Source organism: Mucilaginibacter sp., assembly GCF_039921305.1.
Classification (GTDB): Bacteria; Bacteroidota; Bacteroidia; order Sphingobacteriales; family Sphingobacteriaceae; genus Mucilaginibacter.
In genome coordinates this window covers 1-57671 of record NZ_JBDSCA010000012.1, presented here as the reverse complement: position 1 = coordinate 57671, position 57671 = coordinate 1, and the positions used below count along the sequence as shown (strand labels likewise).

The following is a 57671-nucleotide window of genomic DNA, read 5'->3' as shown; positions in this document are numbered from 1 at the left end:
CTGCCACACTCCCACTTTTCCCTAATGCATGTCTTGGAATAGGTGTGATGCCAATAGTACACCCCTGAATAGCGCTCGAAATTTCATCACTTCCAAGAAAACCTGTATGCTTTATGGGTTTAATCACATTTTTAACTGATTCTAATACTTCACCAACGGCTATCATATGGCGCTCACTTCCTCCAATCAATAATATTTCAAATTCTAAGTTATAACGGGCTATTTCTGCCCCTAGTGCATTGAGAAAACCCATCATAGCTTCATTAGTTTCGGCCTGACTAAAAAAGCCTACCCGAAATACATTCGCATTATTATGTTTATTAGTATTGTTATTTATCTCAATATTTGAGAACAACGGAAGCTCTTTAACAGTATATCGACGTTTTGTAAGCTTATTATAAAAAATAGGTAAATGGGTATGAATTACCAAAGGCGAAAGCTTCCCCATCATTCTTATTATTAATAACTCTTGGAGCTTTGATTCAAGAATACGTTTCCACCCTGTATTTTCATCACGTCCTACCCACAGCTCATGAATCATAATATGCCATTGGTAATGCATACCTAAGTTTTTCAACTGCTTACCAAGGTTGAATATAAAACCCTTGTTATTAAATGAATAAGGAACAAATTGAAGACTTATCCATTCGGGTTTAAAATCATTTATAAATTTTCTGGCATATTGAAACCTTTTATCATCAGACCATATATGCGGAATACGTAATACCCTCAAACCGAATTCATTAATATATTGATTTTCAATAATATCAGATTGATTTTTTTTTTCATTAAGTGCGATAGCTTCTGCCTGATGGCCTTGTTTTATAATTGCTATGCCTAGCCGGCGAACATAGTCGCCCACACCATCCTGGCCAAGTTCGAGTGAGCCGCAAATAAAAACAATTTTCATATTCAACTATTTGCTTTAATGATTTATATTATAATAACCACACATAAATTACAAGGCAGTGTACTATAACAACTGTTTTATAAGATCAATATATTGTGCAACAAATATGGATGGATGGAATAACTTTATTCTTTCCTTCCCACGCAATTTTAGCTCGTTCTGCAAGCCCTCATCCTCCAGTAACTTAAGCATACAATTAGAAAGAGCCTCAAAATCGCCATTGGGAAATGTAAGCCCCGCGTCTTCTACACACTCCTTCAACCCTCCAAACTCAGATACGATGAGAATTTTGCCCGCCGCCATGAGTTCAAGCGCAACACCTCCCATTGGTTCATACCACTCAGACGGAACCACCGCTATTTTTCCTTTTGAAACAAATTCCACAAGCTCACTACCTGATTTTTTACCTGCAAAGGTTATAAATTCAGAAATATTCAGCTTGTTTGCCAGGCTCTCCATTTTAGGTCGCCAGTTACCATCACCAACAAGTAACAGCTTTGGATTATAACTGATTTTTTGATGAAGCTTAGCAAATGCTTTGAGCAAAGTTGAAACCCCCTTCTCGCTTACGATGCGCCCCAGATAAATAAAATCATATTCAGGATTATTGTTATTATTTGAAAGAAACTGATCTAACGGAAACGGGTTATAAATTTGAATCTGACGCGGTAATGGTTCTATATCCTGTACCCATTTTGTTATTGCCACATTTTTTTTTACAAAACATTTGGCAAATAATCTTTTTATTGAAAGTTTTAAACCTTGGGTCACTCCCCATCGTACACCCTTGAGCCGGGTATGATACAAAAAAGAGGCGAAAGGTTTCAGGGGTGCTTTTTCTCCTTCTACCCATCCCAAACCATCAATGCACGAAACCAGGTAACTTTGATGAACCCAGATAAAAGGCTTATTATAAAAAACTACCCACGGCTGAAGCGCCAGACTCGCACCATTAAATAAAACTATATCACACCATTTTACAAGGTCAATTTGCTGTTTTGTTTTTGGGTTACGTATTACCTCAAAAGGGAAACTTTTGGTACCATTATCAGGACTTGTGGTAATTACCTTGCAATCTATCTGATTTTGGGTAAATCCCTCTGCCAGTGTTAATGATACATTCTCAAGGCCGCCAAGAGCAGGGTAAAAATAGTGTGAATATAATAGTACTTTAATCCTCTTTTCCATTTAAGTAAATTGATTATTCCGAAATGGAACTAAATATTTTTCCAAACCCTGCCTTCCAATAACCGCGCTGTTTTTCTGTTAATGCCGATATTACACTTACAATAAACACTACCACTATTAAAAGTAGTATAGTTTCAAGATAGCTTTGTTTTGTCATAAGGAATTATTGCACCAATAAAGACTACAGAATACAATCTTGAAAACCGATCAATTAAATATCTTATTGACTCTTTGTTTTTTTTACTAACCGTAAAGGCTATTAAGTAACCGGATAGAACAAAAAATACCCTTACTAATTTATAACCTAAATCTGGTCTTAAATATAGATTATTAGAAAATTGAGAGAGATTTGCATGAACCAGCAAAACACCAAAAGCAGCGATAACTCTTAAAAAATCTAAATAAAATGATATTGATTTATTCACTATTGATTATTAATATGTTATTTCCGTTGTCCAATTTTACGTGCAGGTATCCCGCCCCAAATTTCATTAGCGGGTACTGATTTATTCAATACAGCTCCCGCGGCTATTATAGCTCCCTTTTCAATAACTACACCTTTAAGTATCACCGCATTGGCGCCTATCCAAACATCATCTGCAATACTAATATCTTTCCCTATGCACGACTGTATGCGCATTAGCTGTTGTACGTCTGTTCCGTGATCGTGGTCAACAAAGCGGCAGCCAGAGGCTATTAAACAGTCATTACCAATGATAATACCATGCTTAATATTAAACTCTGTACCAGTGCCTATAAATGTACGTTCTCCTATATTTATTGCCCGGCCTGCCGAGTACATACCATCAAACTTAAAATATACATTATGCTCTATAATGCATTTATTGGCAATGCTAACCTTATGTGGCCATATAAAATGCATTTTTGAAAAAGCTACTCCCTTACCAATTTTAGCTCCTCTAAAAGTATAGTTGCAAAACCTTAACCAGCGTGTTAACTGGTTAGCCTTATCGGTTAAAATGTAGATTATCTTATATAACATTTCGCATTAATCTTAATTACTTTTTAAGTAGTTTTATAATAAAAATTGGCACCAATCTATTAAAAACAGAATACTTACGAAGTTGCTTTAGTGAATACTTATTCTTTAAAAAGCAATGCCTGATCAACATCATAACATCTTGCAAATTTTTATCATTTGCTGCTTCTTTAAAATATAAATGCCTGGTATAATGATGCAATGAATACAGTTTTTGTACTTCAGCCGGAAAATTATCCGTCATCACCAAATCCAGTATGGCTTTTGATGAATCGTCAAGGCGTTTGTTTTTGTTATTTACACTCCCTTGGGTAACGGTATAGTTAGTATTGTGACCTCTCCATATTGATAAAGGCTGTTTAAGAAAGTAACTATAACCCTTATTTAATATGGCTAATACTAAAAACTCATCAATATACATATCAACAGCATCGGCTATAAAGATGCTTTTAAGCGCACTCGCCCTTCCCGAAAATGTTGATCCTCCTCCATATAACATCCGATTATTATAGAAATACTTTACCAGGTTGAAACCATCAAGCTTTTTCTCTAGTAATTCCGTAGGGATTTCTTCCTTGCCTGCATCTTTACCATCTATTACAAATTTGGCCGGATTTGCGACATGTACAATTTCATCATCTGTTTCAAATATTTTCACCGATGAGGATATCTTTTCCGAAAAAAAGTAGTCATCAGCATCTAAAGTAAAAATATACTTTCCCGTACTCTTTTGGATGGCATTGTAGGTAGCACTTGCCTTCCCTTTGTTTTGCTGTAGGTAGTATTTAACTGATCCATTATCAATATAGGGTTGCAACACTTCTTCAGTGTTATCTTTTGATCCATCATCTACAACAATTATTTCAATCAGTTCAGTTGGATAACTTTGCTTTAAAACACTATCAATTGCTTCGCAAATATAATGAGCATAATTGTACGTTGGAATTATAACTGAAACTGCTGGAAGCATATATACTTAATTACTAGTTAGTTTTTATACGAATATTAATATTACCGGTACTCCCTTTCAATACCTAATAAAATTCTTAACGCAAAATATAGCTGCAAAAAATCAGCACACACTTTTTTAGCAAATCCGGAAAAACGGAATCTGATTGCATTGCGAAAAGTATACTTCGAAAAATTTATAAATGCACGTAAAAAATATTTATAGCTCATTCTTTTTCGCTCTTCGGGATATTTCGAGATATAATAAAGATGAGATTGATACCGGTTTAAAGTTGTCCTAAAAAGTTTCTGATTTGTTCTCCAGGGGTGTATAACTGCAGCATCATATAAAAATTTATTTTTAATGTTATTTATTTTTAAACGCATAAAAAAATCAACATCTTCCATGGCCGCAAATGGAAAATTAGAATCAAAACCACCCACTTTTTCAAAGGCCAATTTTTGAATACATATATTACACGACCAAAAATACCCCCCTGTGTTATTTACAGGAGATTCCTGTAAAAAAGAAGTTTGCTTGTCATCTACATATATTCTGCCTTCGTAAGCAAGAATATCAGGATAACTGGATATCGATTGTTTGTATTCGTTTAGGATATTTTTTTGAGGTAAACAGTCATCATCAATAAATACCAACCATTCGCCAGTAGCATGTTTAGCTCCATTATTTCTATTGGCCGCGGGGCCTTGTTTAGGACCGGGTATCCATTTTGCCCAAGTGTATTTTTCTTCAATTAAACTTTTTGCCAGGTTATCTTTACTGTCATCTGTAATTATTACTTCATACTGCCCATCTACAGTTTGGGTTTCAGGTGCAAGCCGGTCAAGACATTTGCTCAACAAATCATTCCGGTTACAAGTGGGTATAATTACTGAAAGCATCATTTCAATTAAAATAGTTTAGAAATCATATCTGAATATTCGCCCTTTAGCGCATCCCAGGAATAATTATTATAAGCAGCCTTAATTAATAATTCCTTCTCCTGAACTATTTGTTCTTTCATCAAACAAGAAGCTAGTGCGCCATCTTCTTCCATGTTAAGATAAGTACCATACTCCTTGAGAACCTGCTTGGCATTTTCAGATTCGTGGACAATACATGGCAATCCATAGCTTTGTGCTTCTATTAGTACCCTTCCAAACCCCTCTATTAAAGAGGCTAGCACAAAATAATCTGTAGAAATATAATATTTTTCAACTTCCTGGAGCGAGACACTGGTAATAATATGCCTTCCGGGTAATTTTTGTTCGGCCAAACTTAGCAAGTCAGGTGTTTCGGCCTCAAACTGTCCTAAAATAACCAAAAAATAATTCTCAGGCAATTTTGACATCTCATTAATAATGTAATCCATTCTTTTATGATGCCGGTTAACTGCACCAACGCTAAGCACAATTTTTTGTTTACCAGAGAAACCCAATTTTTGCAGGATTTCATGTTTCTTACTTAAGTTATTTAATCTTTCCTTAATATTTATATCAAAACCATAAGGAAGTAGCGTTTGCATATTTGCCGAAGCTCCTTCTTTAATAGCAGCATCCATATAAAGGGGCAACAGTTGCTGTACATGGTCTTCTGTTTTAAAAGGAGGTCCGTTAGGGGCGCCATTAGAAAACAATAACTTGTATTTAAATTTAAAAAAGTTACGTAAATGCCATAAAAAGGTGCCTAATATAAAATCGCTATAGCATATCACTACAGGCTTGTACCTGAATAGATAAGGCAACATCCCCAGCAAGAACGTAAATTGCTCTACCCAATACTTATTTTTACCAAAAACCTTACTAAAAAACGCGGCAGTTTTTGTATTACGCTTTATGCACGTAATTTTTATTTCTTTTTGTATGGATTTACCACCACCTTTTAAAAGAAACAATTCAAAATCAGGAGATTCTTTAAGCGCGTTGAAGCACTCCAATGTGAATGATTCATACCCACGGTTTATATGGCCAACACCTGTACATACTATAAAAACATTTGGTTTGATTTTCATAATATTATACTTTTTCTTCTATTGTTGAAATTAAGAAGCTTTTAAGATTGAGATGAACAATTTCCGTTGAGAAATTTTTTAAACTTTCCCATCCATTAGCCACATGATATTGATGTTTTTCTATGTTGTGTATAATTAGAGTGAGTTGTTCGGCTATTACCTTGCTATCGTTCGTCTCAATACATATTCCGCAATCCATCTGTTTTATAAAATTATGATTTGCGGAGTAAGAAGGACCACAACTTATTATAAGTCGTTTTGCCTTACAATAATCTGTAATTTTGGTCTGAAGGGATCCCTTTGAATGTGTATAATACTCCGGTTTAAAAGATGAGGTGATCAATAATGCATCCGCTTTATTTAGTGTCGCGTGCACTTGAGTATAAGGTAAATGACCACCATAAACAACTCCAAGCAGGGTAAGTTCTTTTTTTCTCCAATCCCATTGGCTTTGAGGACCATACCAAAGCAATTCAATACTGTTATCAACAGCCAAGCATTGCACCGCTTTTGCAACAGAATAAAAGCTATCATAATGCATTGGCCACAACGCACCAGCATAGGCTATTGTAAATGGATCACCTTTTTTATACTCCTTATCAATTGGAGCATTACTCATATCCACCGGGTTCCTTGCTGCTAAAACCTTTTCAGGAAAAACACGATACCTTTCTCTAAATATTTCTGCAAGTTCGTTACTTATCATTATCCACCGCTTGTTTTGAGATAAAATTTCACAAACCAATTTTTGCACATTCCCACCAAGCCATTTGGTTTTCGACTGATACATCCAATCGTCCATAAAGTATGGTATAATTGGTATTTGCTTAATATCACCCAATAGTTTATGATGCATCAAAACACCGATGGGGCTGTTAGGGCATGAAATAATAACGTCGGGATTAAACCCAGCTATATCATTCTTTAATTCACGGTAGCTACTTATTTGGCAAATTGAAAAATTTAACCACCGGACAAAAGAGAATAAATATTTAGTAATTCTATTAGGGGGCAAATTTAACCATGAAGAGATATAACTTTTATAACGGGTATTATATGGAGCAGTTGGCTGCCTCGTTCTCAATTCTTCTTTTGGAGCAATTGCCAGTATGTTTTCTGGTTCTACAAATGAAAAAAGATTATATAAGGTTTGGCTGATCCCCCCTTCGTTCAAAGACATTGGAGCATCAGATAGTAATAAAATTTTTAAGCCGTTATTTTTTTCCATAATAATATAGACCCCTAATTAACCAATGAATTAACTGAATCAAGAAGCCTCCTTTGCAAAGTAACTACAGTATTTTTTTGATTAATTAATTTATGCTTTAAAAATCGCATCGCCGGTTACACCGAAATCAAACCCATAAGCCGAATCAGTCCTGCCTAGCGTTAGATGAAAAAAAACGACTAACAGAGCTACAATCCCTCTTAAACAATATAGTTTTAGTAACCTGTTGGGTGGTCATTTTACATCCTTTTTTTCCAAGCTTCGACAATCTGCCTGATCGTTTCTTCCAAGCTTATGGTAATATCCCAAGTTGGATAGTGTGACTTCATTTTGCGCAGATCGCTATAATAACAGATATGGTCTCCTTCGCGGTTTTTATCTACATATTCATAAACTTGTTCCTGACCAGAAAACTTCCCGGCTATAGCGAATGCTTCTAATATAGAGCAGGTATTGTTTTTCCCCCCGCCCAAATTATAAACCTCACCGGTTCTTGGAGCATTAATAAACGCCTCCATAAATCGGGCAATATCGTAGGAGTGTATATTATCACGTACTTGCTTACCCTTGTAACCAAATACTGAATATTTTTTGCCTTCCAAATTACACTTAACCAAATAGCTTAAAAAGCCGTGCAACTCCACACCTGTGTGGTTAGGTCCAGTTAAACAACCACCACGCAAACATGTTGTTGGCATGTTAAAATAACGGCCATACTCTTGCACCATTACATCACTCGCCACTTTTGATGCCCCAAATAAGGAGTGCTTTGACTGATCTATGGTAAATGTTTCGGCAATACCATGCTCGTAAAAATCGTCATCATAATCCCAACGGGTATCAAGTTCTTTCAATTTGATCTTGTTAGGTGCGTCGCCATACACTTTGTTGGTACTCATGTGTACAAACGGTGCCTCGGGTGCAAACTGACGAGCGGCTTCCAGCATGTTTAACGTTCCTACAGCGTTAGTATCAAAATCATCAAATGGAATAGCAGCGGCACGATCATGGCTGGGCTGGGCAGCAGTATGAACTATAACATCTGGCCTTACCGTTTTGATGAGATCCAGAATACCGGCACGGTCACGTATATCAACTTCGTGGTGCTGAAAACCTTTGATCATATCGGTTAACCTTTTCTGGTTCCAACGTGTATCACCTTGCGGACCAAAAAATACAGCTCTTTGATTATTATCCACTCCATGAATTTCATAACCCTGTTGTGCGAAATAAACACATACTTCTGATCCTACTAAACCGGAAGAACCTGTAACGAGTAATTTTTTCATAAAATGACTTTAATGATTATATATTTTAATTGTTATTTATAGCGTTTAAAAACCCTTTTGCAAAAGTGAGTAAATTAGGCTCATAGCTTTTGGGTATCGTTGTAATTTCATTATTAAGTAGATCAGCTATCACAACCGCTAACGCATCCGGATCGGTTGGCGAGAAAAAGTTTACATTTTCACTGATCTGCTCGTGATGTACCTTTAAATCGGATAAGATGAGATACTTGTTCATACATTTTGAATCTTCTACCACGGTACTCCAGCCTTCAAATAGCGATGGTTGTATTATCGCCTTGGCATTCTGCATTAATACCAATTGTTCTTTCCTGTCAATAAAACCTAAAAACAAACAGTTAGCCTGCAAGCCTGCTTTGCTTACATATTCTTTTAACTCATTGGCATAAGCACCGCCACCCGTTTTTTCGTTACCGGTAAAAACAACCGTTACTTCGATATTCTTCTTTTTTAATATTTCAACCGCTTTAATTACCGTAAAGTGGTTTTTATGCGACCAAAATTGATTAGGTGAAAAAAAATAGGGTTGCGATACGCCAAACTTTGCCGCAACTTCCTCAAAAGGCAGATCGCTGTATTTTGGTAATGTAACTGCAAATTGTACTACGTATTTTTTACATATCGATTTTGGATAAAAGGTATCAAAATCATTTTTAGAGTCGTTACTGCTAAACAACACTTCCGAATTAGTATATGCTAAGGCTTCGTGTTGTGCCTTTCTGCTTGCTGCAATATCGGCACCCAGGTATTGAGGGTAATGTTTATCCTGCAAATCGGGTATCCAAAAAATTTTGCGACTCTTTTCAAATCTGAAAAGCTGCTCGTAATAGCCAAAAAGCACATCAATAGTACCAGCCGGAAAATCTTTTTGAATCACTGATTTTTTAAATACTATACGGCTTAACTTATTTATACAGCGCTCAACAAAGTTATATTGGAACCTGGAACCAATATAACTCAAATAAGGGTAACCAGTTTGTTTAATAATATCAAGGGCGGCTTCGCTTTCGGATACGATAACAACATGTGGTTTTTGATCATCATCCAGTTGTTTAAGCGCATACACCAGGTTGATAAAGTAGTATGACCCACCTATCCATCCTTCCGAATAGCTAAATAAGATCCCTACTTTTCTTCTTGTTGTAACCATGCTATATATTTCTGTAAGCCTTGCTCTAAACTTATTGTGGATTTAAACCCTAATGATTGTAATTTACTAACATCGGCTCTCCAGTTTACAGGATAACCAGGTGACTGCTGCCCATCGAACGTAAAATCAAAAGATTTGAAATGTACTTGCTGAAACAACTCTACCACACTTTTTATACTGGTTTCAATACCATCGGATATGTTGATACATTCGCCTTTAAAGTCTGCCTTTTCAATCACGCAGCTTATGGCGTTAACCACATCCTCTACATAAATAAAATCTCTGGATTCATTACCAGTACCCCATAACTTAATATGATCCGACTGAATGATCTTGGTGTGCAGATCCCAAAACAATTGTTTACGTAAGCCCGGCCCGAATACCGAGAAGAGCCTTAAAGAACAGGTTTGTATATCAAAAAAAGCAGCATACTCTTTCACTATCTCTTCTGCCTGTTTTTTATGCAAGCCATAAGGTGATAGTGGTAAAACCGGAGTATTTTCGGTAATGGGCAATGTAACAGGATTACCATATACTGCGGCGCTCGATAAGTTGATAAATTTACAACCGGGCTGAACTTCTTTAACAGCTTCGAGCATTTTTACCACATTTAAAGTATTTAGCGAAAAATCTCTAAAAGGGTGTATAAACGAATCGGGCACGCTGGCGGCTCCGGAGCAATTAATACAAATATCAAACTGTTGCGCTTTAAAAACTTCTTTATAATCGGCATTGGTAGCATCGATCTGGAAGTAGTTAGCGGAAACATAATCAGTAACCACATCACAGCCATACACGGTGTGATGCGCATTTAAAACCGCCATACAATGCGAGCCTATAAAACCTTTAGAACCGATTATTAGTAACCTCATTTTAATTTTTTTATAACAACAGCCGGGTTTCCGCCCACAACGGTCCATGGCTCAACATTCCTTGTTACAACGCTACCTGCACCTACTACTGCACCTTCACCTATTGTAACGCCTTTTAAAACAGTAACCCCAAAACCTATCCATACCTTTGAGTGTATAATTATGGGTTTAGAAACAACAGCACTCCAATCCTTATTTACTATATTATTACCATTGTATTGATGATAATCTGAATAGCAATTGTGATTATCATTTTTCCTATCTTCCCAATATATGCTATGTGAGTTATGATCATATAGGGTAATTCCCCAAGCCATTGTCACATCATCATGGATTTCAATTTTTGTGCGACAAATAAAAGTTGCTCCACCTATATGAACATTGTTCCCAATAGAAACATACCCAGAGGCTGTTTCAAAAATAAAATTCGATTCAATAAGGCATTTCTTACCTATTGTAATGTATTCTCTATCCTCTTTACCGGTACTAAAATTTAATTTCAAACCGCTTAACAAAACAGAACCTTCGCCAATATTAGCTAATTTAAGGATTGTTTCATCTTTTTCGGCATTTTCAATAACCCTAATTGCCTTATTTAAAACCCGCTTTACAAAAGATAGAGAACCTGCCATTATTTTAACATTTTGATAATAGTTGCTGGATTACCACCTACAACAGCATATGGAGGAACATCTTTAGTTACTACTGCACCTGCCGCAACTACAGCACCCTCGCCAATTGTAACACCTTTTAATATAATGGCGTTAAAATTTATCCAAGCTTTATCCTTAATTACTATTGGAGCTGTTAATACAGTACGTTTATTCGCAAATGAACCATTGTTCAGAAACATATCATATCCCATCACTCTCTCTTCGGAATCAATTTCGTGAGCGTTTGTATCTATAATATTCACATTATGTGCCACCAATACATTATTTCCAATAGTAATAGATTCAGCTGATCGTATTTTACTGTTTGGGCCTATATAGCATTTTTCTCCAATCTTGATTTTTCCGTCGAAAGCATAAACGTGCAACTCACATTCCAAGATAGATTTACTTCCTACTTGAATTGCCTTTGGATTACCTTGCAAATTATTGATAGTTGTATTCAAATTAAAAACAACATCCTTTTCGCAAATAGCCTGTTGCCTCAATTGTGTATCATACTCAACTTTACGTAAATCATCTAATATTTGATTTACATTCATTGTTTTAAGAAAAAATTTTATCCCCTTTCTTAAACCACCTTTAGCTTTTTGAGCGATTTTTTTTAAAATTGAGCCGTATCTTTTAGACGCTTCAGCTGATAAACTAAAGTAGTAAGCATCATAATCTTGATTTGATGCTACAATTTGTGGGTGTTGCAAAGGGAAAGTAAGCGTGTTCGGCTTCATTTTCTTTTCAATCAACTCGTTACTGTTTTTTGTATGAGTAGCATCTCCTCGAAAACCAATATTTTCAATCAGGTTTTTACAAGGAATAACCGTTATACTTTGAGATAATAGCTGAGTATAAACAAACTGAAAATCCCAGGTATCATATTGGTTATTATAAACCATATCAAACTTCACTTTCCAGTAGTTAAACCAATTTTCTTTGCCCAAAAATTGCTTTATTGCTTTTTTGCTCTGCGCTTGAGTCCACGATGCGATGGTAACATCATAATTACGCCAAACACGTCGCCACGTTGCCCAACCCCATATTCCGCCCAATTTCGAAAAAAGGTAGCTATCTATACAATCAGACTGGCCCATCAAATTTACTCCTGAAACTTGGGAGATGCGCTCATCATCTTTATACCTGATCAGCATTTCTTCGCAATAGCTAAAAAAGGAAAGATCGGGTAAAATATCGTCTTCTATAATAATACCGGCTTCAACATTTTCAAAGAACCAGGTTATGGCGGAGCTTACGGCTATTTTACAACCTAAATTACTTTCTCTAAGCAAGGTATGCACCTCGCAATCCCAATCTATATTCTGCAAAACGGTTTCACGCGTTTTACGGCATAATTCGTCTTCTCCTGTTTTATGTTCGCGAGGGCCGTCGGCTGCCACGTAAAGTTTTGCCGGCCTGGCTTCTTTTATTCTGGCTAATACTCGCTCTGTTAGATCGGGCCGGTTGAAAATCAAAAATAAGACAGGTGTTTCCATAATTATATTATGATTCTAATTTTAGGAAATTAACTATTTTATTCATCCATTCCGGCTCTTTGCTATCCAACGCTTTATATTTACCTATAATATTGCCCATATAAGCCGCCATATCCATTTTAAACTGAACCTGGTTTTTTAAGGTATTTACCGATAATGCTTTTTTAACAATATCTTTCAAAACCCTTTTACTTGATGGTAGAGCAACCCTGTTTTTATATTCGGGAAAGCTTTCTACAAAAGCAGTATCGCCGGTGCTGTATGATCCGTAAAGCAATTTACAGATATAATTTATGGTTGTTCTTTTACCGGGTATAAGGTGTTTCATTTTTAAACCGGGAGATACACCGGTTGCCAATCTCATTTTATAAGCAGCATACAATAACTGTGTATCGCCAGAACTGGCCAAACTATTGCCTTTACGATCGCTGGTGGTAAAACCTCCTTTTACAAACTGATCGTAATAAAATTGAATGATCTCTCTTTTAAGCGCCATTCCTGTTCCAAAAGGATGAAAAGATGCGCCGTTTAAAGAATAGCCAAACTCAACCGTTTCGATATGCTTTTCCTGAAAAATACCTTTTGTGGAACGCTCTACCCACGCCGAAACCGGATCGGTGAAAACAACATCAATATTCCCCGGTCCCCATATTCCAACTTGTACGTTATTTTTAAAGAGTTGTTTTATCTCTACCAAATAATTGGCATCGGCAACGTTATCATCGTCAAAAAAGATGATGATATCACCTGTTGATTCATTAAAACCACGTAAACGGGAATAGGATAAGCCTTGCTGAGTTTCAACAATAAGTTTACTCCAGGAAATATCATTTAAAAAATTGTTGATATAAGGTGACTGACTTAAAGACGGGTTACTATTATTATCAATAATTAGATATTCAACATTACCCTCAGCCGGTAATACCAATTGCCTAACGGCATCCAGTACCTTAGATAGTATCCTTTCATCAGGATTATATGTACAGGTGATGATGCTTATATTCATATTAACGATATTAATTCTTCAGCAAATACTTGCTCAGGCTTTTCTGGAACGTGCTGTTTTATATACTCTTTAGCCAAATTACCCATTTGCTGCCATTCGTCTCTTTTTGCCCATGCGTTTTCCATGGCCTCGTCCAATAATTCGGCATTGGGTGCTTTAGCTATAAATCCTGTTATACCATCCTTAATAACTTCGGTATTTCCGGCCACATCCGTTACTATGGATATGCGGCCACAAAGCGATGCTTCAACTACAGCTAAAGGTAAACCTTCGTATCTTGATGGTAATATCAGTCCTTGGTTATCTTCCCATATTTGGGTTACATTGGCTACATGCCCATGAAAAACAACATTTACGATATCCCAAAGCTGTGCTAATTTTTTTAACGAATTAATATTTGGCCCCTTACCATAAATATTAATTTTTAATGGGCGGCTTTTCCATTTATCCCTTGCCAGTACCTCAAACAATATATCCTGCCCTTTAGCATCCGGTTGAACACGGCCTACACAGGCCAAATTATATTGCCCACTGCTAATGGGGTAACTCAAATCACTATTGTACGATACATTAAAAGTATTACGCACCACTTTAGCATTAGAATATGAACGTGCCGTTTGCTTAATGGTTAACTTTAAATTGTTTTGGCTTATAAAGTAATTCATTTTTGAAGCCGTAAATGCCATGCCCAATCTATCTGCCGTAGCATCTTGCGGCCACAACGCTTCTGTAGCGGCCTGTGAAATTGTGGCAAACTTTTGTCCTACTTGCATACAGGTTTCCATCCAGTCCAATCCGTCTTGATTACTGCCCTGGCATATAACCGCAATATCGGCATTCACACCTTTTAGGTATGCCGCTTTATCGTAATAACCACCTGCCTTTTCAGAAAGCCTAATTTTTTTAGATATCTTTTGCCATATAGAAGGTTGTATATAGTATTTTCTTCGTTCAACTATACAACCAGCAGCTTCAAGTTCAATCAACTGCTTTGGCTTTTCCGGCCATTCTTTAACATTGACAAATATATTATAGCCCTTCTCTCTCAACACCAAAGCGGTACCTTTCCAAAGCTCCTCGCTTCCACCCCAGGAATCAGAAACCATTGTTGAAACGAAAGCGATCTTCATGTGTTGATATGTTTAATTACTCTGGCCGGATTACCACCCACAATTACGTTAGCAGGAACATCTTTTGTAACAACAGCACCAGCGGCTACAATAGAGCCTTTACCTATAGTTACCCCTTTTAATATGGTGGCATTAAAACTTATCCAAGCATTATCATTTATAATTATTGGGGCAGTTTTAATGTTTGGCGCCGATTTTAGTGTATGAAATCCCTTGCTTAGAATAATATCTGTAGTCTCTTTACGCTGGGACGCATTAATCTCATGCGAATCACTATCAATAATGGTGACGTTGAAGGATATCTGAACGTCGTTACCAATTTTTATACTATTGGCCGACCAAATACGTGTTCCTTCACCAATAAAGCTATTTAAACCTATTTCAATCTCTCCACCGTACGGAAAAGTCATTAATCTTCCCTGCATTTGTGAGCCCTTTCCAATCCTTATTTTTTCTTTTTGTTGTTGAAAATTTAAAATTTCAGAAGTATCACAAAATACAACATCCGTTGAAATAGAACTATTTGCTAAACGCTCAATATGTGCAACTTTTTGTTTTTCAAAATGCTTCTGAATATGATAACCTATTGAAAAAAAACCTATAAGAAATCGTAGTTTTTCAAGTATACTTTTAACCATGGCTATTCCCTCATTTTGATGAACTTAGCCGGAACACCAGCATAAATTGCATTTGACTGAACATTTTTGGTAACTACTGATCCAGCCGCTATTATAGATCCGCTTTCAATAACAACGCCAGGTAATATTTGTACCCCACAACCTATCCAAACATCATCCTTTATTATTACAAAATTATTTTTTTCAGACCATGCCTGCGACAAAATTGGGCTGCCCATAACTGCCGAATGATTTGAAGCTATAATTGACACCTGTTGTGAAATTAAACACCGATCACCAATTGATATTTCTCCGCCACATGCGCGTATATTGTTTTGTTCACCTATATAAGTTTCTTTACCTACAGTAAGTTTAGAATTTCTTTTATTAGTCAGTGAATCATTAATTACAGTTATTACAGTAAAATCACTCACTATTGTTCCGGCGCCTATTATAATGGCGTCAGCGCAATCAAATTTTACAATACTCCTTGAACTAATTCTACAATCAAATTTCTTGTTAAGCAATTCAATGGCTTGCTCTTCAAAGTATTTTTGAACAACAAATTTGTAATATTTCATGAGCTTACTAAAGAAATTCATTACGATAATCTTTAAACAGTTGGACGATCCTTAAGCCTTTTTGCAGGAACTCCTCCATTAATTGAAAAAGGCTCTACACTTTTATTTACAACAGAGCCCGCTGCTATAATAGAACCAGTACCAATAGTCACTCCATCTAATATGCTGCAGCCGTGGCCTATCCAAACATCATCCTCAATTATAATACCCTTAGCATTATGCCCCTGTTCAGATATTGGAATATCTCGTCTGCTAAAATTATGATTTACTGGTACAACCATACATTGAGCGGCTATTAAAACGTTATTCCCAATTTTAACACCCCCGGTACCAAAAATCATAGTATATGGGTTGATACTACAATTATTCCCTATAGTAATATCTCCTCCGTAGGTAGAGATCAATACACCATCAAGAATTTCACACCCATCTCCAATATTTATCCTACCTCCGTCTCTTACCCTTATTTTAGCATCATCCTCTATATAAACATTACTTCCTATAATAATATCATTATAGCTATAGGGGGAATAAGGCTTTTCAGGATAAAATGACGGTCGCAATACTTTTTCTTTTGAAATGTATTTGGTAATAAGCTCCCCAATTATCTTTTTTATCTTATTCCGATACATCCCATTCAAAATCTTCTATGTAAGTGCATGAGCCCTCTTGCCATTGATAATCGCGGTGAGTACCAAGCATTACCATTTCAAAAGCGCAAACTTTTTCAAGTGCCTGTAACATTTTTGCACCGGTTTGTTCAGCCAAATATACATTGAAATGATAGTTGCCCATATATAAACGTATTGTTGGAATTGTACAAACCATTCTGGTAATACCGCTTTTACGACACATTGGTATTTCAGAATCAAAGTTCCAAAGATTCATTATTTTTTGATCGTATATGTTTACTGCTTCTAAAGCAATACCGGCACCTTTTAATGGGCGGGGGCAATAAATATCTATTATGATCTTAAGTTCTGCTCCATTTACATGGGTGTTACCTGGCTCACTGGTAATCAATTCCATTTTAACTATCTTAGGCTCATCGCCTATTGGCGAATCAACGTATTGACCGCCTATATTAGCACCATCGTTAAGATAGGTGGATATGATTTGTTCTGTAGGGCCTTTATCAACCAGCAGGCCTTGTTTAAGATATATACAATTATTAGTTAAAGTTGATATTGATTGCATATTATGGCTCACAAACAAAACTGTTCTGCCATCTTTAGTGCTTACATCGCTCATCTTACCTAAACACTTTCTCTGAAACTCCGCATCACCTACAGCTAAAACCTCATCCACAATCAATATTTCAGATTCCAAATGAGCAGCGACAGCAAAAGCCAATCTAACGTACATACCCGATGAATAACGCTTAACTGGTGTATCAATATATCGTTCTATACCAGCAAAATCTACAATAGCATCAAAATGTTTTCTTATTTCTGCTTTACGCATGCCCAGTATGGCACCATTTAAAAAAATGTTCTCTCTTCCGGTAAGCTCGGGATGAAAGCCGGTTCCTACTTCAAGTAAACTTGCTATCCGGCCCTTTATTTTTACGCCACCTGCAGTTGGTGTGGTAACCCGGCTTAATACTTTTAACAAGGTACTTTTCCCCGCACCATTTCTACCTATAATTCCAATAGAATCACCTTGATCAATTTCAAAATTGATATCCCGTAAACTCCAAACAATATCGCTTCCGCCTTTGCTAGTACGATCATTCGCTTCACCTATTTTTAAAAACGGATCTTCCTTACCTCGCATCAAGGCCCACCACCTTTCTATATCACGGCTCAGTGTTCCGGTGCTAAACTCACCCAATTGGTATGCTTTAGCTAAATTTTCGGCCTTAATAACGGTATTATTCATTTTATATCTAGGTAGCGTGTTATATTGTGTCTACAAAATTCTTTTCAACTTTATTAAAGATCACTAAGCCTATTAGGAAAATAACAAAACTTGCCACAGTACTATAAGCAAAAGCGTAGGGGTAAAACTGCCCCGCACCTAAAAACCCATATCTAAAAGTTTCTATTAACCCGCTAAGTGGATTACAAATAATTAGTAACCGGTATTTAGCAGATGCGGCTGACAGTGGATAAATAACGGGTGTTGCATACATCAATAACTGGACACCAAAAGTAACCAGGAAAACGAGATCACGGTATTTCGTTGTTAGCGCAGTTATGATTAGGCCTAAACCTAAGCTTAAAATAGCCATTAAGAACATAACGACAGGAAATAACAACACATACATATTTGGGTGCACATTTTCACCTTTAAATAGGTAGTACGCCATGAGTATGATAAATAAAATAAACTGAACACCAAATTTAACCAGGTTAGAAAAAATAATACTCAATGGCATAATTAACCTTGGGAAGTAAACCTTCCCAAAAATGCTCACGTTGTCTCTAAATACCGTGGATGTTTTATTAAGTCCATCTGAAAAATAACTCCAGGCTACGTTGCCGGCCATATAAAAAATAGGAGCTGGTGCACCATTAGTGCTGATACCGGCCATTCTACTAAATATAAAAGTAAAAATTATAGTTGTAAATATGGGCTGGATAAAAAACCATAAAGGTCCAAATATAGTTTGCTTGTAAAACGAAACAAAATCCCGACGTACCAACAACCATAGGAGGTCGCGGTAATTCCAAACATCTTTTAGATGCAGATCAAATACTGTATCCTGGGGTTTAATTTCTAGATCCCACGCTTCATTTTTCAATTCCATATTTGATATTAACATTTTATAAATTAGATTGAGAAAAGATGGTATTATTCAAACTGATTCTTAATGGTATAACCAGATTCCTTTAATAACATCTCTTTACGGAAATGCTCCACATCAGCCGCTACCATTTCTTTAACTAAAGCAGCCAGATCATATTTAGGCTTCCAGTTTAATTTAGTATTGGCTTTAGTAGGATCGCCGATGAGCAGTTCTACTTCTGTAGGACGGAAGTATGTTGCATCAACGGCCACTACAAGTTTACCGGCTTCTATCTGGTAATCAGGATTGGAGCAAGATACGACATACCCCTTTTCATCAATGCCCTCACCTTTGAATTCTACTTCGATACCAACTTCTTTAAATGCCAAACGGACAAACTCCCTTACTCTGGTTGTAACTCCAGTAGCAATAACATAATCCTCAGGTGTTTCCTGTTGTAAGATCAGGTACATGGCCTCAACATAATCTTTAGCATGGCCCCAATCTCTTTGCGCATCAAGATTCCCTAAAAACAAGCTATCCTGTAAACCGGTAGCAATTTTGGCCACAGCTCGGGTTATTTTACGCGTTACAAAGGTTTCTCCTCGCAGCGGACTTTCGTGGTTAAATAGGATACCATTACAAGCATATATTCCATAAGCTTCACGATAGTTCACCGTGATCCAATACGCATACATCTTAGCAACAGCATAAGGTGAACGTGGATAAAATGGCGTCGTTTCTGATTGTGGAACAGCTTGCACCAAGCCATATAACTCAGAAGTTGATGCTTGATAAATTTTAGTCTTTTTTTCTAAACCCAATATCCGTATCGCTTCCAGCAATCTCAGTGTACCTATTCCATCGGCATTGGCGGTGTATTCCGGGGTATCAAAACTCACCTTAACATGAGACATTGCACCCAGGTTATATATTTCATCTGGCTGAACCTGTTGGATGATTCTAATCAGATTGGTTGAATCTGACAGATCGCCATAATGCAATTTAAACTTCACGTTACTTTCATGAGGATCCTGGTACAGATGATCGATACGATCTGTATTGAATAGGGAGCTTCTCCTTTTGATACCATGAACTTCGTACCCTTTTGATAATAAAAGTTCCGTAAGATATGCACCATCCTGCCCGGTAACACCTGTAATTAATGCTTTTTTCATTACTTATAATACTATACTTTTCTAATTTTAACTAAAGATTCTTTTAAAGAATCCCGGCTTTTCGGATTCATTTCCGTAACCATAACCATAGCCATAGCCATAACCATAGCCATAACCGTAACCATATACATAGTTTCCTCTCAAATATTTAATATCATTGATCAGGATGTAGGGGTTCTTAACTTTATTGGTTTGACGCAAGTGGTTAACCATTTCCAATTGAGGTTTGTGGGTATATTCCTGCCGTACGACATAAAAGGTAATATCGACAAACTTTTCAACCAATAAGGCATCGGTAACTATACCAACTGGAGCCATATCCATGATCACATAATCAAAATCCTTCTTGAGTTGCTCGATAAGCTGCTCAAGTTTAACATTCATGAGAATTTCTGCGGGATTGGGAGGAATGGGACCGGAAGATATTAAAAAACAATTCTCATTAAATGACGTCGGCTGAAGTATAGAATGATAATCGGTTTGATCGGATATAATAAAATTGGTTATTCCATTGGTATTGTCCAATTGTAAACTCTTGGAGAGTTTGGGTTTTCGCAAATCTAGCTCTAACAATATAACTCTTTTGCCACCTAATGCTAATGCACTGCCCAAGTTAAGCGATAAAAATGATTTCCCCTCACCGCTCATACTCGACGTGAACATCAATACGTTCGACTTTTTAGTATTCACAATATATTGCAAATTAGTCCTTAAACTTCTGAACTGTTCCGATATGTTACTTCTGGAATCCCTTGTAACGACTAAGGCCCCGTCCGAAGTTTTGTGCCCGATTTCACCAACTATAGGGATATTGGTTTTGCGTTCAATGTCGTACTTGTTCATGATTTTGACGTTCAAGATTTCTTTGAGCCACAAGTAAAGCCCGGGTATAAGAATCCCGGCAAATAGTCCCATTAAATAAATAGAAGATCTTTTTGGCTTGAAAGGTTCCAGATCACTCTTGGCCTTTTCAATAATTTGTGCGGTTGCAATGGTAGAGGTTTTGGATATCGCAACTTCTTCCCTCTTCTGCAGCAAATAAAAATACAATTCCTCTTTAATCTTTTGTTCCCGTGCAAAATTATTGTAAATGCGCTCAATCTCGGGGACTTTACCTATTTGTGTTTCAACTTCATGATCTTGCTTTTGTAATTCTCTGCGGGCGGCTATCAGTCCCTGTTTGTAATTTTGCAGTCCGCGCATAATAGCACCGCGAGCAATCTCCATCTGATCATTAATATTTTTGATCCTGGAATTCTGATCGGTATAGGATAGTTTTAATTTTTCCCGGTCCTGAATCAATTGATTATAAACGTCGATATTGGTAGACAAGCCTCCTGCCAGTCCTACTGACACACTGGGTGGAATGACTCTTTCGTTACCCGGGCTCTTTAAATACTTCTCTATATTTTGCGCGACAAATATCTGGAGATCCTGCTGATTTAAGGCACTATAGTTGCTGCTTTGCGTTTGAACCAAAATTTTAGATTTCTCTTCAACGTTGATCATCTGATTAGTCTGCTTAAATTCCTCAAATTTCTGCTGAATGGCACCCAATTGACCAGAAACTAATGACAAGCGATCATCAATAAATTTGATAGTACTATCAGCCGTTTTTAACTTATACTGTAAATTGGCAACAATGTATTCACTCATCAACTCCTCTAAAACATATTCACCCTTACGGGGCTCTGTATAGTTTAAGGACATCAGGATTGAAGACGAAGACTTGTCCGAAAAGGAGGCATCAAAATTAGCCATAAACTCCGATATAGCCGCATCCTCCGACTGAAGTCTGATCGCAAAGCCTCCAACGCGCGTATCCCGTGTCTTGGTTAAAATGAATTTATAATTCAGATGATAAGCCGAAAAGTCAACAAGCTGACCAAATTTGAAGATATTAAAAAAATGTAGCTCCCTGTTTTTGACCGTAAATTCGTGATCATTTAAGATGTTAATCTCGTACTTCCGGCTAATCATATCCGAGTTGGCATTGATCAAAGTGACTTTGAATGGCACTTTTTCAAAAATCTCAACGGATTTGAAACGATTTTGCTCATAGGTCCGGATATTGAAATGCGTTTCTGCGATCACTTTACTGACCAAACTACGGGAGGTTAAGATATCGATCTCATTCTGCGGATTATTTTTGGGAATGAACATAGCCGATAATTCGCTATGCTCCGATGCCTGGGATGTACTATTGTTGCCGTTGTCCCGGATCAGTATCTTACTGGTGATATTCCAGATCGGGGACGTCAGGTTTACATTAACCCAGGCCACAGAAAAGCAAACGATAACGCCAAGAATAAACAAATACCAATGATTGATAAATCTGGATAAAATCAGCTTTAAATCAAAAATACTGTCTTCGACGGGGATAAATTGATTCTCTTGATTTATATTACTATCGCTCATCAAATTATTTTTTAATCAGGACCAATAAAGTGGTAAGAATGCTCAAACTTATAGTGATATAGGAAATATTACGCGATAAAACAACATCAGAGGTAGCCGCTTTACCCTGATTTGGCGCAATATACAATACATCATTATTTTTAAGATAATAATAAGGCGATCGGATGATGTCACTGTTGAGCAAATTGATCCTGACTGTACTGTAGGTATTATCATCATTCAGCCGCATCAAAAGGATATTATCCCGCCTTCCGTAAATAGTTACATCACCGGTATAACCTAGAACATCCATAATCGTCAATTTTTCATTAGTAATAGTCAGCGTTCCTGGTTTTTGCACTTCGCCTAAAACTGTAATCTTCAAGATCTTACTTTTAAGCAACACTACCGGATTCTTCAGGTAAATTTCTGCCTTTTTTCTAATGACTTCCCGCGCCTGGTCCAAAGTCAATCCATTCACATTGATTTTACCCAATTCGGGCATTTCAATATTTCCGTCTTTGTCAACCAAGTATCCCGTATCTCCGCCACCACCCGCACTGCCGCCGCCTGCCGTATTCGATAAGGCCGAAAAGGAATTACCCGCATTAATAGGAGTCGTGGCAGCAGGCTCAACGGTTAAGATTTCGACAGACAATACATCTCCGCTGTGGATAACCGACGGCACGAAAGTAGGCAGTTTAATGCTGGATAATTTGGTTGAATCCGGTATGTCCTGAAAAAACACAAGCTTTTTCAAAGACAGGCATGAGGAGAAGGTTACGCTGATATAGACCAAAAGCGTACAAATAAAAAAATGTTTAACTATACGTTTATACATACTGTAGATTTTCTGGTCAAGCGGCGTTAGCAATGGCATTGCAATATAGTAACAAATGTTATTTTATCAAAAATATTAATAAATTTGATAAAATCCGAATAGATTTATAAAAATTCGCTAACCATAATAGAGTTTTATTGCAAAAGTATAAATATTTTCACTTTTATAATAAGACTATAGGTCAGGCCTGCCCCACTGTCCCGCCAAAATTCATCGGAAAAACGCTCGGATCTTCATTTATTTTTATTCGTCCGTTGATCGATTCAAATTTTTCCACATTGTCTTGCAAAGCGTTTAAAAGCCTCTTCGCATGTTCTGGTGTTAATATAATTCTCGACTTTACCCTGGCTTTGGGTACACCAGGCATCACCCTGATAAAATCAAGCACAAACTCTGAGTTTGAATGTGTAATAATTGCCAGGTTTGAATAAATACCTTCTGCAATCTCTTCCGACAATTCAATATTTAATTGGTTTTCATTTTGTTCCATTGTAGTATAAAATTAAAAAAAGGCATCTATTAAAGATACTCTTTAACAAGGATGTTGTTAATTACAAATTAATAATGATTCATTTACAGTATTTATAACAGCTAATTATTATACATATTGAGGTAAGATTTAAGCAAAGTATCCGCACCGAAATCAGTCTTTATACTTTGGGGGGCGATCTCTCTAATCTTCTTCTGCTTTTCTATTTCCTTGTGAAATTGGTTTAAGGTATCGGTAATCACGCTGCACTCTGTACTGCAAATCCAGCCCAATTGCTTTTTTTCTACATAAGTCGACAAACCTACTTTATCTGATAGGAGTACAGGAGTTCCACATACCAATGCTTCCAAAACAATGTTGCCAAAGTTTTCATTATAGGACGTGAGTGCCATTAAATCGCTATTGCTTAACAGCTCATATTTCTCATGACCGTAAATGGGGCCGGCCCAGGTCACATTTTCAGTGATCCCCAAACTCGTCGCACACTGCTGAAGCGAATTCAAATATTCTACCGAGCCCGAACCTACGATAGTTAAATGATAACCCCATTGAATTTCAGACAGTGCCTTCAATAATAGCTCTATCCCTTTCTTGGGGTCAACTCTACTCAAAAAAATAATATTGGTCACATCAGTATTCTTTTCCTGCCGCTCTACTTTCACATCATCTATTTCCAGTAAAATATTGGGAATCACTATCACATCACTTGCAGGGAACACTTTTCTGATCTCAACCAATTCAGTATCAGCTGTAGCATGAAACTTCACTTTTGACAATGTCCTTTTACTGAGAAAGTAATGTAGTATTTTTTTTTGGAAGGAGTGATTGGTATTAATTACATAATCACTTAACATGCCCCTTGGTGAAACTATAGGAACTATACCTTTAAGCGCGCATATTATCAATGAAAAAACACTGACAAAATTCCATAATGAATGAATGTGTATTACATCATAGTCTCCGGCGTGTTTCCATAGGTATGACAACAGACCGGGCGAAAAATGTGTATTGTCTTTAGTGATACGTTTAAAGTATAATACCTTTACACCTTCAATTAAATGAGGGATGCCCACCTCAACATCAAGCTCAACTTTACCATTGGCCGTCGTTGTAATTACAGTAACATCAATGCCGTTTGTTGCAAGGGTTTTGCATAACGCAGCCGAAGAGTAAATAGGCCCTCCATATATGAAGGAAGGGAAATACCAAGGGATAACATGCAAACACTTCATTCGGACAGCCTAATAATTGAATTTCATAAGTAGTTCAAATGTAATATATATTGGAAAGAAAATAAACCTTTTTTCAACACTTCCCCAATTAAATTATCAATATGATAAATAGAAACCCTTATAACTACGAAAACCCTTAATAAAAGGGCTTTCGTAGTTAATTCAAGAATACTATAAAGATTTAAACCTCTACTACTTCTTCTTCTGTTTTAGATGCCATTAAGCGATCAAATTCTTCTTTTGATCCTACACGCACATTATCGTATATCCTCAAACCTGTACCAGACGGGATCAAGTGACCAACAATTACGTTTTCTTTCAAGCCAAGCATTTTATCTACTTTACCAGCTATCGCGGCTTCGTTCAGTACTTTTGTGGTTTCCTGGAACGATGCTGCCGACATGAATGATTTAGTACCTAATGATGCACGAGTTATACCTTGAAGCATTGGGCTTGATGTTGCAGCAATTGCATCTCTCACCTCAACCAATGTCTGATCCTTACGTTTCAGGATAGAATTCTCGTCTCTGAGTTTTCTAACCGATACGATCTGGCCAGCTTTAAGGTTGTTAGAATCTCCCGGCTCAACAACAACTTTCTTATCAAAGATATCATCATTCTCAACCATGAAGTCCCATGAGTTAACTGCTTCCTTTTCTAAGAATTTAGTATCACCTGCATCTTCGATAGTAACCTTTTGCATCATCTGGTGAACAATAACTTCAAAGTGCTTATCGTTGATCTTCACACCTTGCAAACGGTAAACCTCTTGAATACCATTAACCAGGTATTCCTGTACTGCTGCAGGGCCTTTAATAGCCAATATATCAGCAGGAGAGATAGAACCATCAGAAAGCGGCATACCAGCCTTCACAAAGTCATTATCTTGTACAAGAATGTGTTTAGATAATGGAACAAGGTATTTCTTGATCTGACCGTCTTTCGATTCGATAGTCATTTCACGGTTACCACGTTTAACACCACCTAAGGTTACCACACCATCAATCTCGGTTACTACAGCCGGGTTAGATGGGTTACGTGCTTCGAATAACTCGGTTACACGTGGTAAACCACCTGTAATATCTCGTGTTTTTCCGGTAGAACGTGGAATCTTGGCAATGATCTGTCCTGTTTGGATCTTCTCACCTTCGTCAACCGCGATGTGTGCTCCTACCGGGATGTTGTATCCTTTAGTAACTACACCTTTCTCGGTAATCTGAATAACAGGGTTTTTAGTTTTATCACGTGTATCGATAATTACCTTTTCGCGGTGACCAGTTTGCTCATCAGATTCTTCACGGAAAGTGATACCCTCTAAAATAGCTTCAAACTGTGCCTTACCTGCAAATTCAGATATGATTACCGCGTTATATGGATCCCATGAACAGATACGGTCGCCCTTGCTGATCTTGGCACCATCTTTCACATAAAGGAAAGCACCGTAAGGAATGTTATTGGTTACGATAACTTTATTTGAACCTTCTTCGATGATACGGAACTCGCCAGAACGGCCCAATACCACTTGTAGTACACCTTCTTCGGCTTTGTACTCTACAGTACGAACATTTTCAAACTCAATAACACCTTCAAATTTAGCGTTGATCTGTGACTCAGCCGCGATGTTAGATGCGGTACCACCCACGTGGAATGTACGCAAAGTTAACTGTGTACCCGGCTCACCGATTGACTGTGCTGCAATTACACCAACAGCCTCGCCCATTTGCACACGTTTACCGCTGGCAAGGTTACGACCATAGCATAAAGCACAAACACCACGTTTGCTTTCGCAGGTTAATACCGAACGAATTTCGATACCTTCTAACGGAGAGTTTTGGATAGCATGGGCAATATCTTCTTCAATATCCTGACCTGCAGATACTAATAATTCGTTTGTTAACGGATCATAAACATCGTGCAATGAAGTACGACCTAAAATACGATCGTATAATGGTTCAACAATATCCTCATTATCCTTTAACGCTGTTGTGAAGATACCACGCAGTGTACCGCAATCGGTATCACCAACGATCATATCCTGGGCAACATCATGTAAACGACGGGTCAAGTAACCAGCATCAGCAGTTTTCAAAGCCGTATCCGCCAAACCTTTACGTGCACCGTGGGTTGAGATAAAGTACTCCAATACCGACAAACCTTCTTTAAAGTTGGAAAGGATAGGGTTTTCAATGATCTCGCCACCTGAACCTGATTTTTGCGGTTTCGCCATCAATCCACGCATACCGGCCAACTGCCTGATCTGTTCTTTAGAACCACGGGCACCTGAATCAAGCATCATGTAAACTGAGTTGAATCCTTGGTTATCTGTTGACAGTATTTCCATCACGTTTGCGGTTAAACGGTTGTTAATACGTGTCCAAACGTCAATAATTTGGTTGTAACGCTCGTTGTTGGTAATGAAACCCATGTTATAGTTATTCATTACTTCTTCAACTTCCTTAGTTGCAGTTTCGATCAAAGTAACCTTTTCTGCAGGGATGTTCAAATCTTTCAGGTTGAACGACAAACCACCACGGAATGCCATTTGGAAACCTAATTCTTTAATATCATCAAGGAATTGAGCGGCACGAGCCATACCAGTCACCTTAACTACTGTACCAATAATATCACGTAGTGATTTTTTGGTCAACAATTCGTTAATGTAACCTACTTCTACCGGTACGTGTTGGTTAAACAATACACGGCCAACAGTAGTATCTGTTAATTTATTAACGATGCTGCCGTCGCGTTCTTTAACATTTACTTTAACTTTAATGAATGAGTGCAGATCTAATTTCTTCTCGTTATAAGCGATAATAACTTCTTCCGGAGAATAGAAATTTAACCCTTGGCCCTTCATTACTCTTCCTTCGTCGGTTTTGCGGCCCTTTGTAATGTAATACAGACCCAAAACCATATCCTGTGAAGGAACGGTGATTGGTGTACCATTTGCAGGGTTCAAAATGTTATGCGAAGCAAGCATCAATATTTGGGCTTCCAAAATTGCAGCGTTACCCAGGGGTACGTGAACCGCCATCTGGTCACCATCAAAATCCGCGTTGAAAGCCGTACAGGTTAAAGGGTGTAACTGGATAGCTTTACCCTCGATCAGTTTTGGCTGGAACGACTGGATACCTAACCTGTGCAACGTAGGCGCACGGTTTAGTAACACAGGGTGTCCCTTCAATACGTTTTCTAAAATATCCCAAACTAATGGGTCTTTACGGTCAACTATCTTTTTAGCCGATTTTACTGTTTTTACAACACCACGCTCAATCATCTTACGAATGATAAATGGTTTGAATAGCTCAGCAGCCATATCTTTAGGTAAACCACACTCGTGTAATTTAAGGCTTGGGCCTACAACAATTACCGAACGTGCCGAATAATCCACACGTTTACCTAATAAGTTTTGACGGAAACGACCTTGTTTGCCTTTCAGAATATCTGAAAGAGATTTCAAAGCACGGTTACCTTCGGTTTTTACAGCGTTAACTTTACGTGAGTTATCAAATAAAGAGTCAACAGCCTCTTGTAACATACGTTTTTCGTTACGTAAAATTACTTCCGGAGCTTTGATCTCGATCAAACGTTTTAAACGGTTATTACGGATGATAACACGACGATATAGATCGTTCAAATCGGAAGTAGCAAAACGGCCACCTTCCAATGGAACTAACGGACGCAATTCTGGTGGAATTACAGGAACGATCTTAACGATCATCCATTCCGGGTTATTCTCTATACGTGTTTTAGCATCGCGGAAAGCTTCAACAACTTGTAAGCGTTTTAAGGCTTCGTTTTTACGTTGTTGTGAAGTTTCGTTAGCCGCCTGATGACGCAGATCATATGATTGCTGATCTAAATCCAAACGTTTTAACAATTCTTCTAAAGCTTCGGCACCCATTTTGGCAACAAATTTCTGAGGATCTTTGTCATCAAGGTACTGGTTTTCTTTTGGTAAAGTATCCAGGATATCCAAATATTCTTCTTCTGTTAAGAAGTCCATTTTGTTGATACCATCGGCTTCTTTAATACCAGATTGTATAACTACGTAACGTTCGTAGTAAATGATCAAATCTAATTTTTTAGTAGGCAAGCCTAATAAATAACCGATCTTGTTTGGTAATGAACGGAAATACCAGATGTGCGCAACTGGAACCACCAAATTGATGTGCCCCATACGCTCACGACGTACTTTCTTTTCAGTTACTTCAACACCGCAACGGTCACACACGATACCCTTGTAACGGATACGTTTGTACTTACCGCAATGGCACTCATAATCTTTAACCGGACCGAAAATACGCTCGCAGAATAAACCATCGCGCTCAGGTTTGTAGGTCCTGTAGTTGATGGTTTCTGGTTTTAAAACTTCGCCACTTGAACGCTCCAGTATAGACTCCGGAGAGGCCAGACTGATGGTGATGGTGGTGAAATTACTTTTGATTTTATTATCCTTTTTATAAGACATAGTCTCCTTTTGTTTTAATGATTGAAGGATTGAATGATTGAAGGATCGAATAACTCAGTGTCATTCAACCCTTCAATCATTCGATCATTACTCTAACGTGATATCTAAACCTAAACCTCTTAACTCATGAACCAATACGTTGAATGATTCAGGAACAGATGGTGTTGGCAGATTTTCGCCCTTAACAATAGCTTCGTAGGTTTTAGCACGCCCCACAACATCATCAGACTTAACAGTCAAAATCTCTTGCAGGATATTTGCCGCTCCGAATGCTTCAAGAGCCCAAACTTCCATCTCACCAAAACGCTGACCACCGAACTGGGCTTTACCACCCAATGGTTGTTGTGTAATTAATGAGTATGGCCCGATAGAACGCGCGTGCATCTTATCATCAACCATGTGGCCTAATTTAAGCATGTAAATTATACCAACTGTAGTTTGCTGATCAAAGCGATCGCCAGTTAAACCATTGTATAAGTATGTACGGCCAGACTCTGGTATGCCTGCTTTAGTAACCCACTCTTCCACTTCGGTATGGCTTGCACCATCAAAAATTGGAGTAGCAAATTTAACACCCAGCTCTTTACCTGCCCAACCTAACACGGTTTCGTAGATCTGACCTAAGTTCATACGTGAAGGTACACCCAGTGGGTTCAACACGATATCAACCGGAGTTCCATCTTCTAAGAAAGGCATATCCTCATCACGAACGATACGTGCAACAATACCTTTGTTACCGTGACGGCCGGCCATTTTATCACCCACTTTCAACTTACGTTTTTTAGCGATGTAAACTTTAGCCATTTGTACGATACCCGATGGAAGCTCATCACCTACGCTGATAGCGAATTTATCGCGACGGTAAGCACCAAGCTCTTCGTTAACCTTAATGTTATAGTTATGAAGCAATAACTTGATCAATTCATTTTTATCATCATCAGTTGTCCATTTTGTTGGGTTGATGTTGGCAAACTCTAATTCAAGTAATATTTTTTGAGTGAATTTAACACCCTTAGCTATCAATAACTCTTTGTAAACGTTATAAACGCCTTGTGAAGTTTTACCGTTAACGATCTCGAATAACTTATCAACTAAAGTATTCTTCAGATCCTTAATTGCTTTTTCGTGTTTGATATCTAACTTCTCGATAGCTGCTTTTTCTTCAGCTTTAGAAGTCTTTTTAGCACGAGAGAACAATTTGGTATCGATAACCACACCAGCGATTGATGGAGGAGTTTTTAAAGACGCATCTTTAACATCACCTGCTTTATCACCAAATATGGCACGTAACAGTTTTTCTTCCGGCGATGGGTCAGACTCACCTTTAGGGGTGATCTTACCGATCAAAATATCACCTTCTTTCACTTCGGCACCAACACGGATAATACCGTTCTCGTCAAGGTCTTTAGTAGCCTCTTCAGATACGTTAGGGATATCCGGTGTTAATTCTTCTTCACCACGTTTGGTATCACGAACCTCTAATTCAAACTCTTCAACGTGAAGTGAAGTGAATATATCCTGTGATACAACGCGCTCAGATATTACGATCGCATCCTCAAAGTTGAATCCCTGCCAAGGCATGAAAGCTACTTTTAAGTTACGGCCCAATGCTAATTCACCATCCTGAGTTGCATAACCTTCGCAAAGTACTTGTCCCTTTTCAACACGTTGACCTTTCTTAACGATTGGTTTAAGGTTGATGGTTGTGCTTTGGTTGGTTTTTTTGAACTTGATCAAACGGTATGATTTGCTGTCGCCTTCAAAAGAAACCAAACGGTCTTCCTCGTTACGATCGTATTTAATACGAATCTCGTTAGCGTCAACATATTCAACAACACCATTGCCTTCAGCATTGATGAGCGTACGTGAATCTTTAGCTACACGACCTTCTAAACCAGTACCAACAATTGGCGCTTCCGGACGTAACAATGGTACGGCCTGGCGTTGCATGTTCGAACCCATCAAGGCACGGTTAGCATCATCATGCTCTAAGAACGGGATCAATGATGCCGCGATAGAGGTGATCTGGTTTGGAGCGATATCCATATAATCCAACCTTGTAGGCTCGATAATCGGGAAGTCACCCTCAAAACGTGCTTTTACACGTGGAGTAGCAAAGTTACCACCATCATCATAAACAGCGTTGGCCTGGCCAATAGTTTTACCGTCTTCATCTTCTGCAGACAGGTAAACAACCGGCTCCTGCATTTGTACAACACCATCCTGAACACGTTTGTATGGTGTTTCGATGAAACCAAGATTGTTGATCTTAGCGTGAATACATAATGAAGATATCAAACCAATGTTCGGTCCTTCGGGAGTTTCGATGGTGCACAACCTACCGTAGTGGGTATAGTGAACGTCACGAACCTCGAAACCTGCACGCTCACGCGACAGACCGCCGGGGCCTAAGGCTGACAGACGACGCTTGTGCGTGATCTCTGCCAGTGGATTGGTTTGGTCCATGAACTGTGATAACTGGTTAGTTCCGAAGAACGAGTTGATCACAGATGATAGGGTACGTGCGTTGATCAGATCGGTTGGCGTAAATACCTCGTTATCGCGGATGTTCATACGCTCACGGATGGTACGTGCCATACGAGCCAAACCAACACCAAATTGCGCGTAAAGTTGCTCACCAACAGTACGAACACGACGGTTTGACAAGTGATCGATATCATCAACCTCAGCCTTGGAGTTGATCAACTTGATCAGGTATTTAACAATGGCGATGATATCATCCTTAGTTAAAACCTTAACCTCGTTAGGCGTGGTTAATTTCAATTTACGGTTAATGCGGTACCTGCCCACATCACCCAAATCGTATCTCTTATCAGAGAAGAATAAACGATCGATGATACCACGAGCTGTTTCTTCATCAGGTGGTTCTGCGTTACGTAACTGGCGATAGATATGCTCAACCGCTTCTTTCTCGGAGTTTGAAGTATCCTTTTGTAAAGTGTTATATATAATAGTATAATCACCGCTGGTTGCAGCATCTTCCTTGTTCAGGATGATGGTTTTTACACCCGCGTCGATGATCATATCAATATGGTCGTCTTCTAAAACGGTTTCGCGCTCAAGGATGATCTCATTCCTGTCGATAGAAACTACCTCACCGGTATCTTCATCAACAAAATCTTCCACCCATTTTTTAAGCACCCTTGCAGCAAGCTTACGGCCAATGAATTTCTTCAGGCCAGATTTGCTTACTTTTACTTCGTCGGCAAGTTCAAATAATTCCAAAATGTCTTTATCTGAATCATAACCAATTGCACGAAGCAAGGTAGTAACCGGGAATTTTTTCTTACGGTCGATGTAAGCGTACATCACGTTATTAACGTCTGTAGCAAACTCGATCCATGAGCCTTTAAAAGGAATAACACGTGCAGAGTACAACTTGGTACCATTAGTGTGGCGGCTTTGGCCGAAGAACACACCTGGTGAACGGTGTAACTGTGATACAATTACGCGCTCGGCACCGTTGATAACAAATGTTCCTTTAGGTGTCATGTAAGGGATAGTTCCCAAATAAACATCCTGAACAATTGTTTCAAAATCTTCGTGCTCCTCATCATTACATGACAGGCGAAGTTTTGCTTTTAATGGTACACTGTGTGTTAACCCACGCTCAATACACTCTTGAATATCGTATCGTGGCGGATCAATAAAGTAATCAAGAAACTCTAAAACGAAAATGTTTCTTGAATCTGATATAGGAAAGTTCTCAGCAAATACTTTAAACAAACCTTCTTTGTGACGGTTGTCTGAAGTAGTTTGTAGTTGAAAAAATTCCTGGAAAGACTGTAACTGTACATCCAAAAAGTCTGGGTATTCCAAAACTTTTCTGCTGGTTGCAAAGTTTACTCTTTGATTAATTATGTTTGCCAAGGGATTATAATTTTAGTTTATTAATAAACTGGATATAGACGTGATTATTAAGATATGAGATGTGAGAATAAAAGATTTGAACTCAAGTGCCTGATTATAACGAACAAAAGGGTCCAATAGTCTCATACCAAATTATCTCAACCTATACGGCAATATAAACGACAATAGACCCCGACCAAAAACTGGTCGGAGTCGTATGTTATTGGGCTTTATTGGGTTAAATTACTTAACCTCAACAACAGCTCCTGCTTCTTCTAATTGTTTTTTCAAGCTTTCAGCTTCTTCTTTAGTAACACCAGTTTTTACTTCTTTAGGTGCACCATCAACTAAGTCTTTAGCTTCTTTCAAACCTAAACCAGTTAGGTCTTTTACCAATTTAACAACTGCTAATTTAGCACCACCAGCTTCTTTCAATATTACATCGAACGCTGTTTGTGCTGCTGCCTCAGCTGGAGCATCACCACCACCTGCTGGAGCTGCTACTGCAACTGCTGCTGCTGCCGGCTCAATACCGTATTCGTCTTTCAAGATCTGAGCTAATTCGTTAACTTCTTTTACTGTTAAGTTTACCAATTGTTCAGCAAACGCTTTTAAATCTGCCATTACTATAAATTTTTAATGTTAAATACTTTGTTTTTAATGTTCGAACTTAAGGTGTCCGATTAACCTCTTTCTTGTAATGTTTTAACTAAACCTGCAATAGTATTGCCACCCGATTGTAGGGCAGAAATAACGTTCTTAGCAGGCGATTGCAATAATCCGATGATCTCGCCAACCAGTTGTTCTTTCGATTTCAGGTTAACTAAAGCTTCTAATTGGTTATCGCCAATAAATACAGCAGTATCAATATAAGCTGCTTTCAATACTGGCTTGTCACCTTTTTTCCTCAATTGTTTAATCAGTTTTGCCGGAGCAGTACCTGATTTTGAGAACATGATAGATGATGAACCTTTTAACACATCATAGATCTCGGTGAAATCACCTTCGATAGCCTCCATGGCTTTCTTGATCAATGAGTTTTTAGTTACCTGCATCTTAATGTCGCTTTCGAAACATTGACGACGGATAGCGTTAATTTTTGCAACAGTTAAATCAGAAGTATCAGTAATATAAAAATTACCATACTCTTTCATTTGTTCAGCAAGGGCAAGAACAAGATCGTGTTTTTCTTCTTTATTCATGATTAGATCCCCGCTACTGATTTAGTTTCAACTTGTATTCCAGGAGACATGGTTGAAGAGATATGAATACTCTTGAAATATGTTCCTTTTGCTGCTGATGGTTTTAATTTAGATATGATTTGAAGGATCTCCAAAGCGTTTTCATAAATTTTATCAGCAGGGAATGATACTTTTCCTATTGAGGTATGGATAATACCGGTTTTATCAACCTTGAAGTCAATTTTACCTGCTTTTACCTCAGTTACAGCTTTACCCACATCTTGGGTTACTGTACCTGATTTAGGGTTAGGCATTAAGTTACGTGGGCCTAATACACGACCCAAACGACCAACTTTAGCCATAACACTTGGCATAGTGATGATAATATCAACATCAGTCCATCCACCTTCAATCTTGGCGATATAATCATCCAAGCCTACAAAATCAGCACCTGCATCTTTTGCTTCCTGTTCCTTTTCAGGAGTACAAAGCACTAATACACGTACAGTTTTGCCGGTTCCGTGAGGTAAGGTTGCAATACCACGCACCATTTGATTGGCTTTACGTGGATCAACACCTAAACGAACATCTATATCAACAGAAGCATCAAATTTAGCGATAGTAATATCTTTCACTAATGATGTTGCATCCTGTAAAGAATACGCTTTGTTAACCTCAACTTTGGATAGTGCCGTTTTTTGATTTTTTGTTAATCTTGCCACTGTCTTGATTTAGTTAATTAATTAATTCCAGGGCGCTGTACCAGAAACGGTAATTCCCATACTGCGAGCTGTGCCTGCAACCATTTTCATGGCTGATTCAACTGTAAATGCATTTAAATCGGTCATTTTATCTTTAGCGATAGTTTCAACCTGGCTCCAGCTTACGCTTGATACCTTTTTACGGTTGGGTTCTGCCGATCCGCTCTTTAAACCTGTAACTTCCAATAACTGGATAGCAACTGGTGGAGTTTTAATGATAAAATCAAAAGATTTATCTACATAAACTGTGATTACTACTGGCAACACTTTACCTGGCTTGTCTTGCGTACGGGCATTGAACTGCTTACAAAACTCCATAATGTTCACACCTTTAGCACCCAAAGCTGGGCCTATTGGTGGAGATGGGTTTGCAGCGCCGCCTTTTACCTGTAGCTTAACCATTGCACCGACTTCTTTTGCCATTTTAATTTAATTTTTGTTACTTAATGTTAGTAAGTGGAAGCTATGTAACATTCTCAACATGTGAGTGGTGAATTGTGAATGGTGAGTGTTTACTCATCATTTTTAAAAAACATTCACTCAGCTTCTTTATATGTTTGTGATTCCGGTAAGTAATAATTTACTACTCACCAATAACCACCCACCAAATTATTCTTTTTCTACCTGCATGTAATTCAATTCGAGCGGCGTACGGCGGCCGAATATCTTTACCATTACTTTCAGTTTCTTTTTCTCTTCGTTAACCTCTTCTATAACTCCGCTAAAGCCGTTGAACGGGCCATCCATTACCTTAACGTTTTCGCCAATGTAATATGGAACGTTCATCGTTTCGCCTTGCTCGCTCATCTCATCAACCTTACCTAAAATACGGTTAACTTCGGCCTGGCGCAAAGGGATAGCATTACCTTGCTTATCACCTAAAAAACCAATAACGCTATTGATGTTTTTAATAATGTGCTCAAGTTCACCATCTAAAGCAGCTTCCATCAGCACGTATCCAGGGAAAAAGTTACGCTCTTTAGCTATCTTTTTTCCATCGCGCATTTGGTAGTATTTTTCCATAGGTATCAATACCTGCGGAACAAGGTGGGCTATACCTAAACGCGTAATTTCGGCATCTACGTATTGCTTAACCTTTTTTTCTTTACCACTAATGGCTCTCACCACGTACCATTTCAATTGATCACTCATGCTTAAAATATTACGATAATGATTTATAAAAATATTGTAATAAGCGGCCAAATGATTGATCCATCAACAACACAATTAAAGCGATGATGATAGCAGCTACCAATACTAAAATTGCACTATTTTGTAATTCACCCCATGTAGGCCAGGTTACCTTTTCGGTAAGCTCCTCATAAGATTCTTTAATATACTCAGTTACTTTAGCCATTTTATTTACTTCTCTCTTTACAAAGCACGGGAACAAGGATTCGAACCCTGATCAAAGGTTTTGGAGACCTCTATTCTACCGTTGAACTATTCCCGTTTATTATAAGAAAACATAAACCCGCATTTTACTGCAGATTTATGTTTCTCAATTAACCTTTTTTTTGAAATATTATTATTTCAAAATTTCTGTTACCTGACCAGCACCTACTGTTCTACCACCTTCACGGATAGCGAAACGTAGACCTTTTTCCATCGCGATGGCGTTGATCAACTTAACAGTGATTGTAACGTTATCACCTGGCATAACCATTTCTACACCTTCGGCTAATGAAATCTCACCAGTTACGTCAGTTGTGCGGAAATAGAATTGCGGACGGTATTTGTTAAAGAATGGAGTGTGACGTCCACCTTCTGCTTTTGACAATACGTAAACCTCAGCTTTGAAATCTGTGTGAGGAGTTACTGAACCTGGTTTGCAAATAACCATACCACGACGGATGGCTTCTTTTTCAATACCACGTAATAATAAACCTACGTTATCACCTGCTTCACCACGGTCAAGGATCTTACGGAACATTTCAACACCAGTTACGGTTGATTTTAAGTTCTCGGCACCCATACCTAAGATGTCAACTTGCTCACCAGAGTTGATGATACCACGCTCAATACGACCAGTGGCAACAGTACCACGACCAGTGATTGAGAATACATCTTCAACCGGCATCAAGAAAGGAAGCTCAGTTAAACGAGGAGGGATTGGAATATAGTTATCAACTGAATCCATCAATTCCATGATCTTACCAACCCATTTTGGATCGCCGTTTAGACCCCCTAATGCTGAACCTTGGATTACTGGAATATCATCACCTGGATATTCGTAGAATGATAATAATTCACGAATTTCCATTTCAACTAATTCTAACAACTCAGGATCATCAACCATGTCAACCTTGTTCATGAAAACAACAAGAGCAGGTACACCTACCTGACGAGCTAACAGGATGTGCTCACGAGTTTGTGGCATCGGACCATCAGTTGCAGCTACTACGATGATAGCACCATCCATTTGAGCAGCACCGGTAACCATGTTCTTTACGTAATCCGCGTGACCTGGACAGTCAACGTGAGCGTAGTGACGTTTAGCGGTTGAGTACTCAACGTGAGCAGTGTTAATAGTAATACCACGTTCTTTTTCTTCAGGAGCTGAATCGATTGAATCGAATGAACGAGCTTCTGAAAAACCAGCGTCAGCTAATACTTTAGTGATAGCTGCGGTAAGGGTTGTTTTACCGTGGTCAACGTGACCGATTGTACCGATGTTTAAGTGCGGCTTGCTGCGGTCAAACTTTTCTTTTGCCATGATTTATAAATTTTTGTAGGTTAATTATTTCTAAATTGTTTATAATACTAATTATTATAGAGCCAACAATGGGATTTGAACCCATGACCTCTTCCTTACCAAGGAAGTGCTCTACCCCTGAGCTACGTCGGCTTTTTTCAGTTCATTTGTTCATTTATCCTTTTTAAAAAGGAACCAATCAACCAAGTCCTGAGCGGAAGACGAGGTTCGAACTCGCGACCTATAGCTTGGAAGGCTATCGCTCTACCAACTGAGCTACTTCAGCTTTTTTTAATGATTGAATGACTGAGTTTTTGAAGGATTGAATGTTTAAAATTCAATATTCCAATAACTCAATCATCTCAGGATAAACATTCCGGATCATTCAATCCTTCAGTCATTCACCCAATCAATCCTTAAATTGTGGGGGGAGAAGGATTCGAACCTTCGTAGCCGAAGCAGCGGATTTACAGTCCGCCCCATTTGACCGCTCTGGTATCCCCCCATCGTTTATTTACGCTTTTTGAATTACGATTTACGATTGAAAAACATTCGTAAATCTGAAATCTAAACTCGCAGATTAAACTGAGCCTCCTATCGGGATCGAACCAATGACCTACTGATTACAAGTCAGTCGCTCTACCAGCTGAGCTAAGGAGGCAATTTATTTTTTTAAGAACGTTTCCTTTTTGTTGCGAGGCAGTGTTGAGTACCTCTCCAAAAGGGATTGCAAATCTACACAATTTAAAAGCCGAACAAAATTTTTTTTCAAAAAAAATCGGCAGGATATTATCCTGCCGAAAATGTTAAAATTTGGACTATTTTAAGGGTTATTCTTCTTCTACATCTGCCGTGATAGAGCTTAGTACTGCTTTATCAACCGAGCTTTTCTTTTGCTTATGCTTCCCAATCTGCTTAATGAGCGATTCGATCGACAAATCGGTAGCTTCTTCGAACGTTTTACACTGATGCTTGGCAAATAGCTGATTGCCAGGGAGGGTTAGCTTGATCTCCGAGATCTTGTTGGCCTCATCTTCAACATTTTCCAGCTTTAAATATACTTCACCACTAATAATCTGATCAAAAAAAACATCGAGTTTATCGGCCTTTTTTTGGATAAAATCTAATAGTTTTCTGTCTGCTGTGAAGTGGATTGATTGGACTCTGATTTTCATGTTGTCTCCTTTTTTTACGCCTTTGGATGGGCTAGTTTGTAAATAGATTTTAATCGCTCAACGGAATTGTGTGTATAAATTTGAGTTGCGCTAAGGTTAGCATGGCCCAAAAGCTCTTTTATTGCATTTAAGTCGGCACCGCCATTGAGTAAGCTTGTAGCGAAGGTATGCCTTAAAACGTGCGGGCTTTTTTTATCCTGGGTTGATATATATGATAAATACTTTTGCACTATAAGGTAAATCATTTTGGAGTATGCATTCGCTCCTTTACTTGTAACGAGTAATGTTGAAGAATTGTTATTAAAATTTTCACTTTTCTTTTGCTGTATATATTGGGTTAGCAATAGCTTTAACTCCGTATTGATAGGTACTATCCTCTCTTTGTTGCGTTTACCTAAAACTTTGATAGTTCCTTCGTATAAATTAACGTCGGTCTCTTTTAATCCCACCAGTTCGGCTAAACGGATACCGGTGCCGAATAGTAGCTCAATCACCAGTTTATCGCGTAAGCCGGTAAAGCCATCGTTAAATAATTCGGTACTGTTTAGCAGGGATACGATCTTATCCGTTTCAACAATTACGGGTAAACGCTTAGGTATTTTGGGTGCCTGTATTTTGGACGCGGGATTATTTTCGATCACGCCTTCGCGCATAGCGAACTTAAAAAATGTACGCAGGCATGATATTTTACGATTGATGGATTTTGCGGCCTGCTCGTCGTTCATCAACTGAACTACCCATTCGCGAATATCCTGATAGGTAATATCGCTGAGGTTTGAAATTAGTGTGCTTATTTTGTCTTCGGTCTGGGCCGGATCAATGTCGGTTTGCCCGGATGTAGCTGTGTAGCTAAAGAATTGATGCAGATCATTTTGGTACGCGGTTATGGTATGTGGGGAGAACCGCTTTTCGAACTGAAGGTATTGTATAAACTGCTCTAAAACCATAAAAACTATTTGCGCATCCGTAATATGAATGTACAAATAGTTTTAATATGATATAAAAAAAATTAAAAATAGGTTTTAGCCTATAATTAACTTACTTCACTGTTCATGTTTTGAATGTAAACTGCGTGCTTGATTTCAGTTCTGCGGGTAACAGACTTCTTCTCGTACGCCTGACGGCTACGCAATTCTCTTAATACTCCGGTTTTTTCGAATTTCTTTTTAAAGCGTTTCAATGCTTTATCTAATGATTCGCCGTCTTTAATGTTGATAATGATCATAAGTCTTAAAAATACCTCCTTTCAGGGAGGGCAAAAGTATGTATAATGTTTTGAAAATCAAACCAGATATCAATATTTATTTAAATGCTAACCAACAGGCTTTGAGGCTATCTGGATGCAGGCGATAAGATACGAACCTTTCGCCAGGGCAAGCCGGTTAGCAAACGATATAGACCTATAAAATATTTTCGCAAAATAACAACCCCACCCAACGTGATCAAAAAGACAATTATGGGCGATAAGATCAGGGCAATTTGGCCCTTATTTTTTGCATGGGGTATAACTAAGTTAAAATATATAGAAATAACGATGGGGTGATAAAGGTAAATAATAAGCGAGTACTCCTGCCCCAACTTTGTAATTAGGTTATTTTTAGGCATGGGCACTTTAAGTGCTAAAATAAACATACCGGCAGCATATAAAAAGCTACCGAACAATAGATCACTTACGGCCGGGTTGTGGCTGTATTTAAAAATAAGGTTTTGCTCTAAAGCTTGTAGAGCTACACCCAATAAAACCAATATTATCCCCTGCCAAAGCTTTAACCTATCTATAAGATTATATCGTGAAAACAGATAGCCCGTAATTAAAAACGGGATGGACATGAGTTGCCTCGAAAACCTGAAATTTACATTATCTGGTAAAAAAAAGTGAGCGTAACCGCCCGTCAATAAAACGATAAGTAGCACAGCGGCAGCGATGTATGGTAGCAGCTTAACAGCATTAATTTCGAGCATGAACCATAGAAAAATGTATCCAAAAATCATGGAGCCGATAAACCAGAGGTGATCATGGGTTCCTATTAAAAAGGTGGCTGTGTTTAATAATATGGCTATAGGCTCTGTACGGCGCAACAAAGTAAAAACCAGGTAAACTAAATTGGATGTGAAGAATATAGATAATAAACTCTTTATCCTTCTTAAGAAGGTCATTTCGGGCTTAGATCTGAATCCTATTTCAAAATAATAACCGCCAACCAAAAAAAAGAAAGGTACAGCCCAACGGCACAATTCATTGATTACTGTAATTGTATTGCCGGGGATATCTCCGAACGATGGAATGTGAAGTATGACAATACAAAAGGCACCAAGTAAACGAAAAGCATCTACAGTATAATTTCTACCTTTTGTCGTTGTATTATCCTGATTGGTAATTTGAACTTGTGAATGAACGGTAACGTCAGTTTGGTATTCCATTTATGGCCAACATATTTAAACAATGTTGGCTAAACATAGTAAAAAGCAAGCAAAATATAATATTATTAAACTTATTGCAAGTAAATTAACTTTTTTATACTATTTTAATAACCAAGATGCAATGATTGTGAATACCTTTTATTAAACAATATCGGATCATTTTAATACATCGCGTGCGATAACGATCTTCTGAATCTCCGATGTTCCTTCGCCGATAGTACAAAGCTTAGCATCGCGGTAAAATTTTTCTACCGGAAAATCTTTGGTATAACCATAGCCGCCGAAGATCTGCACCGCTTCGTTTGCCACTTTTACGGCAACTTCGGATGCAAAATATTTAGCCATGGCTGACTGCTTGGTTACCGGTAAATGCCTGTTCTTTAAATCGGCAGCCTGAGCTATCAATAGTTCGGCAGCTTCAATTTCGGTAGCCATATCGGCCAGTTTAAATGAGATGCCCTGAAAGTTGGCTATCGGCTGGCCAAACTGATGGCGCTCCTTGGCATATTTAACTGCGGCCTCGAATGCGCCCTTAGCAATACCTAATGATAATGCGGCTATTGATATACGGCCACCATCCAAAACCTTCATGGCTTGTTTAAAACCTTCTCCTTCTATGCCTAACAAGTTCTCTTTAGGGACACGGCAGTTATCAAATATTAACTCGGTAGTTTCTGATGCGCGCATGCCGAGTTTGTTTTCCTTTTTACCGTGGGTAAAGCCGGGCGTCCCTTTTTCTATTACGATGGCTGATATGCCCTTAGAATCGCCTTTTTCGCCTGTGCGAACCATTACTACTGCAAGGTTGCTTGATTTACCGTGGGTGATCCAGTTTTTAGAGCCGTTAATTATATAATGGTCGCCATCTAAAACGGCAGTGGTATTCATGCCTAAAGCATCCGAACCGGTGTTGGCTTCCGTTAGTCCCCATGCACCTATCCATTCGGCAGTAGCCAGTTTAGGCAGCCAGCGGTGCTTTTGTTCGGTATTAGCAAAGGCTAAGATGTGGCCTGTACATAATGAGTTGTGTGCGGCAACCGACAATCCTATAGATCCGCAAACTTTGGCAATCTCGACAATTACGGTAACGTATTCGTGATAGCCAAAGCCCGAGCCGCCAAATTCTTCGGGAACTAAAACGCCCATTAAGCCTAATTCTCCTAATTTTTTAAAAAGATTTATCGGGAAGTATTGTTCTTCGTCCCATTGCATTACATTGGGGCGGATGTTTTTTTCGGCAAAATCTTTAACCATTTGAGCAACCATTTGCTGGTTTTCACTCATCGAAAAGTTGAAAGCCGAAGGAGTTTCGGCTACTAAAGAATCCATATTTTATATTGGTTTTACACAAAGTTATAAAATATAACATAGCTTAACCATGTACAAATCCCAATATAAAATAGAATAAAATGGTTTTTGGTATAGATATGCAGGATAAATTATTTAAAGATATTTATACACTTAATATGCAAGCATAAAAAATATTAAATTATTTTTAGTAGTTAGCCAGCACCACAATATTATCAGATATCGGTCTGATATTCTCTTCGCCTTTTAAAAAGCTTAAGCCAACTACAAACGAAAATCCGGCAACGTGGCCACCCATTTCTTTGATCAGATCGCTTGTGGCGGTAACGGTGCCGCCTGTGGCTAACAAATCATCGTGAATTAAAATATGGCTTCCTGCTTTAAAGGCATCGGTGTGCAACTCGATAGTTGCTGTGCCGTATTCTAATTCATATACTTTTTGTTTTACGGTAAAAGGCAACTTGCCTGCTTTGCGCACGGGAATAAAAGGTACACCCAAACGCATGGCTATCATCAATCCGAACAAAAAGCCACGGCTCTCAACTCCGGCAACGGCATCAATGCGCATTCCTTTAGCACGATCAACAAAGGTATCAACAATGTTTTGGCAAAGCTGATGATCTTGCAGTATGGTGGTTACATCTTTAAATATAATGCCCGGTTTCGGAAAATCATGCACATCGCGTATGGCAGCTTTAATTTGTTCTTCTATCATTTGTATTTTAAATAGGGCGCAATTTTACGCAAAATTTCATCATTGAGCAGCGCAATATCGTGCAAATCGTTTGCCGATTGATAATTGCCATGTTGCTTGCGGTATTCAACAATGGCATTCATTTGTTTAAAGTTGAGGTACGGAAATTGCCGCAACTCATCAACAGTCACTTTATTGATGTCTATCTTAGTTATCTTGCTGGGGTTCAAAGTGAGCTGTTTAGCAAAGGCATGATACTTAGCCGAATCGATACCATAGATCTCCATCAACTGCTCTTTATTAATAAACCCGCCTAATTGCTTGCGGTAGTTCACAATCCTTGCGGCGAAGGATGCGCCTATGCCTTTCAGCTCTGTAAAATGAGCAGAATCGGCTGTGTTGATCTCAACCATAGTTTCACCTTTCATGGTGGATTCGCCTTCCGGCAGATCAATGTAGGATGCCAGGCGGGTATAATCTTCGGGCGTTATGGTGTACATCTTTTTCACATCGGCTTTGGTATAAAAACGACCGCCTTTGTTTTCGTAATTTTTGATGCCTTTTGCTTGTCGTTCACTTAATCCTAATTTCTTCCATTGCTCAATAGATAAACCATTGGGATTAAATTTGAACATTACCGGGCGAAGTTCCTTTACGTCATCGGCAGGATTAGCCGATGCATACGTATCCTCGCCTCCCTTAGCAGTTTTAACCTGCGCTATGGCTTTTTTAAATTCGGCAAGGTCCATTGGTTTATCTTTGTGGAAATATTGCAATGCGTATGGCGCGGCAAGTACCAGCACAATGAGTACCATAAGCACCACCATGCCATTCCACTCCTTTTTAGTTATTGCAAAGTAATTTTTGAAAGCCTTTATCATTAGGTTGAATAGGCAGGGAAATTATGAATATTTTTGTAATACCTATAAAAACATAATGAAGATAATTACCCGCGACGAATTTGCCAAAGCCACTAAATTAGATAAGCTACATATGCCGGGTTTAGCTGCACTCCTAATGGAGATCATGAAGATTAACCAGGTGAACGACCTCTTCGCGCAAGCCCAGCCTAAACAAGGGCCCGATTTTGTTGATGCCATTTTAGAAGGCTGTGGTGTAGATATTGAATTTGATGAGAAAGAACTGAAGAACATTCCAGCCGATGGCGCTTTCATCGCGATAGCTAATCACCCTTATGGCGGTATTGAAGGTATGGTTTTGCTCAAAATATTGTGCATGGTTAGGCCCGATGCGAAACTAATGGCTAACTTCCTGCTTAAAAAGATACCTAACCTGAGCGATTACTTTATAGCCGTTAACCCTTTCGAAAACATAGATCATTCATCCAGCATCAGCGGTATTAAAACTACGCTCGAGCTTTTAAGGGATGGCACACCTATCGGCATCTTTCCGGCAGGTGAGGTATCAACATACCAGTTTGAAGCTCACCAGGTAACCGACAGGTTATGGCACCCGGTGGTTGGCAAAATCATCGCTAAGGCAAACGTTCCGGTAGTACCTATTTATTTCCACGGTAATAATGGCCTACTCTTTAATCTATTGAGCCTTATTCACCCTGCCTTGCGCACGGCTAAACTACCATCAGAGTTATTCAACAAGCAGGGCCATACCATTAAGCTACGCATAGGTAAACCTATTGAGGTGAGCGATATTAAACGCTATGGCGGCAACAATACCAAGCTGCTTAACTTTCTGCGTGCCAAAACTTATGCATTGGGTACGGGTTTGGATGAACACAAAAAGCTATTTAACCCGCGCAACCTGTTCAAGATCAAAAAACATCCCAAAGAAATAGCGGCAGCTATCAATCCTGATATTTTAGAAACTGAGGTTAGCAAACTACGCGACGAACACCTGATCTGGACGGAAAAAAACTACGAGGTATTCATCGCGCCAACATCGGCTATCCCAAACATCATTCTCGAAATTGGGCGCTTACGCGAAATCACCTTCCGCGAGATTGGCGAAGGCAGTAACAAAAGCATCGATCTGGATGAGTACGATATTTACTACCATCATTTATTCATCTGGGATACCGAAGCCAGGCTGATTGTAGGCGCTTACCGTATTGGCATGGGCGACGAGATATTTTACAGTATGGGTAAACGGGGTTTCTATACCGCCGAGTTGTTCAAGATCAAAGGTCAGTTTACGCCGGTGCTAAAAAAGAGCCTTGAACTGGGCCGCTCATTCATCCGCCAGGAATACCAGCAAAAGCCTTTGCCGCTTTTCTTGCTCTGGAAGGGTATTCTTAAATACCTCATTGATAATCCTCGTTATCGTTACCTTATCGGTCCGGTAAGTATCAGCAACAGCTTTTCGCAGTTTAGCAAGTCGTTGATCGTTGATTACATCAACCGCAATCACTTTGATCACGATATGGCTCAGTATGTAAAGCCACGTAAAAAGTTCAAGGTTGATTTTTCGAGCATTGATACCGATGTGCTGTTACAAGGGCAGGATACCTTTAAAAGCCTTGATGCGCTGATATCCGAAATAGAGACCCACCACATGAAAGTTCCGGTTTTACTAAGGCAATACATCGCCCTTAACGGCAAGATCATCTGCTTCAATATTGACCCTAAATTTGCCAACTGCCTCGATGGTTTCCTGGTGCTTGATTTGGAGAAAGTACCGCTGGAGATGCTGGAGAAGCTGGGGAAGAATCTTTAGTCTTGAGCCTTGAGTTGGGAGCCTTGAGTCAAGAACAAATCATGAAAATTTACAGTCCAAAATATTGATCTTAAAACATAAAGGCCGATCGAACTAAGTTCAACCGGCCTTTTATTATTTGTCCAATCAGACTCAAGACTTTCGGCTTGAGACTTCAGACTAAAATTAGAAGCTATAACGAATACCCAATTGCATTTGGTAACGTGAGGTCAACAAATCAACTTGGTAAGGTGTACCCGGATCGGTCCAGGTGTAGGTTGGGTTTGTTGTTGATACATTTGCAAAAGCCGGTGTAACTTTTGCTGCTAAACCAACACTGGCTGTTGAATTGAAGGTATTTGATGAGAAGTAATAATGTCCCCAATCTTTGTTCAACAGGTTGGTTAAGTTAATGATATCGTAAGTAATGGTAATAATTTGTTTGTGCTTGGCACCAAAGTTGAAATCCTGAGTAAAGCGGAAATCTAAATCGGTATTCCAGGGTGTATGAGCGGCATTCCGCTCGGTAAATTGACCACGGCGTGAGCTTAGGTACGGATTGCTGTTAATATAACCATCAAATGCAGCAGCGTTTGCAGCTTCGGCAGCCGATGGCGTGTTTGGTGTAGTGCTGAACAACTTAATGGTTTCGCCTGAATTTGGAATATAAGCTACACCAACTTTTTGACCTGTACCATCAATGGTGGTATTATAGAAACCATAGGTATATGGATTACCAGATTGTGCGCTAAAGAAGAAAGTAAAGTTTGAAACCATGCTCTTGTTATCACCATAAGCTAACCTGTAGTTCACGGTTGATACAATGCGGTGGCGGATATCAAAGTTTGAATAAGCAGCCTGTGGATCATTTGGATTACCAGCCTGGTTTAACTGCCAGTTAGATTCCATTGAGTTACGGATACCGTTGGTAACATCTTTCGATTCGCCGTAAGTGTAGGCCACATTAGCATCTAAGCCAAAGCCAAACGATTTTGCTGCCTGGCCAGTGATGCTGTAACGGTGCCCCTGGTTGGTGTTTGATAATAAGTAAGCGTTGGTAAACCTGCCAGCATCAACCTTTGCACCCGAGAATATGGGTTGTACGTGGTTTACATCGTATGGATAGTATGCCACGTTATCAACAGTGTTTACTTGCTGGAATTTCAAATCGCGGATCACATCGGTATAGATACCTTCTAAAGTGAATTTCCATTGATTTTGTGTTCTAATGTCAAAGGCTAAGTTTGTTCTCCAAACCTGTGGCATTTTAAAATTGTTATCAATAAGATCCACCTGAGTTGGACCACCATTTTGTGTAGTTGGCTGGGCTTGTTGCGTAGCAAAATCTAAACCGCCGTTTGGAGAGGCGTGTATTAACTGGCCCGGAGTAAAGGCATTAAAGGCTTTTTTATCATAAGCTCCAAAAGTTTGGCCATTATTATAAAACGCGTAACCAAACCATGCAAAAGGAACACGGCCGGTAAATGTACCTGTACCACCACGGATGATCAGGCTTTGATCGCCCATAGCATCAAAATTGAAAGACACACGCGGGTTGATCTGGATATTACCTAAATAGTTGTTGGTTATATCTTTGGGCTTGGTATAAGTAAAGGTTGTGCCATATAATGGATCAGCAGTAGCATTGATAGTTTTATCGCTCAAAAACTGCTTGGTAGGTACATCGGCATAATCTAAACGGATACCTGCTGTAATTTTTAAATTATCGGTAGCTTGTATTTCATCCTGAGCGTAAGCGCTTAACAGGTTTACGTTAAACTTAGCCGATGGATTAGCCAAAATGGTAGCACGGTCGTTAGCTTTATAATCAGTAAAGTAGTAATTGGTACGTACTTGCGATGGACCGAAAGTAGCGCCATTTAAACCTGTAAACTTATCAATGCTGCTAAAGTTTACACGGCCGTTCCACGCGTTCACAAAGTTGTATGTAATATCATAAAACTCGTTGTGTGTACCAAAAGTAAAGGTATTGATACCTTTCGTCCAGGTAACATTATCTGTAAACTCCATTACCTTTTGGTGCATATCAAAAATAGCGGCTTCGCGGTCTGTCCCTAAAAATATGGTAGTACCTGGTGTACGGCCGGTAATTTCTATCTGCGGTAACGATGGATCAGAATTAGGATCGCGGTAATCATGAACGTTTGAGTAACCAACCAATAAGTTGTTATTCCAATTATTCGAGAACCTTGATTTTAACTCGGCAACAAACGATGTTGAGTTATTGTGCGATGTATAGTCAATACCGCTAAAACGGAAGTTTGCATTATCGCGCTCTAAGTTGGTAGCGTTAGATATAATGGTATTGTTACGTAAGGTAAGCTGGTTTTTATCATTGATATTCCAATCCAAGCGGTTAAAAAATTTGGTTGAGTTGGAGGATATCGTTGTGTTCTCGTAAGTACCCGGGTCAATACCACCGGTATATACTTTAAACGCCGCGGTAATATCCTTGGCATCCTGCAAAGAAAGTATCGTTGCAGAACCCGCGGTACCTGCACCGCTGATCACGTCGTCAGTTCTGCGGGCAATTTCTTCGTTAGTGAAAAAGAATAACTTATCCTTGATCAAAGGGAAACCTAAACGGAAACCTGTATTAAAATCTTTAAACTTATCAAGGTTTGAACCGTCGCCACCAACGTTAGTAGGTACGTTGTTAGGGCCAGTCATGAAAGCGCCCCGGCCATAACCGTAAACCGAACCGGTAACCGTGTTTGTACCACTGCGTGTTACCGCGTTAATACTACCACCCAATACGTTACCAATTTTAATATCATAAGGGGCAACAAAAACCTGCACATCCTGAATCGCGTCTAACGATACCGGGCTTGTACGTGTACTGCTTCCTACCGAACCGCTTTGGTTGGTTTGACCACCTAATGACGGGCTGAAACCGATGGCATCATTATTAATGGCACCATCAAGCGTGATGTTGTTATAACGGAAGTTACTACCCTGGAAAGAGTTGTTAGCGCTTTGCGGAGTGATACGGGTAACGTCCTGCAAGCTGCGGTTAATTGATGGCAACCTGCGTAAAGTAGCTGCATTAACATTAGTACCTGCACCGTTTTTAGTTGGCGTACCGGTAATGTTAACCGCTTTAAGTTCGGTTGCGGCATCGGTTAGTTTAAAGTTGAAAATAATACCACCTAAAGTAAGGTTGATATTAGTTCTTTCTTCTTTTTTGTAACCAACAAAAGAGGCTGTAACCGTGTACGGGCCACCCGCGCTCATGTTAGGGATTGAATAACGGCCATCAGGGTTTGTTTGTGCACCATATTTGGTACCGTTACTTGTGTTTACTGCCAGTACGGTTACGCCCGGTAGCGGCAAACCCTTCTGGTCAATAATTTTACCGCTTATGGTAGCGGTAGTTATTTGCGCATTGGCTATACCCGAGATGCCGAGTATAATGCTGGTTAAAACGATTAGATAAAACTGCTTCATTTGTGTTTGATTGATTGAGCACAAAGGTTGCCTTGATAGATTAAGTTGATGTTAAAACAAAGTTATTTTTAGAGGAAATAAGGGGCCTTATTTTAATCTGATTTGAACACTTTGTTTACACAAACTTAACATTGAGATTAGATTTGAGTATTGATATGTGAGATTTGAGACCCAATAACTGCCCTAACCACAATAACAATTTGTCGGTATTTATCGGTGTTCTGATGAGTTAGATTTGACAAGTTTCAAAAAGTTGTCAAATCTTTATATGCTAACATCCAATAACCGCAATAACAATTTTGTCGGTATTCGCATAATAAAAAATCTCTGTGAATCTTTGTATTTAAATACCTTCGTCACCTCTGTGGTTAATTCAAATCAATAACCAGGCTAACAAGCCCATCGGTATTTATCGGTGTTTTAAAAGAACTATCGCCCTTAGTCGGCAATAGCTACAATATAGCGAAATTTCAGGAGAATCGCAAATTCTATCTTCCGGACTTCCCGACTTCCCGGACTTACAGACTATCTTAATACCTAATCTTCAACCGCAATAAAATAAAGTGCAGCAACCATATTGGCCCTATCAGTAAAAACTTGATATCATCAAAAAACGAAGGTTTCTTGCCTTCTATCTTATGCCCAATAAATTGCCCAACCCACGATAGCACAAAAATGGCCAAACAACTTTGCCATAATTGCGGCCCACCCAAATGCGCCCAGGTTTCCAATTCAATAATAAGGTAACTAAAGGCAAATACCAGCAGTAACATACAGTACGATAACACCGGCGATAGCCTGTAATAATAGTATATCGCGAAAGCGATCAAGAAAGAGGCCCAGTTCACAAAGCCATTATACCGCCCTAAAAAACCAATGTGCGGAAACGGTATTGACCATACCAACCCCAGCAAACTAAACACAATAAGTGGAACGCAGATCCAATGGATCAACTCATTCGTATGGTTTTGGTGGCTCTCGGCGTATTTGTCGAAGTAAACATCAACTTCTCGTTTTTCAACTTTGCTCGGCATAACGGTATAATTGGTTCAATAAAGTTAAATACAATATCAGCAATAAAAAAAGCGACGAGAAACTCATCGCTTATATTTTAAAGTCCTCTCTTTTGGAGAGGGTTGGCTGAGGCTTCTTACTTAGCAAACGCTACCGACCTGGTTTCCCTGATCACCGTAACCTTGATCTGGCCAGGATAGGTCATCTCGGTTTGGATACGGTTTGAGATATCGGCAGCCAATATTTCTGATTGTGCGTCGCTTATCTTTTCACTTTCAACCACAACACGCAATTCGCGGCCGGCCTGTATAGCGAAGGTTTTTTCAACACCAGGGTATGATAAGGCCAATTCTTCCAGTTCTTTCAAACGTTTAATGTAGCTTTCAACAACCTCGCGGCGTGCACCAGGGCGCGCTCCCGATATCGCATCACAAGCCTGAATGATAGGCGATATCATGCTCGTCATTTCTACCTCGTCGTGGTGGGCGCCAATGGCGTTACAAACTTCGGGGTGTTCTTTATATTTTTCGGCCAGTTGCATACCTAAAATCGCGTGTGGCAATTCCGGGTTATCATCAGGCACCTTACCAATATCGTGTAGTAAACCGGCACGTTTAGCCATTTTTACGTTAAGGCCCAACTCAGCAGCCATGGTAGCGCAAAAGTTTGCTACTTCGCGACTGTGCTGTAAAAGGTTTTGTCCGTATGATGAGCGGTAACGCATCCGGCCCACCATCCTGATCAGTTCAGGGTGTAAACCATGAATACCTAAGTCAATTACGGTACGCTCACCTATCTCAACAATTTCTTCTTCAATTTGCTTTTTGGTTTTCGCAACAACCTCCTCAATACGGGCAGGGTGAATACGGCCATCGGTTACCAAACGGTGCATCGCCAAACGGGCAATCTCGCGCCTAACCGGGTCAAATCCCGAAAGGATAATGGCTTCCGGAGTATCATCAACAATGATCTCGATACCGGTAGCGGCTTCCAACGCACGGATGTTACGGCCTTCCCTGCCGATGATCCTACCCTTAACTTCATCATTATCGATGTTAAAGATAGATACCGTATTCTCGATAGCGCTTTCGGTAGCGGTACGTTGTATGGTTTGGATAACTATCTTTTTAGCTTCTTTGGTAGCAGTCAATTTAGCCTCGTCAACAATATCCTTGATCTGCATCATGGCTTTGGTACGGGCTTCTTCGCGCAAATTATCAACCAATTGGTTTTTGGCTTCCTCGGCAGATAAGCCTGCAATGCTTTCCAATTGCTCAATATGCTGATTTTTTAACGCTTCAACTTCTTCCTGTTTCTTTACAGCGATCTCGGCTTGTTTTTCAAAGTTCTTTTTAACGTTCTCAACCTCCTGGTCGCGGCGGGTAGCGTTCTCCAGTTTTTGGTTTAGCGATTGCTCTTTTTGTTTCAGACTGTTTTCACGCTGATTAAAAGCATTGTTTTTGGCATTTAGTTCTTGCTCATGCTCACTTTTTAGTTGCAAAAATTTCTCTTTGGCTTCAAGCATGCGGTTCTTCTTTAAAATTTCGGCATTGTTTTCTGCCTCTTTTAAAATTTTCTTAACCTTATTTTGAGCGTTTACTTCCTGATCTTTAAAAAGCTTCCTCAACAGGAAGCGGCCAAGCAGGAAACCTGCTCCCCCCCCCAGCATCAGGGCGATGATAACGATATATATCGAATCCATAATTGTATTATATAATTGGTATAAATAAAAAAAACCGCAACTAAACTCTAAGCCTCATGTATTATTAAACTTCATTTATGTATTGAAAGCCGGATCATCGTTAGGTGGCGTGCCAAATAACGTATATCCTCATCTGCCTTCATTGATATTGAAGCGTTAAGTTTATAAATAGTGAAACTTAAAATTTAACTGCGGTTAAATCTTAAAATGCTCTGATATGATAAAGAACGTTATTACTTCGAAAAAAACTGATTCAACAAACTGTCCAGCTGATAAACCTTCTCCGCTACCTCCGTATCTTCTACCCCTACCCTCTTCTCAGCCTTCAGGGCCGATGTAGCGTAGTGTAGCACACACATGGATAGCAGGTCTTGCTTATCTTTAACCGCATAATTTTCCTGGTATTCTTTTACCCGGTCGTTAATTAGTTTAGCCGCTCTGCGTATTATTTCTTCCTCTTCCATGTTCACCTTTAAAGGGTAAACTCTGTCAGCAATATTTATTTTTATGGAGATTTCTCCCATTGAGCTGTTTCACTTTTTCGTATTACTTTTTGAGCAATACAATACACTTATCTATTTCCCGCACAAATTCGTTAATTTTTTGCTTGATGTCAAGGTTTTTTTCATTTGTTTCTGAAAACGACTTGGCAAGCTTCAATACACGAAGTTTTTCTTCAAAATCTTTATTCTTTTCTTTACTCGCTGTCAACGCCACCTTTAACGATTGATTTTCAAGCTTCATCAAATCATTTTCCTCCTGTAAAGCGCCACAAAGCTCAATTAACCGCTCTGTTTTATCTATTACTTTACTCAGGTGATCAGCTAACACAGCCATTTATTATTATTCGTTATTGGGTTTTGTTAATGTTTTTGTTGATCTATTGAATCTAAATTAATTAAGTGTGCGCCTTATTTATTTTATCGACTAATACCTCACTACAAATATCAGATAAATTTAACAACATATTAACTTAATCACAAATAAGTAACCGGTAAATACCAACATGCTAATTAGGTTCCCCCTTTAGGGGGCGGAGGGGGGCTCTACTTGCGTATCTCCGCTCCCGCTTCTTTATTGAAATTATAGATCAGTTTCTGCATAACGCCATCTATCGCTTTATCGGTCAACGTTTTTTCTTCATCTTGGATGGCAAAGCTTAACGCGTACGATTTTTTACCTTCAGGCAGTTTATCGCCCTGGTAAACATCAAACACATTCACCGCCTTTAACAATTTGCGCTCAGTTTTTTGCGCGATGCTTTTCAATTGCTCAAAAGATACCGATTGATCAACAAGCATAGACAAATCACGCCTTACCGCCGGGAACTTGCTTACCTCCTGGTAAACTATCTTATTCTTCTTCACTAAGCCTATCAGCACATCAAAGTTAAAGTCTGCATAAAAAACTTCCTTATCTACGTCAGCCTTTTTAAGAGAAGCCTTGCTTACCGCGCCAAAGCTCACCAGCGTTTTGTTACCACGATTGTATTTCAGCCCGTAAGCAAAATTAGCATCGTCAGTATCGGTTAAGGTATAGTCGGACACACTAAGGCGCTCCATCAAACCATCAACAATAGCTTTCAAATTATAAAAGGTAGCGGCGGTGCTTTTTGCATTCCAGTTCTCGCCCTGTTTGGCACCAGTTAAAAACACCGCGAAGCGGGAATTTTCAATATACTTTTCGTCGCGCAGGTTATACACCTTACCAAACTCGTAAAATTTCAGATCGGCATTTCTGCGATTTTGGTTATAGGCTATAGCTTCCAGGCCCGAGTACAGCAAAGTCTGGCGCATAATATCCAGATCACTGCTCAATGGGTTCAATATCTTAACCGCCTCATCAATATTTTCGGCGTAGGCAGCTTTGGTTAGCGAATTGGATAAGATCTCGTTAAAACCGTTAGCCGATAAAATATCCGAAACGGCATTCTGTATCGTATCCTTATCCGGGCGACCGGAAGTATTCAGCGAAGCCCTGATCTGGGTAGGTATCTCAATATTGTTATAACCGTAAATACGCAATATCTCTTCAATCACATCCACATCGCGGGTAACATCCACACGGTACGGGGGTACTTTTAACGATAAACCTTCGGCAGTTTCGCCGGTGATCTTAATATCCAAAGCCACAACAATGGCTTTGATCTCGCCATGAGGGATTTGTTTACCGATCAGCCTATCTACATGTGCGTATTCTAATTCCACCTCGAATGGTGTAACCGGGGCCGGGTAAAAATCAGATATCTCTGATGTTATCGTACCACCTGCAACTTCCTTAATTAACAGCGCGGCATACTTCAAGGCAAATACCGTCATATCCGGGTCGGTACCACGCTCAAACCTGAACGAAGCATCGGTTTTTAAACCAAAACGTTTTGATGTTTTACGTACAGATACCGCGTTAAAATAGGCGCTCTCTAAAAATATATTCTTGGTAGTTTCACTTACGCCACTTTCGGCACCGCCAAATACACCGGCTATGCACATTGGGCCTTCGGCGTTACATATCATCAGGTCATCCGCGTGAAGCTTGCGCTCCACATCGTCCAGCGTTTTAAAGATAACTCCTTCTAATCCGGTTTTAACTACAACCTTACCGCCTTTAATGGCGTCCACATCAAAAGCGTGCATGGGCTGGCCCAAACCATGTAAAACATAGTTGGTAACATCCACAATGTTATTGATAGCACGGATGCCGATAACGGCCAGTTTCTCTTTCAGCCAGTTTGGTGAATCTTTAACTTCAACCCCCGAAACAGTCAAACCAGAATACCTCGGCGAAGCATCGGCATTTTCAACCACCACCGGAATGGTGAGGTTGGTATTATCCACCTTAAACCCGCTTACATCAGGCTTAATAATTTCTATTTTTAAAAAGGCCGCTATATCCCTCGCCGTACCCAAATGCGAAGCCGCGTCGGCACGGTTTGGCGTTAAGCCTATTTCGTATAAATAATCGTCGTTCAGTTTAAAATAGTCTTTAGCTAATGACCCTACTTCGGCATCAGCGGCAAGCTCCATGATACCCTCGTGCGATTCGCCTAAGCCAATCTCATCCTCGGCACAGATCATCCCTAAAGATTCCTCGCCCCTAATTTTTGATTTATTGATCTTAAAAGGCTCGCCTTTGGTGGGGTACACTGTAGCGCCAACAGTAGCCACAACTACCTTTTGGCCCGCAGCTACATTAGCCGCGCCGCATACAATTTGCAGGTCTTCGCCACTGCCAACATCTACTTTAGTGATGCGTAACCTATCGGCATTAGGGTGCTGTGCGCACTCTTTCACATAACCAATCACCAAACCCTCTAAACCACCGGGCACAGCCTGAACTTTCTCTAAACTTTCTACCTCCAAACCTATCGCGGTTAGTATGGTTGAAAGTTCCTGAGGGGTTTTATCTGTATTTATAAACTCTTTAAGCCAATTGTAAGATATCTTCATTAGATGGAAACGATAATCGGCAAATCTACACTTTTGAGCCGAAACCAGAAAGACAAAAAGGCAAGCAAAAGGGCAAATAAAAAGGGCGGCAAGTTAATTGCCACCCTTTAAAAAAACTAAAAATCACCTATTAAAATCTACTGAAGCCACCGTCAAGCACCAGATCGCCACCTACCATAAATTTGGAATCGTCTGATGCGAGGTATAAAAATCCTTCGGCTATTTCTTCAACATTACCTAAACGCTTGATGGGTGTGATATCGGCCATGTAGGTTTTCATGCCATCTATCTCCTCTGCTGTTGCCCCGTTACGGCCAAATATTGGTGTTTCGACTGGGCCCGGAGAAAGTACGTTTACACGGATGCCCCTATCCAGCAAGCCTGCCGTAAGGTACTGTCATTAAAAACAAGTTTTTTTGAATATATTTTTTCTATTAAATTTGCATAGCGAAAGAAGGCATACGTTGATTCTTTGACGGATGACTATCTTGTGTAGCCCTGGTTATGCCGGGGCTACTTCATTAAGCTGGCCCTCTGGGGCCAAAGCGAAAGAAGGCACCGTCTCCTCATTTCCAGATGTGGTTAATTTTGTATGTGGTTTGAATGCTTCGTTCCTTTTCCATAACGTATAAATTAAGGCCAGTAATTTTTTCTGTACCGCTACATAAGCTTTCATCTTTTGTTGTTGTCGTTCGAGTAGCCGCTCAAAAAAGGGTTTAAAGTTTCCTACATCATAGCGGATCATATTAAAGGCTGGCATGTGCATTGCCCGCCTGATGTGGCTGTTGCCTTTCTTTGATATCCTGGTTTTTCCACGATGATTCCCCGATTGATTTTCAACGATATCGTAACCGGCATAGCTAATGAGCTGTGCGATAGATTTAAACAGGGCGAAGCCGTTAGTTTCGCCAAGTATGGTTGCTACTGTCATGTAACCCAAGCCCTTTATATCAATGATATGGTCTACCTTTTTAGCCACATCAGAATCACTGTAAAGATGATCATGAATTTCCTGTGCTGTATCGTCAAGTTGTTTTTCCAGTGTAACAATCAACTTTTTAAGCTGTTTAATCACACTTTTACTGCTGTAAATGCTATGTTCATCAGCGTGGAGCTGGTTATTGATATTGGTTTTCAATTCCTGCAGACTTTGATGATGGCGCGTTAGCGCACGCAATTTATAAAAGAAATCCGCCATTGGCTGCCATTGTTCCAGGCACTGTTCGGCAGCCATACGTGCAAGGCCGGCAGCATCAATCTTATCATTCTTGCTTTTCAAACCAAGGGCCTGCATGTATTTTTTTGCCTTATTAGGCAATACTACTGACACACTAAACCCCGCTTTAAATAAGGATAGCGCACACTTTTCATAATAAACGCCGGTAGCTTCCATTACTATAGAAAGTGCTATTTCCTTTTCTTTACAGTGTTGGGTGATCCAGGTCAGTACCTCTTTAAATCCCTGCTGATTATTGGTGAACTTACGGGTTGCTTTAATTTTAACCTGCTGGTTTTTGTCAATGGCCGAAAGGCATGCGTGGAAATCCCCCTTGGAAATGTCCAGCCCGAGTGAGTACTTTAACATAGTGTTGTTATTAATGAAAGTAATAACAGGATCTCTTTATACAGCCTTCTCTCATAGTTTTATACAGGATGATAGGAACCTTATGCATATCTCCTTAAGTACTGTTCTGGCTTTGTAAAAAGGAAACTAAGGGCAGGTCTCTCTTGCGGTCAACATCCAATATTGGTGCTTAAATCGCCTCCTTTCAACTTGCTGCCCTTAGTCCTGTTTTATTATCTACAAAGATATGAG

Annotated in this window: 49 protein-coding genes, 5 tRNA genes and 1 pseudogene (1 of these 55 running past the window's edge); 1 reads left to right on the top strand and 54 read right to left on the bottom strand. The window is 39.1% G+C overall.

The annotated features are described in order from the left end of the window. The 46 genes from ABIN91_RS02240 to ABIN91_RS02015 form a co-directional block, all read right to left on the bottom strand. On the bottom strand, nt 1-910 hold the 5' portion of the coding sequence (locus ABIN91_RS02240; protein ID WP_348047992.1) for a hypothetical protein. 239 nt of this gene lie to the left of the window's left edge; the window shows 910 of its 1149 coding nt (coding positions 1-910); the start codon lies at nt 908-910; its stop codon lies beyond the left edge, outside the window. A 63-nt stretch (nt 911-973) separates the two neighbouring features. Further along, entirely contained in the window at nt 974-2098 is a 1125-nt protein-coding gene (locus ABIN91_RS02235) for a glycosyltransferase family 4 protein (protein ID WP_348047990.1), read from the bottom strand. Between the two features lie 134 nt (nt 2099-2232). Next, nucleotides 2233-2523, bottom strand: coding sequence for an acyltransferase family protein (locus ABIN91_RS02230; protein WP_348047988.1), 291 nt, complete (start codon nt 2521-2523; stop codon nt 2233-2235). A gap of 17 nt (nt 2524-2540) precedes the next feature. After that, nucleotides 2541-3101, bottom strand: a complete 561-nt coding sequence (locus tag ABIN91_RS02225; RefSeq protein WP_348047986.1) for an acyltransferase — start codon at nt 3099-3101, stop codon at nt 2541-2543. Nucleotides 3102-3117: 16 nt separating this feature from the next. Then, nucleotides 3118-4068: a glycosyltransferase family 2 protein gene (locus ABIN91_RS02220; RefSeq protein WP_348047984.1), complete on the bottom strand. Its 951-nt coding sequence runs from the start codon at nt 4066-4068 to the stop codon at nt 3118-3120. Between the two features lie 41 nt (nt 4069-4109). Then, nucleotides 4110-4952: a glycosyltransferase gene (locus ABIN91_RS02215; protein WP_348047982.1), complete on the bottom strand. Its 843-nt coding sequence runs from the start codon at nt 4950-4952 to the stop codon at nt 4110-4112. A 5-nt stretch (nt 4953-4957) separates the two neighbouring features. After that, the gene (locus tag ABIN91_RS02210; RefSeq protein ID WP_348047980.1) at nt 4958-6058 is read right to left on the bottom strand and encodes a glycosyltransferase; all 1101 of its coding nucleotides are present in this window, start codon (nt 6056-6058) and stop codon (nt 4958-4960) included. A gap of 4 nt (nt 6059-6062) precedes the next feature. Continuing rightward, nucleotides 6063-7286, bottom strand: a complete 1224-nt coding sequence (locus ABIN91_RS02205) for a hypothetical protein (RefSeq protein ID WP_348047978.1) — start codon at nt 7284-7286, stop codon at nt 6063-6065. Nucleotides 7287-7525: 239 nt separating this feature from the next. Beyond that, on the bottom strand, nt 7526-8575 hold the full coding sequence (locus ABIN91_RS02200; protein WP_348047976.1) for an NAD-dependent epimerase/dehydratase family protein: 1050 nt from the start codon (nt 8573-8575) through the stop codon (nt 7526-7528). Nucleotides 8576-8600: 25 nt separating this feature from the next. After that, the gene (locus ABIN91_RS02195) at nt 8601-9743 is read right to left on the bottom strand and encodes a glycosyltransferase (RefSeq protein ID WP_348047974.1); all 1143 of its coding nucleotides are present in this window, start codon (nt 9741-9743) and stop codon (nt 8601-8603) included. Beyond that, complete coding sequence (locus tag ABIN91_RS02190) at nt 9719-10615, bottom strand: SDR family oxidoreductase (protein ID WP_348047972.1); 897 nt, start codon at nt 10613-10615, stop codon at nt 9719-9721. The genes ABIN91_RS02195 and ABIN91_RS02190 overlap by 25 nt, the downstream gene beginning before the upstream one ends. After that, nucleotides 10612-11247, bottom strand: a complete 636-nt coding sequence (locus ABIN91_RS02185; protein WP_348047970.1) for an acyltransferase — start codon at nt 11245-11247, stop codon at nt 10612-10614. The genes ABIN91_RS02190 and ABIN91_RS02185 overlap by 4 nt, the downstream gene beginning before the upstream one ends. Then, the gene (locus ABIN91_RS02180; RefSeq protein WP_348047968.1) at nt 11247-12773 is read right to left on the bottom strand and encodes an acyltransferase; all 1527 of its coding nucleotides are present in this window, start codon (nt 12771-12773) and stop codon (nt 11247-11249) included. The genes ABIN91_RS02185 and ABIN91_RS02180 overlap by 1 nt, the downstream gene beginning before the upstream one ends. A gap of 7 nt (nt 12774-12780) precedes the next feature. Then, nucleotides 12781-13779: a glycosyltransferase gene (locus ABIN91_RS02175; RefSeq protein WP_348047966.1), complete on the bottom strand. Its 999-nt coding sequence runs from the start codon at nt 13777-13779 to the stop codon at nt 12781-12783. Then, complete coding sequence (locus tag ABIN91_RS02170) at nt 13776-14909, bottom strand: glycosyltransferase (RefSeq protein ID WP_348047964.1); 1134 nt, start codon at nt 14907-14909, stop codon at nt 13776-13778. The genes ABIN91_RS02175 and ABIN91_RS02170 overlap by 4 nt, the downstream gene beginning before the upstream one ends. Then, nucleotides 14906-15547: an acyltransferase gene (locus ABIN91_RS02165; RefSeq protein ID WP_348047962.1), complete on the bottom strand. Its 642-nt coding sequence runs from the start codon at nt 15545-15547 to the stop codon at nt 14906-14908. The genes ABIN91_RS02170 and ABIN91_RS02165 overlap by 4 nt, the downstream gene beginning before the upstream one ends. A gap of 2 nt (nt 15548-15549) precedes the next feature. Next, on the bottom strand, nt 15550-16107 hold the full coding sequence (locus ABIN91_RS02160; protein ID WP_348047960.1) for an acyltransferase: 558 nt from the start codon (nt 16105-16107) through the stop codon (nt 15550-15552). 32 nt (nt 16108-16139) lie between these two features. Further along, nucleotides 16140-16739 carry a DapH/DapD/GlmU-related protein gene (locus ABIN91_RS02155; RefSeq protein WP_348047958.1) on the bottom strand — a complete coding sequence of 200 codons (600 nt, stop codon included), beginning with the start codon at nt 16737-16739 and terminating at the stop codon, nt 16140-16142. Next, nucleotides 16726-17988, bottom strand: coding sequence for a polysaccharide ABC transporter ATP-binding protein (locus tag ABIN91_RS02150; RefSeq protein ID WP_348047956.1), 1263 nt, complete (start codon nt 17986-17988; stop codon nt 16726-16728). Before ABIN91_RS02150 ends, ABIN91_RS02155 begins: the two co-directional genes overlap by 14 nt. Nucleotides 17989-18007: 19 nt before the next feature. Beyond that, nucleotides 18008-18859 (bottom strand): ABC transporter permease, encoded by an 852-nt coding sequence (locus ABIN91_RS02145; protein ID WP_348047954.1) that lies wholly within the window; start codon nt 18857-18859, stop codon nt 18008-18010. Between the two features lie 44 nt (nt 18860-18903). Beyond that, entirely contained in the window at nt 18904-20016 is a 1113-nt protein-coding gene (gene gmd / locus ABIN91_RS02140; RefSeq protein ID WP_348047952.1) for a GDP-mannose 4,6-dehydratase, read from the bottom strand. A gap of 27 nt (nt 20017-20043) precedes the next feature. Beyond that, nucleotides 20044-22434, bottom strand: a complete 2391-nt coding sequence (locus ABIN91_RS02135; RefSeq protein ID WP_348047946.1) for a polysaccharide biosynthesis tyrosine autokinase — start codon at nt 22432-22434, stop codon at nt 20044-20046. 4 nt (nt 22435-22438) lie between these two features. Then, the gene (locus ABIN91_RS02130; protein ID WP_348047944.1) at nt 22439-23254 is read right to left on the bottom strand and encodes a polysaccharide biosynthesis/export family protein; all 816 of its coding nucleotides are present in this window, start codon (nt 23252-23254) and stop codon (nt 22439-22441) included. 181 nt (nt 23255-23435) lie between these two features. Beyond that, nucleotides 23436-23744, bottom strand: coding sequence for a DUF3467 domain-containing protein (locus ABIN91_RS02125; RefSeq protein WP_348047939.1), 309 nt, complete (start codon nt 23742-23744; stop codon nt 23436-23438). Between the two features lie 101 nt (nt 23745-23845). Further along, nucleotides 23846-24976, bottom strand: coding sequence for a glycosyltransferase (locus ABIN91_RS02120; protein WP_348047937.1), 1131 nt, complete (start codon nt 24974-24976; stop codon nt 23846-23848). 181 nt (nt 24977-25157) lie between these two features. Next, nucleotides 25158-29447, bottom strand: coding sequence for a DNA-directed RNA polymerase subunit beta' (gene rpoC / locus ABIN91_RS02115; RefSeq protein ID WP_348047935.1), 4290 nt, complete (start codon nt 29445-29447; stop codon nt 25158-25160). A gap of 87 nt (nt 29448-29534) precedes the next feature. Then, complete coding sequence (gene rpoB / locus ABIN91_RS02110) at nt 29535-33338, bottom strand: DNA-directed RNA polymerase subunit beta (RefSeq protein ID WP_348047933.1); 3804 nt, start codon at nt 33336-33338, stop codon at nt 29535-29537. Nucleotides 33339-33560: 222 nt separating this feature from the next. Continuing rightward, nucleotides 33561-33941 carry a 50S ribosomal protein L7/L12 gene (gene rplL / locus ABIN91_RS02105; RefSeq protein ID WP_348047931.1) on the bottom strand — a complete coding sequence of 127 codons (381 nt, stop codon included), beginning with the start codon at nt 33939-33941 and terminating at the stop codon, nt 33561-33563. Between the two features lie 59 nt (nt 33942-34000). After that, a complete protein-coding gene (gene rplJ, locus ABIN91_RS02100) occupies nt 34001-34519 on the bottom strand; it encodes a 50S ribosomal protein L10 (RefSeq protein ID WP_348047929.1) in 519 nt (172 codons plus the stop codon). A gap of 2 nt (nt 34520-34521) precedes the next feature. After that, on the bottom strand, nt 34522-35220 hold the full coding sequence (rplA, locus tag ABIN91_RS02095) for a 50S ribosomal protein L1 (protein WP_348047927.1): 699 nt from the start codon (nt 35218-35220) through the stop codon (nt 34522-34524). A gap of 21 nt (nt 35221-35241) precedes the next feature. After that, nucleotides 35242-35682, bottom strand: coding sequence for a 50S ribosomal protein L11 (gene rplK, locus ABIN91_RS02090; RefSeq protein WP_348047925.1), 441 nt, complete (start codon nt 35680-35682; stop codon nt 35242-35244). Nucleotides 35683-35868: 186 nt separating this feature from the next. After that, entirely contained in the window at nt 35869-36411 is a 543-nt protein-coding gene (gene nusG / locus ABIN91_RS02085; RefSeq protein WP_348047923.1) for a transcription termination/antitermination protein NusG, read from the bottom strand. Nucleotides 36412-36421: 10 nt separating this feature from the next. Beyond that, complete coding sequence (secE, locus tag ABIN91_RS02080) at nt 36422-36616, bottom strand: preprotein translocase subunit SecE (protein WP_348047921.1); 195 nt, start codon at nt 36614-36616, stop codon at nt 36422-36424. 25 nt (nt 36617-36641) lie between these two features. Beyond that, nucleotides 36642-36712: transfer RNA gene (locus ABIN91_RS02075), tRNA-Trp, on the bottom strand. Nucleotides 36713-36787: 75 nt separating this feature from the next. Then, nucleotides 36788-37975 (bottom strand): elongation factor Tu, encoded by a 1188-nt coding sequence (gene tuf / locus ABIN91_RS02070; protein WP_348047919.1) that lies wholly within the window; start codon nt 37973-37975, stop codon nt 36788-36790. 60 nt (nt 37976-38035) lie between these two features. Next, nucleotides 38036-38107, bottom strand: a tRNA-Thr gene (locus ABIN91_RS02065). Between the two features lie 60 nt (nt 38108-38167). Further along, nucleotides 38168-38240: transfer RNA gene (locus ABIN91_RS02060), tRNA-Gly, on the bottom strand. A gap of 138 nt (nt 38241-38378) precedes the next feature. Further along, nucleotides 38379-38459, bottom strand: a tRNA-Tyr gene (locus tag ABIN91_RS02055). Between the two features lie 83 nt (nt 38460-38542). Further along, nucleotides 38543-38615, bottom strand: a tRNA-Thr gene (locus ABIN91_RS02050). Nucleotides 38616-38784: 169 nt separating this feature from the next. Further along, nucleotides 38785-39129, bottom strand: a complete 345-nt coding sequence (locus ABIN91_RS02045; RefSeq protein WP_348047917.1) for an HPF/RaiA family ribosome-associated protein — start codon at nt 39127-39129, stop codon at nt 38785-38787. Between the two features lie 14 nt (nt 39130-39143). After that, nucleotides 39144-40076 carry a tyrosine-type recombinase/integrase gene (locus ABIN91_RS02040; RefSeq protein ID WP_348048174.1) on the bottom strand — a complete coding sequence of 311 codons (933 nt, stop codon included), beginning with the start codon at nt 40074-40076 and terminating at the stop codon, nt 39144-39146. Between the two features lie 86 nt (nt 40077-40162). Further along, the gene (gene rpsU / locus ABIN91_RS02035) at nt 40163-40354 is read right to left on the bottom strand and encodes a 30S ribosomal protein S21 (protein ID WP_348047916.1); all 192 of its coding nucleotides are present in this window, start codon (nt 40352-40354) and stop codon (nt 40163-40165) included. Between the two features lie 107 nt (nt 40355-40461). After that, entirely contained in the window at nt 40462-41550 is a 1089-nt protein-coding gene (locus ABIN91_RS02030; protein WP_348047914.1) for an acyltransferase, read from the bottom strand. 156 nt (nt 41551-41706) lie between these two features. Next, nucleotides 41707-42879 carry an acyl-CoA dehydrogenase gene (locus tag ABIN91_RS02025; RefSeq protein WP_348047912.1) on the bottom strand — a complete coding sequence of 391 codons (1173 nt, stop codon included), beginning with the start codon at nt 42877-42879 and terminating at the stop codon, nt 41707-41709. A gap of 166 nt (nt 42880-43045) precedes the next feature. Further along, a complete protein-coding gene (locus tag ABIN91_RS02020; protein ID WP_348047910.1) occupies nt 43046-43573 on the bottom strand; it encodes an adenine phosphoribosyltransferase in 528 nt (175 codons plus the stop codon). Then, the gene (locus tag ABIN91_RS02015; protein ID WP_348047908.1) at nt 43570-44433 is read right to left on the bottom strand and encodes a helix-hairpin-helix domain-containing protein; all 864 of its coding nucleotides are present in this window, start codon (nt 44431-44433) and stop codon (nt 43570-43572) included. The genes ABIN91_RS02020 and ABIN91_RS02015 overlap by 4 nt, the downstream gene beginning before the upstream one ends. Before the next feature lie 55 nt (nt 44434-44488). Here ABIN91_RS02015 and ABIN91_RS02010 point away from each other — a divergent pair, with 55 nt between their 5' ends. Further along, nucleotides 44489-46246: a lysophospholipid acyltransferase family protein gene (locus tag ABIN91_RS02010; protein ID WP_348047906.1), complete on the top strand. Its 1758-nt coding sequence runs from the start codon at nt 44489-44491 to the stop codon at nt 46244-46246. Nucleotides 46247-46411: 165 nt separating this feature from the next. On the opposite strand, the gene ABIN91_RS02005 is transcribed toward ABIN91_RS02010, so the two are convergent. The 8 genes and pseudogenes from ABIN91_RS02005 to ABIN91_RS01970 all read right to left on the bottom strand — a co-directional run bounded on the left by ABIN91_RS02005 (nt 46412) and on the right by ABIN91_RS01970 (nt 57440). Next, nucleotides 46412-49693 (bottom strand): carboxypeptidase regulatory-like domain-containing protein, encoded by a 3282-nt coding sequence (locus ABIN91_RS02005; protein WP_348047904.1) that lies wholly within the window; start codon nt 49691-49693, stop codon nt 46412-46414. Nucleotides 49694-50223: 530 nt separating this feature from the next. Further along, nucleotides 50224-50727 carry an Mpo1-like protein gene (locus ABIN91_RS02000; protein ID WP_348047902.1) on the bottom strand — a complete coding sequence of 168 codons (504 nt, stop codon included), beginning with the start codon at nt 50725-50727 and terminating at the stop codon, nt 50224-50226. A gap of 116 nt (nt 50728-50843) precedes the next feature. Next, nucleotides 50844-52409 (bottom strand): ribonuclease Y, encoded by a 1566-nt coding sequence (rny, locus tag ABIN91_RS01995; protein ID WP_348047900.1) that lies wholly within the window; start codon nt 52407-52409, stop codon nt 50844-50846. 233 nt (nt 52410-52642) lie between these two features. Continuing rightward, the gene (locus ABIN91_RS01990) at nt 52643-52933 is read right to left on the bottom strand and encodes a cell division protein ZapA (RefSeq protein WP_348047898.1); all 291 of its coding nucleotides are present in this window, start codon (nt 52931-52933) and stop codon (nt 52643-52645) included. A 22-nt stretch (nt 52934-52955) separates the two neighbouring features. Continuing rightward, the gene (locus ABIN91_RS01985) at nt 52956-53246 is read right to left on the bottom strand and encodes a hypothetical protein (RefSeq protein ID WP_348047896.1); all 291 of its coding nucleotides are present in this window, start codon (nt 53244-53246) and stop codon (nt 52956-52958) included. Nucleotides 53247-53455: 209 nt separating this feature from the next. Further along, nucleotides 53456-55855, bottom strand: a complete 2400-nt coding sequence (pheT, locus tag ABIN91_RS01980; RefSeq protein ID WP_348047894.1) for a phenylalanine--tRNA ligase subunit beta — start codon at nt 55853-55855, stop codon at nt 53456-53458. Between the two features lie 130 nt (nt 55856-55985). Continuing rightward, nucleotides 55986-56237, bottom strand: a pseudogene (locus ABIN91_RS01975) (SDR family oxidoreductase); the annotation flags it as partial. A gap of 120 nt (nt 56238-56357) precedes the next feature. Continuing rightward, nucleotides 56358-57440 carry an IS110 family transposase gene (locus tag ABIN91_RS01970; protein WP_348047892.1) on the bottom strand — a complete coding sequence of 361 codons (1083 nt, stop codon included), beginning with the start codon at nt 57438-57440 and terminating at the stop codon, nt 56358-56360. Between the last annotated feature and the right edge of the window lie 231 nt (nt 57441-57671).

What these genes read in the sequence shown, in the direction of transcription:
- ABIN91_RS02235 (WP_348047990.1), bottom strand. Translation starts at nt 2,098, where the DNA reads ATGGAAAAGAGGATTAAAGTACTATTATATTCACACTATTTTTACCCT.
- ABIN91_RS02225 (WP_348047986.1), bottom strand. Translation starts at nt 3,101, where the DNA reads ATGTTATATAAGATAATCTACATTTTAACCGATAAGGCTAACCAGTTA.
- ABIN91_RS02220 (WP_348047984.1), bottom strand. Translation starts at nt 4,068, where the DNA reads ATGCTTCCAGCAGTTTCAGTTATAATTCCAACGTACAATTATGCTCAT.
- ABIN91_RS02215 (WP_348047982.1), bottom strand. Translation starts at nt 4,952, where the DNA reads ATGATGCTTTCAGTAATTATACCCACTTGTAACCGGAATGATTTGTTG.
- ABIN91_RS02210 (WP_348047980.1), bottom strand. Translation starts at nt 6,058, where the DNA reads ATGAAAATCAAACCAAATGTTTTTATAGTATGTACAGGTGTTGGCCAT.
- ABIN91_RS02205 (WP_348047978.1), bottom strand. Translation starts at nt 7,286, where the DNA reads ATGGAAAAAAATAACGGCTTAAAAATTTTATTACTATCTGATGCTCCA.
- ABIN91_RS02200 (WP_348047976.1), bottom strand. Translation starts at nt 8,575, where the DNA reads ATGAAAAAATTACTCGTTACAGGTTCTTCCGGTTTAGTAGGATCAGAA.
- ABIN91_RS02195 (WP_348047974.1), bottom strand. Translation starts at nt 9,743, where the DNA reads ATGGTTACAACAAGAAGAAAAGTAGGGATCTTATTTAGCTATTCGGAA.
- ABIN91_RS02190 (WP_348047972.1), bottom strand. Translation starts at nt 10,615, where the DNA reads ATGAGGTTACTAATAATCGGTTCTAAAGGTTTTATAGGCTCGCATTGT.
- ABIN91_RS02185 (WP_348047970.1), bottom strand. Translation starts at nt 11,247, where the DNA reads ATGGCAGGTTCTCTATCTTTTGTAAAGCGGGTTTTAAATAAGGCAATT.
- ABIN91_RS02180 (WP_348047968.1), bottom strand. Translation starts at nt 12,773, where the DNA reads ATGGAAACACCTGTCTTATTTTTGATTTTCAACCGGCCCGATCTAACA.
- ABIN91_RS02175 (WP_348047966.1), bottom strand. Translation starts at nt 13,779, where the DNA reads ATGAATATAAGCATCATCACCTGTACATATAATCCTGATGAAAGGATA.
- ABIN91_RS02170 (WP_348047964.1), bottom strand. Translation starts at nt 14,909, where the DNA reads ATGAAGATCGCTTTCGTTTCAACAATGGTTTCTGATTCCTGGGGTGGA.
- ABIN91_RS02165 (WP_348047962.1), bottom strand. Translation starts at nt 15,547, where the DNA reads ATGGTTAAAAGTATACTTGAAAAACTACGATTTCTTATAGGTTTTTTT.
- ABIN91_RS02160 (WP_348047960.1), bottom strand. Translation starts at nt 16,107, where the DNA reads ATGAAATATTACAAATTTGTTGTTCAAAAATACTTTGAAGAGCAAGCC.
- ABIN91_RS02155 (WP_348047958.1), bottom strand. Translation starts at nt 16,739, where the DNA reads ATGTATCGGAATAAGATAAAAAAGATAATTGGGGAGCTTATTACCAAA.
- ABIN91_RS02150 (WP_348047956.1), bottom strand. Translation starts at nt 17,988, where the DNA reads ATGAATAATACCGTTATTAAGGCCGAAAATTTAGCTAAAGCATACCAA.
- ABIN91_RS02145 (WP_348047954.1), bottom strand. Translation starts at nt 18,859, where the DNA reads ATGGAATTGAAAAATGAAGCGTGGGATCTAGAAATTAAACCCCAGGAT.
- gmd (WP_348047952.1), bottom strand. Translation starts at nt 20,016, where the DNA reads ATGAAAAAAGCATTAATTACAGGTGTTACCGGGCAGGATGGTGCATAT.
- ABIN91_RS02135 (WP_348047946.1), bottom strand. Translation starts at nt 22,434, where the DNA reads ATGAGCGATAGTAATATAAATCAAGAGAATCAATTTATCCCCGTCGAA.
- ABIN91_RS02130 (WP_348047944.1), bottom strand. Translation starts at nt 23,254, where the DNA reads ATGTATAAACGTATAGTTAAACATTTTTTTATTTGTACGCTTTTGGTC.
- ABIN91_RS02125 (WP_348047939.1), bottom strand. Translation starts at nt 23,744, where the DNA reads ATGGAACAAAATGAAAACCAATTAAATATTGAATTGTCGGAAGAGATT.
- ABIN91_RS02120 (WP_348047937.1), bottom strand. Translation starts at nt 24,976, where the DNA reads ATGAAGTGTTTGCATGTTATCCCTTGGTATTTCCCTTCCTTCATATAT.
- rpoC (WP_348047935.1), bottom strand. Translation starts at nt 29,447, where the DNA reads ATGTCTTATAAAAAGGATAATAAAATCAAAAGTAATTTCACCACCATC.
- rplL (WP_348047931.1), bottom strand. Translation starts at nt 33,941, where the DNA reads ATGGCAGATTTAAAAGCGTTTGCTGAACAATTGGTAAACTTAACAGTA.
- rplJ (WP_348047929.1), bottom strand. Translation starts at nt 34,519, where the DNA reads ATGAATAAAGAAGAAAAACACGATCTTGTTCTTGCCCTTGCTGAACAA.
- rplK (WP_348047925.1), bottom strand. Translation starts at nt 35,682, where the DNA reads ATGGCAAAAGAAGTCGGTGCAATGGTTAAGCTACAGGTAAAAGGCGGC.
- nusG (WP_348047923.1), bottom strand. Translation starts at nt 36,411, where the DNA reads ATGAGTGATCAATTGAAATGGTACGTGGTGAGAGCCATTAGTGGTAAA.
- secE (WP_348047921.1), bottom strand. Translation starts at nt 36,616, where the DNA reads ATGGCTAAAGTAACTGAGTATATTAAAGAATCTTATGAGGAGCTTACC.
- tuf (WP_348047919.1), bottom strand. Translation starts at nt 37,975, where the DNA reads ATGGCAAAAGAAAAGTTTGACCGCAGCAAGCCGCACTTAAACATCGGT.
- ABIN91_RS02045 (WP_348047917.1), bottom strand. Translation starts at nt 39,129, where the DNA reads ATGAAAATCAGAGTCCAATCAATCCACTTCACAGCAGACAGAAAACTA.
- ABIN91_RS02040 (WP_348048174.1), bottom strand. Translation starts at nt 40,076, where the DNA reads ATGGTTTTAGAGCAGTTTATACAATACCTTCAGTTCGAAAAGCGGTTC.
- rpsU (WP_348047916.1), bottom strand. Translation starts at nt 40,354, where the DNA reads ATGATCATTATCAACATTAAAGACGGCGAATCATTAGATAAAGCATTG.
- ABIN91_RS02030 (WP_348047914.1), bottom strand. Translation starts at nt 41,550, where the DNA reads ATGGAATACCAAACTGACGTTACCGTTCATTCACAAGTTCAAATTACC.
- ABIN91_RS02025 (WP_348047912.1), bottom strand. Translation starts at nt 42,879, where the DNA reads ATGGATTCTTTAGTAGCCGAAACTCCTTCGGCTTTCAACTTTTCGATG.
- ABIN91_RS02020 (WP_348047910.1), bottom strand. Translation starts at nt 43,573, where the DNA reads ATGATAGAAGAACAAATTAAAGCTGCCATACGCGATGTGCATGATTTT.
- ABIN91_RS02015 (WP_348047908.1), bottom strand. Translation starts at nt 44,433, where the DNA reads ATGATAAAGGCTTTCAAAAATTACTTTGCAATAACTAAAAAGGAGTGG.
- ABIN91_RS02010 (WP_348047906.1), top strand. Translation starts at nt 44,489, where the DNA reads ATGAAGATAATTACCCGCGACGAATTTGCCAAAGCCACTAAATTAGAT.
- ABIN91_RS02005 (WP_348047904.1), bottom strand. Translation starts at nt 49,693, where the DNA reads ATGAAGCAGTTTTATCTAATCGTTTTAACCAGCATTATACTCGGCATC.
- ABIN91_RS02000 (WP_348047902.1), bottom strand. Translation starts at nt 50,727, where the DNA reads ATGCCGAGCAAAGTTGAAAAACGAGAAGTTGATGTTTACTTCGACAAA.
- rny (WP_348047900.1), bottom strand. Translation starts at nt 52,409, where the DNA reads ATGGATTCGATATATATCGTTATCATCGCCCTGATGCTGGGGGGGGGA.
- ABIN91_RS01990 (WP_348047898.1), bottom strand. Translation starts at nt 52,933, where the DNA reads ATGGGAGAAATCTCCATAAAAATAAATATTGCTGACAGAGTTTACCCT.
- ABIN91_RS01985 (WP_348047896.1), bottom strand. Translation starts at nt 53,246, where the DNA reads ATGGCTGTGTTAGCTGATCACCTGAGTAAAGTAATAGATAAAACAGAG.
- pheT (WP_348047894.1), bottom strand. Translation starts at nt 55,855, where the DNA reads ATGAAGATATCTTACAATTGGCTTAAAGAGTTTATAAATACAGATAAA.
- ABIN91_RS01970 (WP_348047892.1), bottom strand. Translation starts at nt 57,440, where the DNA reads ATGTTAAAGTACTCACTCGGGCTGGACATTTCCAAGGGGGATTTCCAC.